Source organism: Arthrobacter sp. SDR-2R (assembly GCF_057747955.1).
Genome location: NZ_CM173231.1, coordinates 57,672 through 112,669 on the forward strand (window position 1 = coordinate 57,672; position 54,998 = coordinate 112,669).

A 54,998-nucleotide genomic window follows, 5' to 3' on the forward strand; every position below is an offset into this window, starting at 1 on the left:
CAGCGCTAGGAACCACCGCCATGACTGTCATTCCGGACCCGGACACCCCGCCTGCCCGCGGAAAGCGGCCCAAACAGGGCGAACCCGTCATCGACCGCGCGCTGAGCTTGCTCGCCGTCTTCTCCGACCGGCGGCGGGCACTGACGCTCTCGGAACTCGCCCGGTATGCGGACATGCCCGCGCCCACCGCACTGCGGCTGATCGCCCGGTTGGTGGCATGGGGTGCGCTTGAAAGACTCGACGACGGCCGGTATGTCGTGGGGGTCAGGCTGTGGGAAGTGGCGTCGCTGTCGCCCCGCGGGCACGGGGTGCGGGAAATTGCCCTTCCCTACCTGGAGGACCTGTTCGAAGTCACCCGGCACCACGTGCTGCTGGCGGTGCGGGACAACGAGCAGGCGGTGCTGATCGAGCGGCTGTCCGCGAAGGATGCCACGGAGGTGGCGTACCGCGTGGGTGGCCGGGCGCCCCTGCGGTCCACGGCGATCGGGCTGGTGCTGCTGGCGGGCGCGGACCAGCAGTTCCAGGAGACCATCCTGAAGCGGCCGCCGGAAAACGAGCCCGGAGTGCCGGAGATGCCGGAGGGCCAGCTGCGCAGGACCCTTTCGGATGTGCGGCGCACCGGGATTGCGATGATCCGCCGTACCGTCCCGTCCCGGACCGTCTCCGTGGCGTCCCCCATCTTCGACGCCCAGGGCTCCGTGGTGGCGTCACTGTCCATCGTGGTCCCGGACGGGTCCACTCCCCCGAACGTACTGGCCCCCGCTGTCCGCGCGGCCGCCCGCGCCGTCTCCAGGAACCTGGGGCACCAGGCTGCCGTCAGCGCCGGCAGCCGGACGCACTCGCAGGGGTAGCGGCCCTACGCGGCCGAGGCCGGGGTCGCGGGGCAACGTCACACAGGTGGCTCACAGAATCCGCCTACCGGATGCATAGTGCGGTGGCTTCCGATGGGTTCATGACCACTTCGCACAACCGCAATGAGCTCCCCGAAAACGCGCACCAGCCGCACCCGGATCACGACCGCGGCCTTGAATTCGACCTGTCGACGCTGATGAGCCGCCGCTCCCTCGGCATGTTCCTCGGTGCCGGCGGCGCCGCCGTCGCACTCGCTGCCTGCAGCCCCAACGGATCAACCACGGCTGCGCCGTCAGCCACGGACGCAACCGCCACGGCGGCTTCCACCGAATCCGCATCGGCTTCGGCTACGGCATCGTCCTCCGCCACGTCGACACCCACCATTACCCGGGCCATTGCCGAGTGCGGCGTGGAGATTCCCCAGGAAACCGCCGGACCGTACCCGGGCGACGGCTCCAACGGACCCAACGTCCTGGAAGCCTCCGGCGTGGTGCGGCAGGACATCACCTCCAGCTTCGGCACCGTGTCCGCTAAAGCGGTGGGCGTCCCGTTGACCTTCACCCTCACCCTGCTGGACAACGTCAACGGCTGCACACCGCTGGCGGGCGCGGCGGTCTACGCCTGGCATTGCGACCGCGACGGCAAGTACTCGATGTACGACTCGAGCCTGAAAAACGAAAACTACCTGCGCGGCGTCCAGGAGGCAGACGCCAACGGCCAGGTCACCTTCACGTCCATCTTCCCGGGTGCCTACGCCGGACGGTGGCCGCACATCCACTTCGAAGTGTTCGAATCCATGAACAACGCCACCGCCGCCGGCCAGGTGCTCACCGTCTCGCAGATTGCCCTGACCAAAGCGGCCTGTGACGACGTCTACGCAACTCCTGGTTACGAAAAGAGCATCACCAACATGACCCGGACCACGCTGCAGTCAGACAACGTGTTCGGCGACGACGGCGGCATCTACCAGCTGGCCATCATGACCGGATCCGCGGCGACGGGCTATGCGGCAGCGTCTAACGTGACCATCTAGGCGTACTCGCCCTTGATCACGAAGTAGGAGCCACGGATGGTGCCCGCAAGCTTGGACTTCTGGCGGGCGAACTTGAAGCTGGACGCAAGTTCCTCCGGAACGTCCATGCCGTCCGAGAGCTTGAATCCGACCGCCCGCTTGCCCCCTTCCTCAATGCCGTACATGACGTTGATGGACAGCCCTGACTCGTAGAACACGTAGGCCATTCGCAGCCCGTCCACTTCGAAGGAGGACACCTCAAGGGGTTTGGAGGCAATCACCAGGTTGCGCTCGGCGGACAGGATGTTGTTCACATAGTCCAGCACTTCCGGCGCTTCCCCGGCAGGGACCACCGTGAAGTCGTGGTCGTATTTATTCTTGTAGTAGCGGGCCTCGTTGGCGCGGAGCCCGGCCAACGCCTCCGCTACCGGTGACGATTCCAGACCGGCGGTGGACACGTTCTTGAAATCCACGGTGTACGGCATGAGTCCTCCCTGGGAATGATCTTTTGCCACATCGTTGCAGATCAGCGCCTCCGCTGCACCTCATCGAAGGACGCGGATGCTGTTCCCGCCGATTTCCACGCCAGTGATCCTGACCCTTTCGTTGGGTGTGTCGTTCGGCCCGTGAAAGACCAGATAGTCACGCCCGCCGGATGTGCGGAGGACCATTCCATGCCCGCCATTGCTGGACCACACAGGGTCCGCCTGCTGGATCCAGGGCCCCTTGATGGTTCCGCTTTTCGACTCGGCGATGCCCATTGCATACCCGGCCTCGCCGTGGCTTGACCACAGCATCAGCAAAGACCCTTCCGGCGAACGGACAACAAACGGTCCATCGGTGAACAGGGGATCTGCGGCAAGGTTCAGGTCCTTTGGGGGTTCCACCCCCTCCGGGAACCGCAGCGGCCGGGTCCAGGCCGCCGCGGATGCCTTGAACAGGAGAGCAGGCTCACCGGCTGCCGTGCGCAGGTCCGGCGCCAGGCGGACGGCACGCATCTCGCCGTCAGTGATCCCTGGTGCATCAGCGGTTCCCTCCGTCCCACGGCTGTAGACGAGCCAGCGGGTGGAATCCTCGTCGATATACAGCGTCCCGTCGAGGCACGGTTCGGCCGCCGGCGTCACGGCTCCGTCACTCCAGGGCTGGTACGGGCCCGTGGCCAGATCCGAGGCAAGAACCGCGACGCCCCGGGGGCGGTTGCCCGTTGACGTCGCAAAGGTGCCGAACATGAAGAACCGTCCGTCAAGGGCGTACACCTCCGGAGCCCAGAACTGCGCGTCCGCCCAAAAATCCGCTGGCGGCCGGAAGGCCGCAAAGGGGCCTTCCCAGTGTTCAAGGTCATTGCTGGTATAGCAGTCAAAGCCGGTGGCGGGGCCACTCCACACGTTCCTGTCGCTGGTCCCGAACAGGACAAACTCCCCCGGAACCGGTTCCAGGATGAAAGGGTCCCGCATCCGGATTTCATCGAGGCGCAGGTACTGAACCGTCTCTTGCTTGCCCATCAGCGGCTTGCCTCCAAATCGAGCATGGGGGCAACGCGCCCTTCGAAAGAGTGCGTGCCGCCCTCAACGGTGCGCCGCACACCGTCCGGAAGGACGACGTCGGCCGCCACCCCGTCGGGGACGGCCGCCTCGAGGCGGAACGCACCGCCGTCGAGCGTCCATTCAACCCGGACCTCACCGTGCGGAGTCTTCAGGTAGGTCCTGGCCCAGTCGATTCCTTGGCCCGGCTGCGGGGCGATGAGGACCCGCGCGTAGCCGGGTTCCAGCGGGCGGATGCCGCCGATGGCCTTGTGCATCCAGTCCGCAACCGCGCCCAAGGCGTAGTGGTTGAAGCTGGTCATCTGTCCGGGGTTGATGGTGCCGTCCGGCAACATGGAATCCCAGCGCTCCCAGACCGTGGTGGCTCCCATCGTTACCGGGTACAGCCAGGAGGGGCAGCCCTCCTCCAGCAGCAGCCGGTAGGCCTCGTCCATGTGGCCGGTGTCCGTCAGCGCGTGCGTGATGAACGGGGTGCCCGCGAATCCGGTGGACACGCGGTAGCCGTTGTCCCTGACCAGTTCCGCCAGGCGGGTCCCGGCGAACTCCCGCAGCTCCGGGGTGGCCAGGATGTCGAAGGCGATAGCCAGCGCGTAGACCGTGGTGCAGTCGCTGCGGATGGTGCCGTCGGCAGCGACGTAGTTCTCGGCGAAGGCGGTGCGCACCCGGGCGGCGAGCGCCTCGAAGTGGGCCTCGTCGTCGTGCCTGCCCAGCAGCCCGGCAGCCTGGGCGGTTAGGCGCGCGGTGCGGTACATGCAGGCGGTGGCCACCACGCCGGTGTCTGCCTTGGCCGCCCATGGCTGGTCCGGCGCGGCGTCGGGGTCCAGCCAGTCGCCGAACTGGAAGCCGGAGTCCCACAGGCCCGTGGGCGAGAGCAGCCCCTCCACCCGGCGGGTGTGCGAGGCCATCGACTCGTACTGGTTCCGCAGCACGCTGAGGTCCCCGTAGGCCTCCCAGAGTGCCCATGGCACCCACACGGCGGCTTCACTCCACAGGGCGGACGATTCCGGAGCCGGGAATTCGGGCGGCTGCGGGCAGTATTTCAGGGCATCGGGCACGGTGATGGGCACCAGGCCGTTTGCCGCTTTTTGCTCGGCGGAGAGGTCCAGCAGCCAGTCCTGCAGGAAGCCCTTGACGTCGTACAGGTAGGCGGCGGTGGGGGCGAAGACCGCGATGTCGCCGGTCCAGCCCAGGCGCTCATCGCGCTGCGGGCAGTCGGTGGGCAGGTCCAGGAAGTTCCCGCGGAGGCCCCAGACGATGTTGCGGTGCAGCTGGTTGACGAGTTCGTTGGAACATTCGAAGGTGCCGGTGCGCTCGAGGTCGGAGTGGACCACCACGGCTTCCAAGTCACCATCGGTGAGGTCGCCCGGCCAGCCGGTGATCTCGGCGTAGCGGAAGCCGTGGAAGGTCTTGGTGGGTTCAAAGTCGTCTTTCCCGCCGGAGAGGATGAACGTGTCCGTGGCCTTGGCCGACCGCAGGGGCCGGACGCCGAGTTCGCCGTCTTCCAGGACCTCGGCGTGCCGCACGGTAATGGCCTGCCCGGCCTCGCCCCGCACCGTGAAGCGGAGCCAGCCCACCAGGTTCTGGCCGAAGTCCACCAGCGTCCGGCCGGTGGGTGAGGTGCGGATTTCCACGGGATGCACGACGCCGGCACGCACCACGGGCGGGCCCACCGGCTCAGCCAGCCGGCCGCCGTCGAACGCCAGCCCACGCACACCCGTCCAGTCAGCACCGGGTACAAAGCCGGGCTCCGCCCAGCCCTTTTGCAGGCGGCGGGCGTCGATGGTCTGGCCGTCGTAGAGGTCGTTGAAGGTGGTGGCGGAGGGGCCTGCCTGCCAGGAGGTGTCAGAGGCGACCGACTGGACGTGTCCGTCGTCGAACTCGATGTCCAGCTGGCCGAGGAACCCCAGCTCACTGCCGTACAGGTTGGACATCCCGTGCCAGGCCAGCCGTCCGCGGTACCAGCCGTTGCCCAGTTCCACCCCCAGCACGCTGGTTGGCGCCAGCAGGGAGGTGACGTCGTAGCTGCGGTAGCGCAGCCGCCATTCGTAGGAACTCCAGCCGGGGCCCAGGACGTCTGGCCCCACCGGAGTGCCGTTGATGGATGCCTCGTAGACGCCGAGGGCGGTGGCCCGGAGCATCGCCTGCACCACGCCGCCGTGGCCCTCGTCGAGCGTAAATTCCTTGCGGAGCAGGGGGGCGCCGTCAAGGTCCTGTTGGGGCGTGATCATGGCGGCGTGCCAGGGCGTGGAGGTCATGGAAGGAGGGTTCCGTTCTGGTGGAAGCTGGTCAAAAGCAGGTGGAAGAAGTGCCGGTCAGGCGTAGTGGCAGGCCACATCCGCCGCACCCACACGCCGCAGGGCCGGCCGTTCGGTGGCGCACAGGTCAGTGGCCAGGGGGCAGCGGAGCCGGAAGGGGCATCCGCCGGGCCCGGGGACCGCGGCCGCCCCGGTGCGGACGCCCAGCGATTCGCGGGCCTCCCGGCGCGCCGCCTGCTCCGCCGGACGCGGCACCGGGGAGGCGGCCACGAGGGCCTGGGTGAAGGGGTGCTTGGGGTTCCCGGTGACGGCAGCGGCAGGTCCGCTTTCCATGACCTGCCCGCGGTAGAGCACCACCACGCGCTGGGCCAGGAACTGGACCACGGCGATGTCATGGGCGATGAACAGGTAGCTCAGGCCGCGCTCGTCGCGGAGGTCGGCCAGGAGGTTGAGCACCTGCGCCTGGGTGGAGAGGTCAAGGGCGCTGACGGCTTCGTCGCAGACCACCAGTTGGGGATCGTAGATGAGGGCACGCGCCACTGAAATGCGCTGGCGCTGGCCGCCGGAGAACTGGCTGGGGTAGCGGTCCACGGCGTCCCGCGGCAGGCCCACGCGTTCGAGCATGTCCCCGGCCTTGGCGCGTGCCTCTGCCGCTGAAACCCCTCGCAGGCGCAGCGGTTCGGCCAGGGACGTGCCGATGGTGTTCCGCGGGTTCAGCGATGAGTTGGGGTCCTGGAAGACGGCACGCAGTTCCCCGCCCAGGGCCCGGCGCTCCGCGGCGCTGGCGGAGGTGATGTCCTTGCCCTGATAGGTGATGGTGCCGCCGGAGACCTTTTGCAAGCCCAGGATTGCCTTGCCAATGGTGGACTTTCCGGATCCGGACTCCCCCACCAGTCCCACAGTCTCCCCGGGTGCGATGCTGAAGCTGACATGGTCGACGGCGGCCGGTGCGGCGGCTGCCTTCCGGCCCCGTCCATAGCGGACCACCAGGGCCTTGATCTCAAGCATGGGGGTGGCGGCGGAGGAAGCCGCGGAATCTTGGCGCTCGGTCACTGCGGTGCTCATGCCGGGTCCTTTTCAACGATCGGGTTTTGCTTGGGGGTGACCTCCAAAACGCGGGAGGCGGGCACGTCCGTGGCCAGCCAGTCCATGCCTTCGACGGCCAGCTGGTCCGCTTTGACACACCGCACCAGCCCTTCGCCGGCGCCGGAGCGCAGCAGCTGAACGGGTTCCATGCAGGCTGAGCCGGCGAACTGGCAGCGGGCCGCGAACCGGCAGCCGGTGGGCCAGTCCTTGGGCTGCGGCACCTGTCCGCTGATGGTGGCAAGGCGCTCCGGCATGTCGTCTGCGTGGTTGGCGTGCGGGTCGGCGGCCAGGAGCGCCAGGGTGTAAGGGTGGCGGGGGTGGTCCAGGACGGCCTGGGTTGTGCCGTTCTCCACCACCTGGCCGGCGTACATGACGGCCACCTGGTCGCAGATGTCCGCCACCACACCAAGGTCGTGGGTCACCATCACCACGGACATGCCTGTGTCCTTCACCAGGGTCCGGAGCAGGGACAGGATTTCGGCCTGCACCGTGACGTCCAGGGCCGTGGTGGGCTCGTCCGCCACCAGCAGCTTCGGCTGCCCGGCCAGTGCCAGGGCAATCGCCACGCGCTGGGCCATGCCGCCGCTGATCTGGTGCGGATAGGTCTTCAGGATCCGCGCCGCGTCCACGATGCCCACCTTTTCCAGCAGGGTCTGCGCCTCCTGGCGGGCCTCGGTCCTGCCCATGCCGCGGAGCCGGCGGATGGTCGCGGTGAGCTGGTACCCCACGGTGAACATCGGGTCCAGGGCGCGCATGGGTTCCTGGCTGATCAGCGCGATCTCCCGGCCGCGCACTGCTTCCATGTCCCTCTCCGCCACCGCTGCCAGGTTTCTTCCGTTCCAGAGGATCTGGCCGCCGGTGACACTTACGCCCGAGGGAAGCAGGCCCAACAAGGACAGCGCGGTCATGGTCTTGCCACAGCCGGACTCCCCCACCAAACCCAGGACGGTGCCGGGCTGGACGTCGAACGAGACATCGGTGACCAGGCGGACGCCGGTGCCTGTACCTGCACTGTCGACGCCGACGGACAGGTTACGGACGCTGAGCGTCCCCTTATCGGCAGAGGCGCCGTCCAATGCGGCCAAGTCCTCCGATCCGGGCGCCCCCGCCGCGATGGCGGCGACGGCCTTGGCGCGCTGCCGGCGTGCCGCGGCGGAGGGCAGGTGCGGTGCGGCCGCGTTGGGGGCCTTGCCCAGGGCATTGCCGATGGCATTGGCGGAGAGGACGGTGAGCGCCAGCACGGCACCGGTGGGCACCATCATCCAGGGGGCGTCATAGACGTGCTGTGAGGCGCCCTGGATCATGCCGCCCCAGCTGGGCTGCGGGATGGGCGGGCCGAAGCCGATGAACGCGAGGCCGGCCTGGATGAGCATGCCCACAGCGAAGATGAGCGCGGACTGGACCACGATGGTGTTCGCCAGGCCGGGCAGGACGTGCCGGAGGCTGATCCGCAGTGGGCTGACGCCGTCCACCTTGGCCGCATCCACGTAGAGCTGGGACTGCAGGGACTTGGCCTGGCCCAGGATCACGCGGTAGATGCCGGCGGACATCAGGATGCCCAGGATGGCCATAACCACTGGGATGTTGGTTCCCACCGCGCCGATGACGGCCAGGATGATCACGGTTCCCGGCAGGGACATCATGATCTCGGTAACCCTGCTGATCACGGCCTCCACGCGTTCGCCGGTGCCGGCAGCAAGCATGGCCAGGATGGTGCCGAGCCCGACGCCGACAATCACCGTGAGCATGGACGTCCCCAGGGTGCCGGCTGCGGCGGCGAAGATCCGGCTGAGGATGTCGCGGCCCAGTTCGTCCGTTCCCAGCCAGTGGGCGGCGGTGGGGCCGGAGAGGACTGAGGCGAAATCCTGGTCCTCTGTCTTGAAGGGCAGCCACAGCGGCGCTGTCAGCGACGCGGTGACAAGCGCCGCAAGCCAGGCCAGGCCGGCCACGGCGCCCGGCGAAGTGAACAGCCGGTGCCGGGATACCTTGGTGATGGCCGCCCTGCCGGCGTTGCGCGCGGGGGCTGCTGCCGGCGTCGTACTTCCTGCCTGGTCCGCGTCCGCAGGGGCCGGGGTAACTGTTGGGATCATGAGGCACGCAACTTCGGGTCGAGGAACTTGGTGGCCAGCTCCAGCACCAGGTTGACAGCGACCACCACCACGGTGGCGATCACCACCACGCCCTGGACGGCGGGGGCATCATGGGTGCTGACGGAGGTCTGGACAGCCTGGCCCAGGCCCGGCATGGCGAACAGCTGCTCGGCGATGACGGAGCCGCCGAACAGGCCGATGAACTGCAGGGCGATGCCGGCCACGATGGGCAGGCTGGCGTAGCGCAGGGCATGGACGTAGAGGATCTTCCAGGTGGGGGTGGCCGTGGCGCGCAGCGTGCGGATGTGTTCCTGCTGCAGCGCCTCGAGCATGGACGCCCGGGTCTGGCGGGCTATGAAGGCAGCGCCGCCCACGGCGAGGGTGATCACCGGCAGCGCCAGGGACAGGGCCCAGTCCTGCGGTGAGGCCTCGAACGGCACGTAGCCGGTGGCCGGGAAGATGGAGGACTGGACGGCGAACAGGTACACGAAGAGGACGCCCACCCAGAACGCCGGCAGGGCGACCAGGAGTCCAACGAAGCCGCCGATCACCTGGTCCAGGAGGCCGCCGCGGACCGCTGCGGTGACGCCCAGGGCGATGCCCAGGACCGCGCTGAGGACGGTGGCGCCGGCGGCAAGCGAGGCTGTGACGGGGAGGCGGCCGGCGAGGTCGGCGCTGACGGAGCGGCCATCGATGAGCGAGACGCCCAGGTCGCCCTGGACGGCGGAACCAAGCCACGTGAAGAACTGTGTGAACAGCGGATCGTTCCAGCCCATCCTCTGGTTGACCTCGTCGATGGCTTCCTGGGAGGCGCCTGCGCCGAGGGAGACGGCTCCCGGGCTGCCGGGCATTGCGTGCACCAGCAGGAATGCCAGCACCGCAACCACCAGCACGGTGGCCAGCGCCATCAGCAGGCGCTTAGTGATGAATAGTGCCATGGTGACCTCCATCGGTCAGGCCCTGCCCGGCCGGGCCCTCCTGTTTGGGGAGGGCCCGGCGGGAAGGTGCGGGTATTAGCTGGCCGGCGTGTAGGACGAGAGGAGCGGGTAGGCGTTGGTGCCGGCGAACTTCACCTGGGCCACCTTCTTGGTGTTGTAGCCCTGGTTGGTCAGCGCCTCATACAGCGGGATCATCCAGCCTGACTCCACCAGGCGGGTGTTCAGCTTGGTGGCGGCTGCCTTGACGGCGGCGTCGTCTTTGGCCGCGGCCAGCTCGCCGGTAGCGGCGCTGAGCTTGTCATCGGTGGCCTTTTGCACGTTGGTGAAGCCGTTCAGGATGGCTCCGTACATCACGCCGACGGGGTTGTCCCAGTTCAGGGGAGCGTAGCCAAGGGGTGTGGTGGCGACGGCGGCGAACGCTTCGTCGGTGGAGGCTGCCATCTTGACTTTCATGGTGATGCCGACGGCGGCGAGGTCCTTCTGGACGGCCTGCAGGTCCGTCTGGGTCTGCGCGCTTGCGATGATGGTGAACTCGAAGCCGTTGGGGTATCCGGCCTCGGCCAGCAGGCTCTTGGCCTTGTCCGGGTTGTACGCGAATGTGGTTTCCAGGTCCTTGGTGAAGCCGGCCGAATCCTTGGGCAGGGCGTTCCATGCAGGGATGTCGCCCTTGTGCAGGGCATCCACCAGGGCCTGGCGGTTGATGGCGTACTGAATGGCCTGGCGGACCTTCTCCTGGGCGAACGCCGGTGCGGTCTTGCCGATCTTGTCGAAGGAGATCATGGTGTTCACAGTGCCGCCGATCTGGGAAACGCCAACGCCCTTGGACTTGGCGAAGTCCACCGTGGAGGACGTCAGCATGGCAACGTCGGCCTGGCCGGAGACCAGGGCGTTGGCGCGGGCCTGCGGGTCCTGGACCACGCTGAAGACCACCTTCTTGTAGGCGTACTTGGAGGCGTCTGCGCTCTTGTCGTTCTTCACCAGGACGTACTTGTTGCCCTTCACGGTGGAGGGGTCAAGGGTGTACGGTCCGGAGCCGTCAGGGGTTGCAGCGAGGCTGGACGTGTCCGTGACGCCGTTCCTGCCCACGATCATGCCGGTGGTGGAGGCCAGGTTCTTCTCGAATCCGGGCTGCGGCTTGGCGAAGGTCAGGGCCACCTGGGTGGGGCTGACCACGTCCACGGAGGTGATTTCCTGGGCGCCGCCCTTCGCGACGGCGGAGTAGGCGCTCAGCGCGGGATCGGAGCGGCGGTCCAGGTTGGCCTTGACCAGGGCGGCATCCAGTTTGGAGCCGTCGGTGAACGTGACGTCGTCCTTGAGGTTCAGCGTCAGGACGGTGTTGTCCGCGTTGTAGCTGAAGTCCTTGGCCAGGCCCGGACCTGCGGAACCATCCGGCTGAAGGGTCATCAGGCTGTCGTAGAGGCCTTCGAAGAACTGGCGCTGGGCTGCGGAGACGCGCAGCGGGTCGAACCCGAAGGAGGCTGAGTCGCTGTCGATGGCCAGGGTGAGGCTACTGGTATCAGCCTTTGCGGCGGCTTGGCTGGACCCGCCGCCGCAGGCGGCCAGGGAACCCATCAGCAGGGCACCGGCCAGAACGGCGGAGCTCGCACGGGCGGTGGAGTTCGGAAGTTTCATGTAGTGCGCCTTTGCATTCTGATGTGATGACGGAGGAACGGTTGTGGGGGCTGGCTGCTCGCCGGCTCCCTTCAAGAATCAGCCGGGGCCACAGGCGCCAAACATGACAATGTCATTGATTGAAAAGGTATTGTGGCGGCGGTCACGCCGGGCGGAAGGATGGATGGAAGGCAACGAAGCCTCGGACGCCTGCACGCGTCCATCACGAAAGGAACCCCATGACCAACCCGTTCCCCCGCGACTTCCTTTGGGGCGTGGCCACCGCCGGCCACCAGGTGGAAGGCAACAACGTCAACAGCGATACCTGGTTCCTGGAGCACCTTCCCGGAACGATCTTCGCGGAGCCGTCCGGGGACGCCGTGGACCACTACCACCGCTACCGCGAGGACATCGCACTGATCGCCGGCCTCGGTTTTAACAGCTACCGGTTCTCCGTTGAATGGGCCCGGATCGAACCGGAGGAAGGCCAGTTCTCGGTGGCTGCGCTGGACCACTACAAGCGGGTGCTGGAAGCCTGCCACGAACATGGACTCACCCCGGTGGTCACGTTCCACCACTTCACGTCGCCGCTGTGGCTCCTCCGGATCGGCGGCTGGGAGGGCAGCCGGACGCCCGAACTCTTCGCACGCTACTGCGACCGGGTCATGGCCCACCTGGGTGACCTGATCGGCGTCGCCTGCACCCTGAACGAGCCGAACCTCCCTTGGCTGCTGGAGTCATTCGGCATCGGCGGGGAAGCCCCGGAGAACCGCGGTTCGGTGCCCATCTGGGCGGCCGCCGCCCAGCGCCTGGGCGTGGATGCCAGCACTGTTGCCCCGTTCCAGTTCTGCTCCACGGAGGCGGGGTTCCAGGTCAAGGTGGCGGCGCACCGGGCCGCCACCAAGGCCATCAAAGCCCATCGCCCGGACCTCCAGGTGGGGTGGACCCTCGCAAACTCCGATATCCAGGCGCTGCCCGGTGGCGAAGGGATTGCAGACCGGGTGCGCCGGGACGTCAACGAACGCTTCCTCAAAGCCTCCCGGGGTGACGACTTCGTGGGCATCCAGACTTACGGGCGCACCGTGTACGGCCCCGATGGCCATGCGCCCGCACCGGAGGGCGTGCCCACCAACCAGATGGGCGAGGAAATCTATCCCCAGGCACTGGAGGCCACCATCCGCGAGGCCCAGCGGATCGCCGGGATCCCCGTGATCGTCACGGAGAACGGCCTGGCCACCGAGGATGACACGCAGCGGGTGGCGTACCTGCGGACGGCCGTCGACGGGGTTGCTTCCTGCCTTGCGGACGGCATCGATGTCCGCGGGTACATCGCCTGGACCGCGTTCGACAACTTCGAGTGGATCTTCGGCTACGGGCCCAAGTTTGGCCTGATCGCCGTGGACCGCTCCACGCAGGAGCGGACGCCGAAGGACAGCGCACGCTGGCTGGGGAACCTGGCCAGGGAGCACGCCGGGGCCGGGGCACCGCAACCCGCTTAAGCGTGGTTCATAATGGCCCGGACTTCCCATGGAAGTCCGGGCCATTCCTCTGCCGCAGGCCTTTTGCCCTTGTCTACGGCCGCCGGGCGTGCAGGTGCAGCTTCGCAAAGAAGTCCGCAAGAACCAACCGGCTGTCCACACCCGTATAAATCCGGCGGGACGGCCTCGCGGACGTTTCGGTGAACACCGAGGTGACGTCATCCAGCCCGGTGACCACCAGGGGTGCACTGTCTCCAAGGCACCACACCGGCCCGAATTTCACGAAGTCCGGCACCTCAAGACTGTTGAAGTGCTCCCACAGCCACTCGCCGGCCGGGCCGGCAACCCTGAAGGCATGATCGAGTTCCGCGACGGACGCCACCATCTGCCGGTACGTTTCGGCGGGGAACTGCCAGACTGCGAGCTCCTGGTTCGCCAGCACGAAGTCCGCAGCGGCGGGGTCCGTGAAGTAGTTGTACTCGTCGTCGTTCCGGGCGGCTCCGCCGACCCAGGCAAGCGTCAGCAACCGGGCGATGCCCGGCTCCAGCAGGAGCGCGTCCGCAACATTGGTGAGCGGACCGGCGCACACCAGAATCAAGGGCAGGTCATCCGCGGTCATTGCGGTTTCAATGATCGCGCCCGCCGCAGCGGAGCTCCGTGGTTGGCCGGTAAAAGGGCTGTCCGGTCCGGGATGCACCGCCGCCGGTTCGGGGCGCTCGAGCACCCGGAGCAGTTCCCCGGCCAGGCAGGCGCCCCGCTGGGATCTGCCCTCCGGCAGCCCGAACATCGGATTCGTCAGGGAACTTGTGACGGCTGCGATCCTGTTTGCCGGGGACAGGGCATGGTGGGCCAGTCCAAGCAGGCCGTCGGGGTCGCCGGCCCAGTCGTTGTCGACAATCACGCGGCACCGGGGTTCAATCCGAATCATGTCCATCCTGCAAGCCTTGCAGCGCAGGCAGCATCACACGACGACACTTTCCATTCACCGAAAGGTGGAAGGTCCGTCCTAATCTGCGGCAGGCTCGCGGATGACCAGTACCGGGCAGTGCGCATGGTGGATGGTCTGGTGGGATACAGAGCCGAGCAGCATGCCGGTAAATCCGCCATGGCCCCGGGAGCCGACGACAACCAGGTCGGCATCGCGGGAGGCGTCAATGAGTGCCGCTGCCGGGTTGCCTTCCACGACCCGTCCTGTGATCGTCACGCCCTGGTCCTTGATGCGTTCAAGCTCCGCCTCCAGGATCGCTTGGGCGTCCTTCTGGAAGATCTCGTAGTCCCAGGCGGTGCCCAGGGCATCGCTGACATAAGGGAAGCTCCAGGCGGTCAACGCCTGGACCTCACCTTTGCGCAGCCTGGACTCCTCGATGGCCCAGTCCATTGCCGACCGGGACTGGTCGGAACCGTCCACGCCCACCACGATCCTGAAGCTTCCGTTACCGGCCACGGCTTCCCTTTTCCTGTTGCGGTGGTGCCGGCGGGACTAGGCCTGGCCCGCTGATGCACCGTGTGCCGGAACGGCCACCGTGGAGTGCTCAGGTTTGGCGGCCTGGTGGGGATTCCCTGCTTCCTTGGCACAGTGCAGGCAGCAGTAGATGCCTGCTTGGCTTTCCACGGGGTGGCCCAGGATCCGGCAACCGCAGTGCTCACATGCGGGAGCCATCATGTGGATGGCGCATTCGAAGCTGTCGAACGTGCCTGTCTGGTTCCCCATATTGACGGTGAACATGCGGCCCTCGCTGCTGCCGCAGACATCACATGCGCCCATGGTCTCTGCCTCCTGTTGTGCTCGCCGGGTGTACTCGCCGGCTCCGGACACTCCAGTTGACTGCTTCCGGGAGTTGCCTGCCTAGGGGCAAAGGTCCCACGGCCTGCCTGGGTCAATTCCCCTTGTGGATTTTCCTGGATCATTTCCCATCCACGGTGCCGCCGGTTCCGAATCCCAACCGTAGGAGTGCAACCAAAGGCAAGGACGTGACGATGGATGCCGTGGACCAGCAGGCCCTGACCGGCGCTCTGATAAAGGAGTACCGGCTGGATCTGGCACAGCTGTGGCTGGAGTTCGTTGGGCTGGGCGGGGACGCCTCTGAACAGCTCATCCGGGACTACTGCGCAGGCGAAGCCGCCCTTTCAACGAAGGAACGCGACGCACTGGCGCAGGCTGTCAACGAACACTGCGCTTCCGAAGGCCTGCCGCTACGGGCTCCGCTCAGCGGTTCCGCCCTTTCCACCCTGCAGCCGGAACACCGTGACCCGGAACGGAAGGATCCCTACTCGTCGAAGTAGGTGAAGGTGTCCGCGGCGCCGGCGACTGACGCGACGACGGCGGCCGCAACATCCCGGAGTTTCATGTTCCGCGTGCTGGACGCGTCCCGCAGCAGCTTGAAGGCCGCAGCCTGGCTGCACCGGTTCTGCGCCATGATGGCCCCGGTTGCCAGGTCGATCACGGTACGCGTCTGCATGGCGGCGCTCATGCCGTCCCTGGTCTCTTCCAGCTTCAGCATCCGCAGGGCAAGTGTCAGCCCATTGGAGGCCTGCCGGACAAACGCTTCCGCGGCACCGATGCCATGGCTGCCAAAGACGAGGGGCTGTGAACAGTGGAACGTAATCACGCCCTGGGAATCGCCTTCCAGCAGCGCGGGGATACTCAATACCGAGCGGAAGCCCTGCTCCTGGACAGCGTGGACGTACTCCGGCCAGCGGTCTTCGCGCCGGAGGTCGGAAACCAGCACTGTCTTTCCTGCCCGCATGGCCGTGGCGCCGGGACCATCGCCAAGCGTGGCCTCCAGCTGGCAGAGGAGTTGTGCACTGCGGTGGCTGCTGGCACATGCCGCGGGTTTTTTGGGCCGCAGCACCACGATTTCGCAGGAGCACACGTGCCCCTCCCCGCCAAGCCGGGCCACCGCGTAGGCTGCAAGATCCTGGAGAAATGCCTCAACTTCAGGGTTCTGCAGGAAGGACTCCTGGAGATGCAGGGCAACGTCTGCAAAATCCTCGTCTTCAGGCACGCCGGCATGGAGCACGCGTCTTACCTCCCGGACATTGGTTAAAAGCCACACCTCTGTGGCCGCCCACTGCCGAACGGTGATGCCAGCCTACCTTCGCCCGTGTCGTAACCTGTCAACCATGACGCCCCTCTCCACTCCGGACGGATCCGTCCTGGGCAATTCATTTGAGACTGACGGGACCACCGTCCACCGGTTCCTTGGCATCCCCTACGCGGAGCCGCCGTCGGGAAGCAACCGATTCCGCCCGCCGGTACCGGTATCGCCATGGAGCGGGGTGCTTGATTGCACCGCACCTGGCCCCGCCGCGCCCCAGAATCCCGAGTCCCATGCCCCTCCCGGCACTACGCCGCGCACCTGGAGCGAAGAGGCTTGCCTCAACCTGAACATCTGGACGCCGGCAACGGAAGGCCCGGCCAGGCCCGTAATGGTATGGATCCATGGCGGCGCCTACCTCATGGGCGCCAACAGTGACGCAATGTACGACGGCGCCCGGCTGGCGGCTGCGGCGGGCGTGGTGCTGGTATCCATCAACTACCGCCTGGGCGCGCTGGGTTTCCTGCACCTGGCGGACCTGCTGGGGCCCGGTTACGCCGATTCGTCCAACCTCGCCCTGCTGGACCAGCTGGAGGCCCTGCGCTGGATCCGCCGCAACATCGGCGCCTTCGGCGGCGACCCGCACAACGTGACCATCTTCGGGGAGTCCGCAGGCGCCGCAGCCATCGGCACCCTGCTGGGCATGCCGGCGTCGGAAGGGCTCTTCCGCCGGGCCATCATGCAAAGCGGCACGGCCGAGCGCTGCCGCCGGCCGGAGGACTCGGCGCGGATCAGCGCCACATTCCTTGAGTTGTGTGGTCTGGATGCCTCCTCCGCCAACCAACTGCTGACCCTCCCTGTGGAGCGGCTGCTGGAAGCGCAGGCCGCCCTGGAAAAGCGTGCTGCGGCGGAGTCCTTCGCGGTTCCATTGCCATTCCAGCCCACGGTGGGCACGCCGTCGCTTCCGTTGCCACCGCTGGAAAGTATCGGCAACGGGGTCAACTTCGGGGTGGACCTGCTGATCGGCACCAACCTGAACGAGGGCTCATTCGCCGTCGAGATGCGCCCGGACACGGGGTCGGACCCGGGCTACCCGGACCGTGCAGCCGCCGTGCTGTGCGGAGCGGGGGTGCCGCCGGCGCTTGCCCCCGGCTATACGGAGGCGCTCACCAGGGTGCTGGGCAGGGAACCGTCAGGCAAGGAACTCCTGGAAGCCGCCATCGCGGATTCCCTTTACCGCCAGCCCAGCAACCGGCTGCTGGACGCGAGGCAGGCGGCTGCCGCAGGCCGGTTGGCCCACGGAGCGACCGGTGAAGGAGCCGCCGGGAAGGACTTCGCCTACCTGTTCACATGGCGCAGCCCGGCCATGGGCGGGAAACTGGGTGCCTGCCACGCCCTGGACATCCCATTCGTCTTCCGGCACCTGGACGCGCCGGAGGCCGCCTTCCTCACACGGGGCAAGGCACCGGCGCCCCTCAGCGACGCCATGAGCCGGGCCTGGGCGGCCTTCGCCGGAACCGGGTCACCTGGCACGGAACGCCTTCCGTGGCCGGGAGTTGGAGGGCAGCGGCGCACCATGGTGCTCGACGGCGAGTCCCGGCTTGAAGCCGACCCCCGCCATGAGATCAGGGAGTTTTTCGAAGCCGTCAGGCTGCTGCCAGCGCGTTGAGGGTGTCCCGGATGCCGTTCAGCGCCGGATCCCGCAGCGACATGAAGGCGGGCTTCAGGAGGGGCTGGATGATCTTGGCCGGTCCCTTGATGCTGAACTCGGCCGTGTACTTCACCACCGAACCGGTCCCGTTGGGGGTGACGTCGATGGAATCGAAGGAAGTCACAGTTTTGTTCTCGCCGCGCAGCTTGATGTGGTTGTCGGTCAGCTCGATGACCTCGTAGACCAGGGTCTGGCGCTTCCCCCGGAACTCGGACTCGGCATGGTACTTGTGCCCCACGGCCACCGGCCCCGGGGTGGTTTTGTCCATGACGGGCGTGTTGGGGTCCCACTTGGGGGTGTTCTCGAACTCACTCATGAAGGCAAAGGCCTTCTCCGCGGACAGGTTGGTTTCCACACTTCCGGTGACTGTGATCATCACCCCAGTCTAGGAAGGGGGATCACGTAAGCCCAGCCCCCGCGCGGCGGGGGCTGGGGCAAAACCCCTGGAGCAAAATCCGCCGCCGCTAGCCGGCGACGCCCACGGAACAGTGCTGCAGCAGGCCGTTCACCACAGTGGCCAGCACGTGACCCTGCGCCAGCTCATCAGGGGCCGTTGACAGTGGATCAACGTCGAAAACGGTGAAATCAGCGCGCTTGCCCACCGTTACCGAGCCCGATACCGTCCGCTCCCCTGCAGCTTCGGCCGCGTGCGAGGTGTAGCCTTCCAGCGCCTGGCGTGCTGTGAGCGCCTGGCCCGGCACAATCGGCTGTTCATCCGGGTGGCCCGACCGCCGCCGAAGTTGCGCGTCTGCGAGGATCGGAAGGGGCGGAAAGGGGGCGACAGGCCAATCGGAGCCAAGCGCGAGCGTTACGCCTGCGGACCGGAGGTCAGCGGACCGCCATCCACGGTCCGCCCGTTCTTTTCCCAACCGCCTTGACCAGTTGTCCGTCTGGTCCGCGCGCGAATAGTGGGTGCAGTGGCTGGGCTGCATGCTGGCGATCAGGCCGGAACCGGCGAACCTTTGGATGAGTCCGTCCGGGACCGTTTCAAGGTGCTCGATCCGGTGCGGAGCCCGGGGCAGGTCCGCCGGAAGATCCTCGAACGCTGCCAGCACTGCCGCCACGCCGGCGTCACCGATGGCATGGGTTGCGGTGGGAATGCCCTGGCTTGCGAAGAACCTGATGGCCCGGTTGTACTCCTCCGGGCTTGGCCAAAAGGGTGCGACGGACTGGCCGTGGCTGTCGGGCTCAAAAAGCCAGGCCGTGCCGTTGTCCACCGTGCCGTCCACGAACAGCTTGATTCCGGCCACTTCCCACCGGGAGCCCCGAGCAGTCCTGACCTGCTCCACCAGCCGCCGCCAGTCGGCCTCCCCGCTTCCCGGCATGCACCATGGCGAAACCCGCACGCGCACCGGCAGGCCCCTGCCGCATCCGGCCAAATCGTTCTCAAGGGCGGCAAGGAGCTCCAGGGTTCCCTCCCCGCAGTCCATGACATGGATGCCTGTCAGGCCTGCCCGGGAGAACGAATCAAAGAGCTCACCCAGCCGGCGCTTCCGTTCCTGGAAAGTCTCCTGGGGCATATGTTTCAGGACCAGGTCCAAAGCCGCGGCTTCGAGCAGGAGACCGGTGGGGTTCCCCCTGCCGTCGCAGACCACTTCGGCTGCCTGGTCGAAGTGCCGTGGCCCGGTGATGCCGGCGGTCTCCAGCGCCGCCGTGCTCGCCAGGGCGGAATGGGCATCGAACAGCCGGATCACGGCCGGGCGGCCGGCCACGACGTCGTCGATCAGCTCCCGGTGCGGCGGCGCTGACCCGAAGGCATTTGGGTCGAGTCCCCAGCCGCGGACCCATTCGCCCGCCGGCGTTGCCGCCGCCTCTGCCCGCAGCAAGGCGCGCACGGCGGCAAGGTCCGTGATGCCGGAGAGGTCGCGGCCGCGTGTCATGTCCAGGCCCATGACGGGGTGGACGTGGCAGTCGACCAACCCCGGGGTAAGGACGGCGTCACCGAAATCGATGACCTCGGCCGGACCCCAGGACTGCGCGTCGTGCCGCGTTCCAACCGCCTGGATGTGCCCGTCCCGGACCGCTACAGCCTGAGGCGCAGGTCCGTTGGGTGTCCCGTCCATGGTGTGGACTGTGCCGGCAAGGATAATGAGGTCAGGATTCATGTCATTCATGTCATTCATGTGCTTCGAAGCTTCCAATGCGGTCAAAGGTGGCAGGACGACGGCGGCGCAGCCACCGGGCGGCCAGCAGGCCCCCGGCGAACACCACAGGCGTAACCAGGATCAGGATGGTGTTGGTCAGGGCGTCGGCCGCGGTAAGGAGTTCGATGTTCAGTGCGATGAGGATGACGACGCCGAAGAGCAGGACCGCTGATACGAGGCTGAGCGGGGCGAGGAGTTTGTTGCGGGCAGCAGCAGGGTTCCGGCGGAGGTACAGGAATGCTGCCACGGACACCAGCCCCTGGAGGCCCACGATGCCGAAGATGCCCGGGGTGTTCACCCAGATCAGGAGCTGCTGGTACGGGTCCGCGTTCAGGATGGCGCAGACAGTGATGACCACCGCTGCTAACAGGGTCTGCAGCTGCCCGGCACGGTGCGGTGACCTGAACCGGTGGTGCGTGCGGCCGAGGAACGCCGGCAGGACCCCGTCCCTGGCCAGCATGTAGACATAGCGGTTGATGGCGTTGTGGAACGCCAGTTGTGATGCGTAGACGCTGGTGACGATCAGGACGTACATGGCAGTTTCAGCCCAGGGTCCCACATACTGCCCTATGGTCTGGAAGAACATCCCGCCGGACAGTTCGCCAGCGGCTTCCACCACCTGGTCGTCGCCAAAGGCCTGGATGACGGCCCAGACGATGAAGGCATAGAACACGGACATGAAGCCCACCGCGATGTACATGGCGCGGGGAACTGACTGATCCGGGTTGCGGGCTTCGGAGCGGTACAACACCGTGGATTCAAAGCCCATGAAGGCGGCGAAGCAGATGCCCAGGATTGCCAGGACGCCAGGTCCAAAGGCCTGCCCGGGGCTGAAGGAGCCCAGGCTGATACCGTGTGCGCCACCGCTGCTGAGGATGCCCACGCCCATCACGCCGAGAATGCCTGTTTCCGCGACCAGGAGGACGCCGAGGACTTTGGCGCCCACGTCGATCCCCCGGTATCCCAGGAACCAGACGGCCGCGACGGCGATGAGGGCAATGGCGGGCCACGGAACCTCTAGCCCAAAGAGGACCTGCAGCATGTCATGCGTCTGGACGGCGAAGAGCCCGTAGACGCCGATCTGGAGGCAGTTGTAGGAGATGATCGCAAGGATGGCGGACGCCAGCCCCACGGTCTTTCCCAAAGAAATCGAGATGTAAGTGTAGAAGCCGCCGGAGGCTTTGACGTGGCGCGTCATCGCCATGAAACCGATGGCGAAGAGGGTCAGGACGATGCCCGCCAGGAGGTAACCGGCAGGGGCGCCGATGCCCGCTACTCCGATCGCCACCGGGGCCACGCCCGCCATCACTGTCAGGGGTGCCGCAGCCGAGATCACCAGGAAGGCTATGCCTCCGGTGCCCAGGGCATTGCGCTTGAGTGCGCCATCCACGGACGGCGCAATTGGTTTTGTTTTGGTCTCGGGCACAGCTCTGTCCTTTCCTTGAAGCCCACTTAAACGAAAGGCTTTCGTTTAGTATGGGACCAAGTGGTCCAGAGCACAATAGTTTTGCCGGCACGGGCGGATATGTGTCAGCCCGCTAGGCTGGAGCCGATGTCCAAGAGCTGCAGTGAGGAGAACCGATGGGCCGCCCGCCCCTCCCATTGATTTCCGTGGAGGCCCTCACGACGGCCGCACTTGAACTGGTGGACCAGAGCGGGGATTTCAGCTTTCCCAAACTCGCCAGGAAGATCGGCGTGAGTCAGTCCTCAATCTACAACCACGTCTCGGGACGGGACCAGATCCTGGAACTGCTCAGGCACCGCATCATCACCGAGGAGCCGTATCCGCCGGTGGACCATGAGGACTGGGAAGGTGCCCTGCGGATCCTGATCCGCGCCTACCGGGACGCCTTTGCCCGCCATCCGCGGCTGGCACCCCTGATGGTGCTCCAGTCCATTACCGACCCCGAGGTCATCGGGCTTTACGAGGACCTCGCGCTTGCCTTGGAGGCTGCCGGTTTCCGTGGCCGGGACGTGGTGTCGGCGATTTCCACGATTGACAGCTTTGCGTTGGGCGCGGCCCTGGATCTGGCCGCGCCGGACGTCGTCTGGGATCCGCCGGCGGAGGGCTATCCCACGCTCAAGCGTGCCGTCAGCCATGCCGGCCCTCCGGCGGAGCGCGGCAACCATGCGTTCGACTTCGGGCTCGACGTCATCATCGGAGGGCTCCGCGCGAAGCTGGACGGGTAAGCCCGCCCAGCTTCAGCGCCAGCGCTAGCAGCCCTCAAAGTCGGTGAGGACCTTGACCTTCCCGGCGGAGGCCGACGTCGGATCGAACGTGTAGCCGATCCATTCCTTCGCAAGCCGCCGTGCGAGCTCGATGCCCACCACGCGCTGGCCCATGGTGAGCACCTGGCAGTCGTTGGACAGGATGGAGCGTTCCACGGAGAAGGAGTCGTGGGCAGCGGTGGCGCGGATGCCGTCCACTTTGTTCGCAGCGATCGCCACGCCGATTCCGGTGCCGCAGAAGAGGATGGCCCGGTCAGCGGCACCGTCCCGGATCATCTCGCCGGCTGTGATGCCCACGTAGGGGTAGGGCCTGGTGAAGTCGTCCGGGGCGTCGCTTCGGTTGACGCCGATGTCGAGGACCTCGCTGACCCGGGGGTCGGTGCGCAGGTCCGCCAGGATCTTGTCCTTGTAATCGACGCCGGCCTCGTCCGCGCCGACAATGAGCCGCAGCCCCATGGTGTTTCCTTTCGTTGCCATTACTTTGCTGACGCCTGCACAGTGGCAGCGGTTGCGCGGGTGAAGTGCGGCCCCATCACGGCGAAGACCATCGCCAGGGAGGTTGCACCGGGGTCCGGCGTGCCCAGGCTCTTCTCGGCCAGCGGGCGGGCACGGCCCTTGAGCGGAAGGAGGTCCGCGGTGGCTTCCGCCGCAGCAGCGGACTCCTGCGCGGCTTCCTGCCATGCACGGCCCGTTTCCACGCCCTCGGCCACTGCGCGGCTAAAGGCGGAGGCGAAGGGCAGCAGGGCATCCACCATGGTCTTGTCGCCTGTTTCGGCCTTGCCCAACTGGATGATCCGGTCAGCGAATGCAGACACGGCTGCCGCAAGGGCACCGGGTTCGGGCGCGGAAGAGTTGCCCAGCGTCTCGCCAAATGCACGCAGCGCCGCTCCCCACAGGACGCCGGAGGTGCCTCCGGCCTTGTCCGCCCAGGCATCACCGGCAGCGGCAAGCACATCACCGGCGCCGGCCCCGCCGGCCAGGGCGTCCGACGCCGCGGCGGCTGCCGCGTCTACGCCGCGCACCATGCCCCGGCCGTGGTCGCCGTCCCCGGCGATGGCATCCATCCGTCCCAGCCGTTCCTCAGCGTCGTGAAGGGACGCGCGGGCGGCTTCAATGGCCGCAACGCAGGCGGCGGCGTACTCGCGGGAGGCGTCCGTGGCGACGAACGAAGCAGCGGCCGCGCCGCCGTCGGACGTTTCCTCGACGCCACGGGCCCCAGCCTCCAGGGCCGCGTTGCCACGGCGGTAGGCGGGCGTCTCTGCCGGGGCAACCCACAGCCGCTCAAGTTCCTCATCCAGCCAGGTGACCGTGAGCGAGACGCCGGCCATGTCCAGGCTGGTCACCAACTCGCCCACCTCGGGCATCACCAGCGTGTAGCCGGCCGCGCGGAGCAGCGGCGCCACGGCTCCCCAGAGGACAAAGAGCTCCTCATGCTTCGTGGAGCCGAGGCCGTTGAGGATGACGGCGATGCGCTTGCCGGCGTGAGGTGGCGTTTCAGAGAGCACCCGGGACACCAGTTCCTGCCCGAGGTCCTTCGCCGAAGGCAGGTCCGTGTCGTGCAGGCCGGGCTCGCCGTGGATGCCCAGGCCCAGGCCCATCTGCCCTTCGGGCAGCGTGAACAGCGGTGAGTCGGCGCCCGGGAAGGTGCAGCCGGCAAACGCGCTGCCGATGGTCCGCGTCAGGTCGTTGGCCTTGCGGCCCAGCCGCACCACCTCCGCGAGGTCCGCGCCGTTGTCGGCCGCGGCGCCCATTATTTTGAACACGGTGAAGTCACCGGCGATGCCACGGCGCTTGGCGGATTCCGACGGCGGGGCGCTGGCGATGTCGTCCGTCACCAGGACGTTCTCCACCGCGATGCCCTCGGCGGCCAGGCGTTCGCTGGCCATGCCGAAGTTCATCACGTCGCCGGCGTAGTTGCCGTAGGTGAAGACGACGCCGGCGCCGGACTCCGCGGCCTTGGCCACCGAGTAGGCCTGCTGCGCCGATGGCGAGGTGAAGATGTTTCCCACCACCGCGCCGTCGGCGAAGCCGGCGCCGACCAGCCCGGCGAAGGCGGGGTAGTGCCCCGAGCCGCCGCCGGCCAGGACGGCGACCTTGGGCTGCGCCGGCCGGTACCGGCGGACAGCGCCACCGGGAACCTGCCGGACCAGGTCGGAGTGGACGTCGCAGAAGCCTGCCAGGGCCTCCTCGGCGAACTCTGAGGGGTCATTGAAGATTTTGGTCATGGGGGTTCTCCGGCATCCGGGGTGGTCTGGGAGCTGTTGCTGCTAGTGGATGTGGCTGCCGCCGTTGATGTCGATGGTGGTGCCGGTGAGGTAGGCGGAGTCCTCGGAGGACAGGAAGGTGATGACGGAGGCCACTTCTTCCGTGGTGGCGTTCCGGCCCAGCGGGATGCCCGCGTTGATGGCGGCTTCCTGCTCCTGGGTGCTGCCCACGCGGATGTTGGTGTCCACGGCACCCGGGGTGATGGCGTTGACGGTGACGCCGGTGGCGCCCAGTTCGCGGGCCAGGGCCTTGGTGAATCCCAGGATGGCCGCCTTGGCGGCGGAGTAGGGAACCTTGCCAAAGACGCCGCCGCCGCGCTGGGCGGAGACGGAGGACATGTTCACGATCCGGCCCCAGCCGTTCTCGATCATTTCCGGCAGGAACGCCTTGGTCACCAGGTAGGTGCCGGTGGCGTTGACGTCCATGACCTTGTGCCACAGCTCAAGGGTGGTCTCCAGGAACGGAACCGGGGAGGTGATGCCGGCGATGTTGGCCAGGGCACCGACGGGCGGGAGGTTGCCGGCGGCCACCTCTGCGGCGACGGCGGCCTGGGCTGCGCTGACGGAGGCTTCGTTGGCGACGTCGATCTCGTGGCCGAAGGCGGGAACGTTGAATTCATTGCCGATTTCGGCTGCGACCTTGGCGGACTTCTCGCCGTCAAGGTCCAGGATGACGATGCCCCAGCCCTCACGGGCGTAGCGGCGGGCGGTGGTGATGCCGATGCCCCGGTCCGAAGTTGCTCCGGTGAGGACGGCGGTGCGCTGGATGGCGGTCATGGTGGTGCTCCTTGGGTTGTTCAGTTCAGATGAGGTCGGTGATGAAGCTTGCAGCCTTGGCGGCGGCGGCCGGGCGTTCGTCATGGGTGACGTCCCGGGTCTCCAGTTCCAGGGAGAAGTGGCCCGTGTAGCCGTCCGCGGCCAGCCGCTTCAGGCCGCCGGCGAAGTCGGCCTCGCCGTTGCCGATGCTGAGGTTGATGTTCCCCGGCACGGCGTCGCGCAGGTGGACATGGCTGATGCGGCCGGGGTGCCGGTCAAGATACGCCTGGACGTCCTCGCCGGCGGCGGTGATGTGGCTGAAGTCCATGACGATTCCGACGCCGGATCCGGCCAGCCGGTCGGCCAGCAGTCCCGCACGTTCCAGGTTCCAGCAGAACCGCAGGAAGTGCAGGGATTCGGTCCAGAGTTCGACGCCGAACTCTGCAGCGCGCCGGCCAGCAGCAGCGAGCTGCGCGGCAATGAGGTCCAGGTCTCCCTCGACGCTCCGGACCGGGTTGTGGTCCAGGGCGCCGCAGGGCAGCACCAGGGCTTTGGCCCCGATGTTGGCCGTGAGGGTGAGCAGGGCGTCCAGGTGGCGCCGCCTGGCGTCCTGCCCATCGGCGTCGAGGACTGCGTTCAGGTCCCCGATGTCGCCATTCACTGAACGGACCCGCACACCGGAGGCGACGACTTCCTGCGACACCGCCGCCACGGCGGCCCCGTCAAGTTCGTACGGCACGTGGTCGCAGACCCCGGGCAGGGCGCCCAGATCGATCTCCTCGAAACCAAGACCCTTCATGGTGCCCAGGGCAGTGCCCAGGTCCTGGTGCCGGAAGCTGATGGATGAGCACCCAAGTCTGGAATGGAACATCATTGATCCTTTGAATCGTGCCGAGCGGTAGTGATGGACACCACAGTAGTGGCGTTAACTGTCAACAGTCAACTCTGAAAGTCGACTGTTGACAGTGTAGATGATGTGCGTCACACTGGGTCGTACCAGTTTGTTAACAGTCGACAGCGGCGGACTTCTTCAGCCGCTTTTCGAAAGGGAACCACCATGAGCAAAGATGCTCTGACCATGCGCGGCCCGGTGCACGGCACCAAGGACGCCCGCCGAGTTGCCATCGGATCCGGCGTTGGGGCCGTCATCGAGACGTATGACTTCATCGGCTTCGGCACCGCTGCCGCACTGTACTTCGGCACCGCGTTCTTCCCCGGCAGCGATCCCGTCACCGGCACGCTTGCCTCCTTCGCCACCTTGGGCGTCGGCTTTGCGGCCCGTCCGCTGGGCGGCATCATCGGCGGCCACCTTGGTGACAAGGTGGGCCGCAAGCCCGTCCTGGTTGCCTCGCTGATCCTGATGGGCCTGGCCACGTTCGCCATCGGCCTGCTCCCCACCTACGCAGCGGTGGGGCTGCTTGCCCCCGCACTGCTCGTCTTCGTCCGCATCGTCCAGGGCCTGGCCTTCGGTGCGGAGTGGGGCGGCGCCATCCTGATGAGCTACGAGCACGCCCCCTGGAAATCAAAGGGCAAGTACACCGGGATCGTCCAGGCCGGCTTCCCCGTGGGCCTGCTGCTGGCCAACCTGACCTTCCTCTTCAGCGTCCAGCTCGGCAACGAACTCGCCTGGCGCATCCCGTTCCTCGCCAGCATCCTGCTGGTGATCGTGGGCCTCATCATCCGTTCCAAGGTTCCCGAGTCCCCGGTCTTCGATGAAGTCAAGGACAGCGGCACCATCGTCAAGGCCCCGATCGTCGAGGTCATCAAGACTGACTGGCGCAACATCGTCAAGGGCATCGGCCTGCGCATCGCCGAGACCGCCGGCTACGCCGTCTCCATCACCTACATGATTTCCTACATCAACAGCCAGCACCTGGCGGACAAGAGCCAGACCCTGATCGCCCTCTGCATCGCGTCGGCCATCGGCATCTTCGCCACCCAGGCCTGGGCAGCACTGACGGACCGCATCGGGCGCCGCCCCCTGTACGTCTGGTCCACCGCCTTTGCCGCACTGTTCGCCATCCCGATGTTCCTGCTGGTCAACACCGGCCTGTTCATTGCCATCATCATCACCATCGTGATCTCGTACGCTGTCTGCCAGAACTCGCTCGCCGGTGCCCAGGGCTCGTGGTTCCCCGAGCTCTTCCAGGCCCGCACCCGCGCCTCCGGCGCCAGCCTGGCCTACCAGATCTCCGCCATGGTCTCCGGCTTCACCCCGTTCATCACCACCCTGCTGTTCGTCAGCTTCGGCTGGATGGGCCCGGCACTGCTCTTCGGCGCCTACGCCCTGATCGGCCTCTGGGCCGCCATCGCCACCCGGGAAACCTGGGGCAAGCGCGAACGGGAGCTCGCCGACGAAGCCACCAAAAGCACCCCCAACACCGTCAACGCCTGAATGACCCGCACGCACCAAACGATCACGGAGCCAGTAATGCCTACAGATACAGTCCAGGACAACGCACTGCAGACCGCAGTGACCCCGGAACGTGTGGACAGGATCAGCGCCGCCGCCTACCGGATCCGGCACCACGCCCTGAACATGGGCGAGGTGCAGGGCCAGGGGTACGTGGGCCAGGCACTGGGCGCCGCGGACATGCTCGCCGCCGTCTACGGGGACCAGCTGAAATTCCGCGCGGATGACCCGCACTGGGAGGGCCGGGACCGGTTCCTGCTCTCCACCGGGCACTACGCCATCGGCCACTACGCCGCCCTGGCGGAGGCCGGCATCGTCCCGGTCGAGGAGCTGGAAACCTACGGCTCGGACGACTCGCGGCTGCCCATGTCCGGGATGTCCACCTACACCCCCGGCATGGAAATTTCCGGCGGCTCCCTGGGGCACGGCCTGACCATCGCCGTCGGCATGGCTTTGGGCCTGCGCTACCAGGGCTCAAGCGCCCGGGTGTTCAACTTCCTCTCCGATGGCGAGCTGGACGAGGGCTCCACCTGGGAAGCGGCCATGGGCGCGCACCACCACCAGCTGGGCAACCTCACCGCCATGGTGGACATCAACGCCCTGCAGGCCGACGGCAAGACCGACACCGTGCTCCGGACTGAGCCGGTCACCGAAAAGTGGGAATCGTTCGGCTGGTACACGCAGCGGGTGGACGGGAACGACGTCGGCGCGCTGCTGGCAGCGTTCGACAACGCAGCCGCCCAGGCCGCCGCCGTCGGACGTCCCTCCGTGATCCTGTGCGACACCAAGGTGGGCCGCGGCGTCCCCCTGCTCGAGGACCGCGAAAAGGCGCACTTCATGCGCATCGAAGAAAACGAATGGCAGACCTGCCGCGAGCAGCTCACCGCCGGATATGAAGGAAAGGCTTCAGCATGAGCACCACCACCGAGGCTCCCGATACCGCAGCCGCGGCCAAGCCGAAGCTGAAGACCTCGGCGATGATCGCATCCTTCGCGGACCCGGGACAGAAGACGTCCTCCGCGCCGTTCGGTCACGCCCTGGTCAAGGCCGCGCAGGAGAACGACAGGATCGTGGGCCTGACCGCGGACCTGGGCAAGTACACGGACATGCACATCTTCGCCAAGGCCTTCCCGGAGCGGTTCTTCCAGATGGGCATGGCCGAGCAGCTGCTCTTCGGCGCCGCCGCGGGCCTGGCCGAAACCGGCCTCGTCCCGTTCGCGTCCACCTACTCGGTGTTCGCCGCCCGCCGCGCCTACGACTTCCTCTGCCTGGACGCGGCCGAACCGAACCTGAACGTCAACATCGTGGGCGGCCTGCCCGGCCTGACCACCGGTTACGGCCCAAGCCACCAGGCCACGGAGGACATGGCGATCTTCCGCGGCATGCCCAACCTGACCATCGTGGACCCCTGCGACTCGATCGACATCGAACAGGCAGTGCCGCAGCTCGCCGCCTCCGAAGGACCCACCTACCTGCGCCTGCTGCGCGGCAACGTGCCCACCGTCCTGGACGAGTACGACTACACGTTCGAACTCGGCAAGGCCAAGGTGCTGCGCGGCGGCAACGACGTCGTCTTCATCTCCTCCGGCCTGATGACCATGCGTGCGCTGCAGGCAGCCAAGGCGCTGGCGGCACACAACGTGGACGTCGCCGTCGTGCACACCCCCACCATCAAGCCGTTCGACGCCGAAACCGTCCTCAAGGAGATCAACACCGACCGGCTCGCCGTCACCCTGGAAAACCACTCCGTGGTGGGCGGACTGTTCGAAACCGTCGCCTCCGCCGTCGTCACCGCGGGCCTGGGCAAGCGGGTGGTGCCCGTGGCGCTCCCCGACCAGTTCCTGGACGCCGGCGCCCTGCCCACCCTGCACGAGCGCTACGGGCTGGCCACAGACCGCATCGTCGCCAAGGTCCTGGCCGAACTCGGCTAAAGGCCAGGCACCAGATGGAAAATGCACGGCACCGGTCCTAAGCCGGTGCCGTGCATTCTGCCGTACTATCGAAACTACTACCGACTGTAAACAGTCGACTTATGACATTGAGGACAGAAGCCATGGCCGGACTGACCGCCCCCTTGCTGGGACTGGAAAAGAAGAGCCTGCGCGAGCAGGCGCTCTCGGCGCTGAGGACCGCCATCACCAGCGGAGAACTGGAACCCGGCCGCCACCTGGTGGAAACCGAGCTGTCCGAGATGCTGCAGATCAGCCGCGGCACCCTTCGCGAAGCCCTCCGCCAACTGGAGCAGGAGGGCCTGCTGTCCGCCGGCCCCCGCGGCAGGCTGTCCGTCCGGCACCTGGACGAAAAGGAAATCCGGGACATTTACTCCGTCCGCGCCGCCCTGGAGTCCCTGGCTGCCCGGACCCTGTGCGAACTGCCGGACCGGCAGCAGGTCACCGAATCACTGCACAAGGCCATTGACGCCATGGAGGCCGCGGCCAGCGGCAGCCTTGAGGCGCGGATCGAATCCGATCTCGAATTCCACCGCACGCTGTGCCGGCTCACCGGCAACGAAACACTGCTCCACTCCTGGGAATCCCTGGAGGGCTCCATCCGGATGTCCATCATGTTCGCCGGCCTGGAAAAAGGCGTCAGCAACATGAGCGTGGACCGGCACAAGGACATCGTCGCCGCCATCGACACCGGGGATGCCACCCTGGCCCGCAAGACCATCCTGGAACACATGGACACCGCGGCAGCCAACCTGGTGGCGTAGCTTTCGGCCTCTTTACCTTCCCGATTGGGAATCCCACGGCACTCCCAGCCGTTAACCTACTGCGCGGTAAATAACCGCGGCGTTAACGAGGGATGGTATGACCGCAAAGTTTGTGTCAGTTGAGGACGACGCCGGCAAGGTCACCCGGTATGCCCGCCACGACAACGGCGGCGGCCTCATTGCACCTGGAGCCATCGTGGCCGACAGCGCCAGGATCGGCTCCATGAGCTATGTGGAACACGGGGCCAGGGTGGGTGCAGGCTGCCGGATTGGACACGGCAGCTGGATCGACCGGGACGCGACGATCGGTGACCGGACGGTGATCGGCGATGGCGTGCGCATTGGCCGGGGCACGGTGATCGGCAACCGGGTCCACATTGGCAGCCACTCAAGGATTGGTTCCAGCGTCCTGATCGAACACGGCGCCCACCTGGACAGCGACAGCACGGTGCCTGACGGCAGCGAGGTCCTCGCCGGGGCGCACTCACGCCTGGCACCGGCCCGGCACCGGCAGCACCGGAGAGTCAAGGGCGGGATAGCGGCCTAACCCGGGGCTGTAGGTTCGCGGGTTACTGGGTTAATGGGTCACGGGGCGGTGCTCCCGCGCACCACCAGTTCCGCCGGATAGATGACCGGTTCCGATGCCTCTTCGGGGTTTCCGATGGCGCTGACCAGAAGCTTTCCTGCCGCAGCAGCCATCTCCACCATGGGATGGGCCACCGTTGTCAGTCCCAGGCCGTTCGCCGCCTGGATGGAATGGTTATCGAAGCCGACAACCGCCACGTCGACGGGCACACGGCGGCCCGCACTTCGAAGAGTGTCCACGACGCCAAGCGCCATGAGGTCGGACGCAGCGAAGATCCCGTCCACCTCAGGCGCCGTGGACAGCAGGTGCTCCGTAGCCTCCGCACCTCCCGCCGTCGTGAAGTCCCCGTGGATGACGGGCCCGGGCTGGAGGCCGGCTTCCCGCAATCCCTGCAGCCAACCTTCCAGGCGGTCGACGGCGGCTGTCATGTCCGTAGGGCCGGCAACAGTTCCGAGCCTGGTGCGGCCGATGCCGGCCAGGTGCCGCGCTGCCAACCGGCCGCCCTCGAAGTTGTCCAGGTCCACGTAGGGAATCCCGGATGCCGTGTCCCACGGCCTGCCGATGAAGACGGTTGGCAGCCCGGTGGCTCCCAGGGTCTCCACCCAGTCGTCCGCCCGGTGATGGGACACCACGATCGCGCCGTCAACGTGACCGCCGCGCAGGTAGCGGATGGTCCGTGCAGAATCGTCCCCTGCCCGGGACATCAGCAGGACCAGCTGCAGGTCCGTATCGCGCAGTGCCTCGTTGACTCCCGTGATCACCGCAGCAAAATAAGGGTCCATCATGACCCTGGCATCAGGTTCAGGGATCACCAGGGCCACCGAACCCGCACGCCGGGTAACCAGGCTCCGCGCAGCACGGTTGGGCGTGTAGCCCAAAGCGAGGATCGCGGCGTCGACGGCCGCTTTGGCTTCGGGACTCACCTTCAATCCGCCGTTGATGGCACGGGAGGCAGTAGAGCGGGACACGCCGGCGGCCGACGCCAGGTCCTCCAGCGTTGGACTTGGCCGCCCCGCCCCTGCCGGGGCCGGGCGGCTGGAGTTTGCGTTCATTACACCGACAATACGACACCTTGGCCTGATGCCGGCACGAGGTTGCTGGCCGCCGTCATGGCGTTGCCGGATGCCACCGCCGCGTACCACAAACCGCTCGCTTTCGGGACACGATTCTGGGTTGGATAGTCCACCCGGACCAGGCCGAAGCGCTGATGGTATCCAAAGGACCATTCAAAGTTGTCCAGCAGGGACCATGCGAGATAGCCGCGGACATCCACGCCGTCTTCGATGGCCCCGTGGACGGCCTGGAGATGGGCTGCGAAGAACCCCAGCCGGTCCTGGTCGTCCACGAACCCCGCTTCATTGGGAACATCATTGTAGGCGGCCCCGTTTTCGGTGATGTAGATGGGGATCCCGGCGGGTCCGGTGTAGTCTCCATGCAGCCGGTTGAGCAGGCGCCGCAGCCCCTCCGGCTGGACCTCCCAGCCCATGCCCGTTCTTGGCAGGCCCCTTGGAACCGACCGCGCCCCGTCGGCCGCCACGAAAGGGGAGGACACCGGGCGCGCTGTCTGCCCGGGGACCGACGTCGTCTCCTGACCCGCCTGTTCCCCGGGGTCCGCCGGGTCCTTCGTGAGGGATTCACCGTGGTAGTAGTTGACGCCCAGCAGGTCCAGCGGCGTGGAAATAAGATCCAGGTCACCGTCATGCACCAGGTCAGCCATTCCCAGGTGTGCGACGTCTGCCAGGAGATCGTCCGGATACTCGCCGCGGAACAACGGGTCAAGGAAAATCCTGTTGAACTGCCCGTCGATCCGCCTGGCAGCGTCCCGGTCGCCGGCGCTGCCGGGGTCCCTGGGATCGGCGACCGTCAGGTTCAGGGTGATGCCCAGGGACGTTGAAGCGTCTCGGCGCCGGAGTTCCCGGACCGCCAGGCCGTGGCCCAGCAAAAGATGGTGTGCCGCAGCAAGGGCTGAACGGGGTTCCTGACGCCCCGGGGCATGGATGCCGGCAGCGTAGCCAAGGAAAGCCGAACACCACGGCTCGTTAAGGGTCGTCCAGATGCGGACCCGGTCCCCCAGCACGCTGTGCATCAGGGCCGCGTACTCGGCGAAACGGTATGCGGTGTCCCGGTTGGCCCAGCCGCCTTTCTCTTCAAGTGCCTGTGGCAGGTCCCAGTGGTAGAGGGTCAGCCATGGCGTGATCCCGGCGGCCAGCAGTTCATCCACCAGGCGGGAGTAGAAGGCGATCCCTTCCGGGTTGGGTGTGACGCCGTCGGGCACGCAGCGCGCCCAGGACGTGGAGAACCGGTACGCCTTCATGTGCAGCTTGCCCATGAGCGCCACGTCCTGCTTGTAGAGCCGGTAGTGGTCGCAGGCCACGTCACCGTTGTGGCCGTCCGCGACGGCACCGGGCAGCCGGGCGAACACATCCCAGATGGAGTCCTCTCGGCCGCCGGTGTGTGCTGCGCCTTCGATCTGATAGGCAGCTGTTGCCGCGCCCCAGAGGAAACCCTCCGGAAATTCAAGTCGGGTGGGACTCATCCTTTGACTGCTCCTTGCATAATTCCAGATACGAGTTGCCGGCCTGCAGCGATAAAGAGGAGCAGGAGCGGGATGGTGGCCAGGACTGCGCCGGCCAGGACCACGGAGTAGTCCACGAAGTGGGCCGCCTGGAGCAGCTGCAGGGCCACCGGAAGGGTGGGGTTCGAAGGGTCAAGGACAATGAACGGCCAGAAGAAGTTCGTCCAGGTGGCCACGAAAGTGAACAACGCGAGCATGGCGGCAGCAGGCCTTGCCGCCGGGAATCCGACGTGCCAGAAGGCCTGGATCATGGAAGCACCGTCCATCCTCACAGCTTCAATCAGTTCATCCGGGAGGGCGTCGCGCAGGTACTGGGTCATCCAGAAGACGCCGAATGCGGTAACAACGCCGGGGATGATGACGGCCCAGAGGGATCCGGTCCATCCCAGTTTGGACATCAGGATAAACAGCGGGACTACGCCGAGCTGGGTGGGAACGGCCATGGTTGCGATGACAAACACCAGCAGCGCCTTGCTGCCGCGGAAGCGGAGCTTGGCGAAGGCGAATCCGGCAAGGGTGGAGAACACGACGACGGATGCCGCCGTCACGCAGGAGACCATAAGGCTGTTGCCCATTGCCTTCCAGAACGGAATGCTGTCAAAGACTTTGGCGGCGTTGGCCAGGAAGTTCCCGCCAGGCAGCAGCGGCATGCCGCGGCTCAGTACGGTGTTGTCGTGGCTGCCCACCAGGAAGGACCAATAGAGCGGAAAGAGGGACGCCAGGAGGACAGCGCCCAGGAAGCCGTAGGTGAGGAAGCCGGGCCGGCGGTCACTTCCGTGGCCCGACCTTTGTTTCCGGGTACCTGGCCCGCGCCGCGCTGCTGCCTTGGCCGCCCCTTTCCCGGCGGACTGTTCGATCATGGGAATGGAGCTCACTTGCGGCCTCCGTTGCTTGCGATGCGTTTGGTGATGAGGAAGTTGAGCAGGGCGATCAGCACGATGATCAGGAAGAGCAGCCAGGCCACGGCAGATGCCCTGCCGAAGTTGCGCTGGCCCCAGCCGAGTTCCCAGATGTACATGGTCAGCGTCTGCCACTGCCTGTCCGCTCCGCCCAGGCCGGACTGGTCGAAAACCCGCGGTTCGTCGAAAATCTGAAGACCACCGATGGTGGATGTGATCACCACGAAGATCACCGTTGGCCGCAGCATGGGAACGGTCACGGAAAAGAACTGCCGCAGCCTGCCCGCGCCGTCGATTGTTGCCGCCTCGAACACATCCCGGGGTATGGCCTGCATTGCTGCGAGGAAGATCAGCGCGTTGTAGCCGGTCCAGCGGAAGTTCACCATGGTGGCAATAGCCAGGTGGCTCGCAACGGGCTCTGAATGCCACCGGACCGGGTCCAGCCCTGCCGCCGTCAACATCCCGTTAACCAGCCCAAACTGGTCCGCAAAGAGATTGTTGAAGATCAGGCCTACTGCCACCGGCGCCACGACGAAGGGGACCAGGACCCCCATCCGCCAGAACGTCCTCGCCCTCAGGTTCGCGTCCAGCACCGCCGCTATCACCAGGGCGATAACAACCTGGGGAACGGAGGACAGGATGAAGATGCTGAAGGTGTTGCCCACGGCGTTCCAGAAGTAGGGCTGGGCCACGATGAAGGCGTAGTTTTCCAGGCCCGTGAACTTCCCCTGGCCGCCGATGAGGTTCCAGTTGTGCAGGGAAACCCATGCCGTGTACACCAGCGGGAACAGCCCGGTGACGGCGAACAGGATAAAGAACGGCGAGATGTAGAGGTAGGGGGACAGCTTTACGTCCCACCTGGAGACCTGCTGCGAGAAGGCCAGGCGCCGGACACTCTTCGCGCCCGCCGGACGCGGGGACTGTCCCCCGGCGCTTTGGGGCTTGACCCGGTCGGTGACAGTCATGCCTAGAGGGCTTTCACCGCGGCGGCGAACTTCTCCCAGGAGGAGGCGGCGTCGTCGGATTTGTCCACATCCACCCGGGTGAGGGCCTGCTGCATGGCGTCGTTGATGGCAAAGAACTTGCTTCCCTTGAAAGGCGTCACGTCAACGGCCTTGGCGCGTTCGGCGAAGATCCGGCCGGTGGGCGCACCGTTGAAGAACCCGTTCGTCTGGTCCAACAGTTCACTGCTTTCCAGGGCCTTCTTCTGGCTGGGGAAGGTGCCCTTGGCAGTGAATGCCTTGATCTGCTGTTCGGGTGCGGTCAGCCAGCCTGCCAGCTTTTTCGCCTCGGCCTGGTGCGCGCCCTGGGTGGGGACCGTCAGGTAGGACCCGCCCCAGTTTCCGCCGCCGCCTGGGAAGACGTTGGCCACGTCCCAGCCGGCGACCCCCGCCGCGTTGCCCTCGATGACACCGAGCATCCAGCCCGGGCAAAGGGTGGTGGCGAAGGCGCCGGTCTGGAAACCGGAAGCCCAGTCATCGCTCCACTGCTTGAGATGAGCTGACAGCCCGTCCTCGGTGGAGGCTTTGAGGACCTGGTTGTAGGTGTCCCTGACCTTCTGGTTCTCCGTGGCGATGACGGTGCCGTCTTCCTCCTCGTAGACCTTGTCAAGCTGGTTGCTCATGCCCTGGTAGATAGCCCCGGCGGAGTCGAACCAGGCGGACTTCGGCCTGGCGGCCTTGAATGCCTTCCCGGCTTGGAAGTAGCTGTCCCACGTGGTGCCCAGCAGTTTGGCAACTTCCTCACGCTGGGTGGGCAGGCCGGCCTTTTTGAACTGCTCAGCGTTGTAGCAGACGGCCTCAGGGCCGGAGTCGGTCCCGTAGCCAAGAAGCTTGCCGTCGGCGGTTGTGGCGGCCTCGGCCTTCCAGTCCAGCCAGCGACCTTCAACAGCGGGGTCGCTCAGGTCCGCGAAGCGGTCCGGATACTGCAGGAGTTCCGGGAGCCAATCCACCTCTACGGCCTCGATATCGGACAAGCCTGAGCCGGCGGCCAGGCGCGTCGTGAGGTTGTCCCGTGCTTCATTCGTGGTTGCCGCCTTCTTGTGCACGATGGTCACGTTCGGATTCAGGGCTTTGTATTCCTCAAAGAGCGCCTCGTAGCCGAATTCGTTGAACGTGCCGACCGTGAGCGTTACGGGCTCGGATCCCGTTGCACCGTTGACTCCTGCCTTCTCGGGCGATGAGGAACCGCACGCGGTCAACGACAGGGCAAGGCACGCGGCGGCAGCCGAAAGCACGGAGAACTTGCTGGGGTTTTTCACAGGGGAAGACTCCTTCGTCAGAAATGCCCCATTGGTCCGATGGACGGTGGGGCTGGGGAGCGGTGGGGACGGGTCGGAGGCCGATCCGCGGTGGGAGCGCTCTCACCAAATGGTGTCCCATCTCACAGATGGTTGTCAAGATGAGGTAGGAGCGCTCCCATATGCCCTTGTCGACCCCCCGTTGCGGTGTTAGGCTTCCCCGACGAGAGCGCTCCCACGGCCGCGTCTTTTCGCCGCCCACATCCGTCTCAACGAATCCCACCGACGAACAGGACCAGCAATGCCGCTAGCCCACCTGCCCCAACCGCCGCGCGCCGAAAGGCCCAACGGCCCCCAACCGCGGCGAATGAAAAGCCCCCTTAGACACGTCACCGGCACTGCGGTCCTCCTGGCCGGCCTGATAGGCAGCGGAGGAGGAATGGCCGTCGCGTCGCCCGCCGCACCACAGGCATGGGCCCCGACCCAGGCAGCCGCGCCCCAGGCCCCCCTGCCGGCCGCGATCCCGGCTCCTCCACAGGCGACGCAACACCCCTTCGGACCCAATGTGTACGTCTTCGACCCCAGCATGCCGGTGGCCCGGATCCAGGCAACGGTGGACTCCATCGCGGCGCAGCAGGTGGACGACGAAATGGGGACCAAACGCTATTCCCTGTTGTTCAAACCCGGCACCTATGGAACCCCGGAGCAGCCGCTGATTGTCCAGGTGGGCTACTCCACGGAGGTTGCGGGGCTGGGTGCTGCACCCACCGACGTCACCATCAACGGGCACGTGGACGTCTACAACCGCTGCCTGTCCGCGGACAACTGCATCGCGCTGAACAACTTCTGGCGTTCGCTGTCCAACCTCACCATCAACGTCACCGGACTTGAAGGCTGCCGCAGCTCGGCGAACTTCTGGGCGGCTTCGCAGGCCTCACCCATGCGGCGGATCAACATCACCGGCGGCAACCTTTCCCTCATGGACTACTGCACGGCAGGGCCGCAGTACGCCAGTGGCGGCTTCATCGCGGATTCAAAGACGGGCGCCGTCATCAACGGCTCACAGCAGCAGTACCTGGTCCGCAACAGCAGCATCGGCAGCTGGTCCAACGGAGTGTGGAACCAGGTGTTCTCGGGCGTAAACGGGGCGCCTCCGCAGTCCTTCCCGAACCCGCCGTACACCACCCTGGCCGCCACGCCGATCAGCCGCGAGAAGCCGTACTTGACGTTGGATCAGGCCGGCCAGTACAACGTGTTCCTGCCCGCCGTCCGCCAGGACTCTGCCGGGACCACGTGGGAAAACGGTCCCACAGAGGGCCGCAGCATCCCCTTGGCCGACTTCTATGTCGCGAAGCCCGGCGATTCAGTGCAGGCCATCAACTCCCAGCTGGCCAGGGGAAAGCACCTCCTCCTGACCCCGGGGGTGTACGACGTTGACCAAAGCATCGAGGTCAAGCGGGCAGGAACCGTCGTTCTCGGGCTGGGCATGGCAACCCTCACCGCCGTCAACGGAGCGGTCCCCTTGACGGTGGCGGATGTCCCTGGTGTCGACGTCGCCGCCGTCACCATAGATGCCGGAGAGGTGGAGTCACCTGCCCTGATGCGCGTCGGCAAGGCCCGCCAGGGCGCAGGGAGCGGACCGGCCAACTCCGCCGCCCACAGTGATCCGGCCAACCCCACCACGCTCCACGACGTGTTCTTCCGCATCGGCGGCCCGCATGTTGGCAAGGCTTCGGTCAGCCTGGAAGTCAACAGCGACAACGTCCTCCTGGACCACATCTGGGCCTGGCGCGCCGACCATGGGAACGGCGTCGGCTGGACCACCAACACCGGCGCGAACGGCGTGATCGTCAACGGCAACAACGTCACCGCCACGGGCCTGTTCGTGGAGCACTACCAGCAGTACAACGTCATCTGGAACGGCGAAGGCGGCAAGACCGTCTTCTTCCAGAATGAGCTCCCCTACGACGCGCCCAACCAGGCAGCGTGGCAGCACGACGGCGTCCTGGGCTGGGCAGGTTACAAGGTGGCAGATTCCGTCAAAACCCACGAGCTGTGGGGCGGCGGCAGCTACGTGTACAACAACGTGGATCCAAGCATCCACGCCACCCGTGGCTTTGAGGTTCCGGTAACGCCGGGTGTGAGGCTGCACAGCCTTTTGACGGTGAACCTCGGCGCGGGAACGCTGGACCACGTGGTCAATGACACCGGCGCACCGGTGTCAACCGACGCCGTCGGAGTTCCGAGCTACGTAGCCGACTTCGGCTAAAGAACCCCCTCAGGACCACCGCAGGGCGCGGTGCGGCAGTCAAGGCCGCACCGCGCCCTGCTAGGTGTTTCGAAGTGCCTTCCCTCGCAGCCCGGCCCCGCCCCACACGGCCAGGAGCAGCGCCACCAGCAGCAGGCCGGCGTCGCCCAGGTCGACGGACGCCAGCCACGCGGTCAGCGGATCCTCAGGGGCAAAGGCCGCGTGGAAGAACCCGGCCAAGGTAATCACCGAGATGAACAGCGCCGAGACCGCGGAAATGCCCGTGACCAGCGCGTTGAAGCCGAGCTTCCGCCGGGGATCATCCAACGCGGAGCGGTACATCCGCATCATGGCCATGCCGTTCAGCGAGTCGCACAGGGTCATCGCGGCAGCGAAGGCAAGCGGCAGCGCAAGCAAGGCGAAGGGCGGCACCCCGGCCAGCGAGGCCGCCGTCGCCATCATCAGCAGCCCGATGGTGGTGGCAGTATCAAAGCCCAGGCCGAACAGGAAGCCGATCACATAGATGCTCCCCGGCCGGCGCACCCGGGACAGCGGACGGGCGAGCAGCCGCGCCACCAGCCCCTGCGGCGCCAGGTCCCGGTGGCCAATGGTGGCGCCATCACGGGCGCGCCGGTAGGCAGAAAGTGAGCGGGTGAACGCGGAGCCGTTGAACAGTCCGATGGCCAGCAGGAACAGGCCGGACACACCACTGCCAATCAGGCCCAGGACCAGGTTTCCGGCCGTACCGTCCTGCATCAGTCCGCCCACCACGGACGCGCCGGCGATCACCAGCACGCCTGCCAGGGTCACCACTGAGCTGTGGCCCAGGCTGAAGGCGAAGCCCACGCTCACCGGGTCCTGCCCCTGGGCAACGAACCTGCGGGTGGAGTTGTCGATCGCTGCGAGGTGGTCCCAGTCGTAGCTGTGCTTCACGCCTGCGAGGTAAGCGGTGAGCACCAGCCCCGAGGACAGCGGCCGGCTTCCTGCGCCGAAGGTCCCGGCTAGCAAAAGGACGACGGCGGCGGCATGGAGCGCGGCTACCGCACCGAAAGTGAACAGCACCCGGGTCCGGAGCGGCAGCAGGTCCCGGTCACGGTAGAGGATGCCGATGCTGGTCATCAGTGCTTCCTCAGGTTTAGCGGGGCCTGGCCGTACCAGAGTCCGCGGAGCAGGTCCGTGCAGGAACGGAGCAGCAGGTTCAGTTCGTCGGTGCTGTGGGAGAGGCTCCGCAGCACCAGTCCGGTTGTGCCTGCCACGGTGCGGGTCAGGGAGATGCCGGTCAGCGATTCCCGGCCGGCGGTGAGGCCGTGGAGTTGGTCGGCGAGCGCCTGGTCCACCCGTGCGTCCACCACCACCAGCGACGCCAGGTGGCTGTATCCCTCCATGAAGCCGAGTCCGGTGACGTCGTGGAGTGGCGGCCGGATCAGCAGGTTGTCCAGTGCCAGCAGCTGCGGGTCACCATCAGCGGCCTCAATATGGATGTCGTTGCGCAGCCGGACTTCCTGGTACCGGAAGGCGGCTCCGTCGGGCGACCAGCCGGGGGTTACTACCTCGGCCATGACCAGGCTCGACGACGGCCGCAGGGTCACGGAGGTCCGCTGCCGGTAACTGGCCTGGCGGTAGGCGATGAGCTGGTCGGGCATGAGTTCCAGCCGCGCCCCCTCCCCCAGCCGCACAGTCATCCGCTGCTCTGCAAAAGACCCGGGAGTCCGGTAAACCTTCGTGGCGGACTGGGTGGTCAGGAGAAGGTCGGCCCCATCCTGGACCTCAACATCAACAAGGAAGAGGTCAGCGCCAAGATACGCCCCGCCAGGATTCACGACGACATAACAAACCTGCCCGGAGTCATCGAGGTAGTGCGGCCGGAGTACCCGAAGGGCCCCCTCATGGAACTGATGTGAGGCAAGGGACCGGCGGCCCCGCAAAGTGACGCCCAGCTCAAGCCGCCCCATAGGTGACTGTCCGTGGCTGGATCCGGCGGCTTCGCCGGATTTGGGCAAGTCCACGACTGCCATGTCTATTGCGCCAGGTCGAGCATCAGGACGTCGTGCCGGATCCAGTCGATGACCTTGTCCAGGCCCTCGTCAGTTTTCAGGTTGGTGAAGCAGAACGGTTTGTTGCCTCGGAATTCCTTGGAATCCCGCTCCATGACGGCCAGGTCAGCCCCGACGTGCGGCGCGAGGTCGGTTTTGTTGATGATGAAGAGGTCGGACTTGATCATGCCCTGGCCGGCTTTGCGCGGGATCTTTTCGCCCTGGGCCACGTCGATGATGTAGATGGAGAAGTCCACGAGTTCGGGGCTGAAGGTGGCGGAAAGGTTGTCGCCGCCGGATTCGACGAAGATGACCTGAAGGTCGGGGTGGCGGGCTTTGAGTTCCTCGATGGCGGCGGTGTTCATGGAGGTGTCCTCGCGGATGGCGGTGTGGGGGCAGCCGCCGGTTTCGACGCCGATGATCCGGTCCACGGGGAGGATGCCGTTGGCGGCGAGGATCTTGGCGTCCTCGATGGTGTAGATGTCGTTGGTGATGGCGGCCATGGAGATCCCGCCGCTCATGTGCCGGGTGAGCCGCTCCACGAGCTGGGTCTTGCCGGCTCCCACGGGGCCGCCGATGCCGATCTTGATGGGTTCAGACATATGTCCTCCTTTGACTCAAAAGCACAGTATTTACAGGCACTGTCAGCTCATGAACATCCGGGCACGTTGGCGTTCGTGCCGCATTTGCGAGATTTCCAGCCCCGGACTGACGGCGCCGAAGTCGTCCAGCGTCAGGCGGGCGATGCTGTCGATGGCGGCAGCAACGTCGTCGTGCGCTTTCCGCAGCACCCGCTGCCCGGCGTTCTGCCCCAGGGGGATGGCGCGGACGGCATTCTGCGTCAGGGAGGTGGCGGTGGCAAAGAGGTAGGCGGCGAGCGCCTCCTGGAGCGGCACGCCCAGGGAGCGGGCGACGACGGCGAACGCCAGCGGCTGGTGCCCGGCGGCCCGGCCCGTGGTCACCAGGTCCCGGTACAGTTCCAGCGCAGGCGACGGAAACACCTCCGCCCCGATCTCCAGCAACCGAAGCCCCATTTTGATGCCCGCCTCCCGCACCTGCCGGGGCAACAGGGACGCAGAGAGCAAAGTATCCAGCTCCCCCACATCAACACCCCCGTAGAGAAAGCGGATGGCGAGCCCGTCAGAGTATGTCAGCTGCTGCCCGATGAACGCGCCGAGCCAGATACCGAAGGACTCTTCATCAGATACGAGCTCCCGCTCGATGTATGTCTCGAACCCAAGGGAGTGCGCAAACGCCCCGGTAGGCAAAGCGGAATCGACAAGCTGCTGAAGCGCCAGCTGATAGTTAGTGGCTGTGCTCAGCATGGCGGAAAGGTACAGGCATGACGCGTTCCTGGCGGGTGTAGGGGACGGCATTGTGGCGGAGGTAGTCCTCGACGGTGTGGTCGTAGGCGCACACCATGACGTCCGCCCCGTATTCGGAAGCGGCGTCGAAGAACTGGGCCTGGAGGTGGCGGTTGCCGAGGGAGTGCGCGGTGACGCCCATTTCGGAGATGGTGCGGGGTGCGATGACCAGGACGTCGGTGGGCAGCACGGACACCACGATCATGTTGGCCTCTTCCACGTGGAGGATGTCGCCGTCGCGGAGGTCCCCGGAGCCGGAGGGGAGGCGGATGCCGATTTCCTTTCCGTGGTCGGTGGTGGCGCGCTGGATGCGTTTGACCAGCTGGGAGCTGGGAAGCACCACCTTTTCCCGGTGCAGCCCGGCGTAGGTTTCGGGGTCCGGAAGGTCGTGCAGGTTGCCGAGGACTTTGTCGATGATCACGTGGGGGCTCCGGTGGGGTCTAGAACAGGAAATAACGCTGGGCCATGGGCAGGACGTCCGCGGGTTCGCAGGTGACGTCCTCGCCGTCGACGGTTACCTGGTACGTTTCCGGGTCCACCTGGATGTCGGGGGTGGCGTCGTTGTACTTGAGGTCGGCCTTGGTGAGGGTCCGGATGCCGGAGACGGCCCGGATGACCTTTTCCAGCCCCAGTTCCTGGGGTACCCCGGCGTCGATCGCGGCCTGGGACAGGAAGGTGATGGAGGACTGCTGCATGGCTTTGCCGAACGTGGCGAACATGGGCCGCATGGTGCGGGGCTGGGGAGTGGGGATGGAGGCGTTCGCGTCCCCCATCAGTGCGTAGGCGATCTGCCCGCCCTTGAGCACCAGCTCCGGTTTGACGCCGAAGAATGCGGGATCCCAGAGGACCAGGTCCGCGAACTTGCCCACCTCCAGGGACCCTACGGAGTCGGCGATGCCCTGGGCGATGGCGGGGTTGATGGTGTATTTCGCCACGTAGCGCTTGAGCCGGAAGTTGTCGCTGCCCGCGCTGCCATGGATTCCTGCGGCGGAATCTTCCAACACCCCGCGCTGTTTCTTCATCTTGTCCGCCACCTGCCAGGTGCGGGTGATCACCTCGCCCACCCGGCCCATTGCCTGGGAGTCGGAGGAGGTGATGGAGAAGATGCCCAGGTCCTGCAGGACGTCCTCGGCGGCGATTGTCTCGGCCCGGATCCGGGAATCGGCGAAGGCCACGTCCTCGGGGATGTCCGGGTTGAGGTGGTGGCACACCATGAGCATGTCCAGGTGCTCTTCGATGGTGTTCCGCGTATAGGGCAGCGTGGGGTTGGTGGAGGCCGGCAGGACATTGGGCATGCCGGCAATCTTGATGATGTCCGGGGCGTGGCCGCCGCCGGCACCCTCCGTGTGGAAGGTGTGGATGACGCGGCCGTCGATGGCGCGGATGGTGTCCTCCACGAATCCGCACTCATTCAAGGTGTCGGTGTGGATGGCCACCTGGACGTCGTACTCGTCCGCCACCTTCAGGGAGGTGTCGATGGAGGAGGTGGTGGATCCCCAGTCCTCGTGGACTTTCAGCCCGATGGCGCCGGCGCGGATCTGCTCGGCCAAAGGTTCGACGGCGGACGCGTGGCCTTTCCCGAACAGCCCGATGTTGATGGGCAGCCCCTCAGCCGCCTGCAGCATCCGCTGGATGTGCCACTTTCCGGGTGTGACGGTGGTGGCCTTGGTGCCTTCGGCAGGGCCGGTGCCGCCGCCGATCATGGTGGTCACCCCGCTGGCCAGGGCCGTGGGCACCTGGTCCGGGGAGATGAAGTGGATGTGGGTGTCGATTCCGCCGGCAGTGAGGATCTTCCGTTCGCCGGCGATGATTTCGGTGCCGGCCCCGATGACGATGTCCACGCCGTCGGTGATCTGCGGGTTCCCGGCTTTGCCGATGCGGAAGATATGCCCGTCCTTGAGTGCCACGTCCGCTTTGTAGATGCCGGTGTAGTCCAGGACCACCGCGTTGGTGATGACGGTGTCGGGAATGTCCTCATCGCGGGTGGCCTGGCCGTTCTGGCCCATGCCGTCGCGGATTACCTTGCCGCCACCGAACACTACTTCCTCACCGTAGACGGTGAGGTCCTGTTCGATCTCGAGGAACAGGTCGGTGTCCGCCAGGCGGAGCCTGTCACCGGCGGTGGGCCCGTACAGGTCCGCGTACTGCCGGCGCGGGATCTCGAAGCTCACTGGACGTCCCCTTCCTGGCGGGTGCCGCCGTCGAGCTTTCCGTTGACCGCGTTGCTGAGCCCGAACACCTCGCGGCGCCCGGCCAGTTCGATCAGCCGCACGCTCCGGGAGTCCCCCGGCTCAAACCGCGCAGCCGTTCCCGCAGGAATGTCCAGGCGCCGGCCGTAGGCGGCGTCCCGGTCGAAGGACAAGGCAGCGTTGGCCTCGGCGAAGTGGAAGTGGGAACCCACCTGGACGGGCCGGTCGCCGGTGTTGGTCACGGCCACCTCGATCGCGTCCCTGCCCGCGTTCGCGGTCACGGGCTCCGGCCGGAGAACGTACTCGCCTGGGATCATTGCGGCTCTCCTTAGCGGATGGGGTTGTGGACGGTGACGAGCTTGGTGCCGTCGGGGAAGGTGGCCTCGATCTGCACGTCGTGGATCATTTCCGGCACGCCCTCCATGACGTCCTCGCGGCTGAGGAGGGTGGTGCCGTAGCTCATGAGATCGGCAACGGTCCTGCCGTCCCTGGCGCCCTCGATCAGTTCATAGCTGATGATGGCCACGGCCTCCGGGTAATTAAGTTTCAGGCCGCGGGACTGCCGGCGCCGGGCCAGGTCCGCGGCCACCACGATCATGAGCTTTTCCTGCTCACGCGGCATCAGATGCATGGATTTCCCTTCGACGGCCAACGGCGTGGGCTCCAGCGTAGACCCGGCACGTTTCCGCCAGGTTTCAGCAGCATCAGGCCGGTCTATCCGGAGCCTGCTTGCTGACCGGTGGGGCCTACTTGCTGAGCCCGGAAAGGATCTCCCCGCTGGACTGGACGGGCTGGCGGTAGGTAGCGGAAAGGATGCGGAGCATGTCGGCGGCGTCCTGGTCGGCTTCGGAGGCCATGGCGTCCCTGGCATACGTCACGCGGATGTTGTGCGCGAATGCATCGGCGGCGGTCTGGGCAATGCAGTTTTGGGTTGAGACGCCCGCGAGCACCACCTGGTCGGCTCCCCAGTTCCGCAGCCGGGCCAGCAGGTTGGTGCCCACGAAGGCGCTGTCGCGGGTCTTGTTCAGCTGGGGCAGGTCTTCGGTGATGAGCCCCGGCACGGACTGGGCCTGTTCACTGCCGCGGAAGATGAACCCCTGGTCGTCGTCGAGCATGCTGAGGGTCCAGGTGGATTTGTCCCGCTCGTGTTCGGTGCCCACCAGCAGCGCCTTGTGGCCGGCGGCCTTGAACCCTTCCAGCAGCCGGTTGCACTCGCTGACCACCCGTTCCCGCTGGGCTGCCAGTTCGGGGGTTTCGAAGAAAGCGTTCTGCATGTCGATGACCAGGAGGGCAATCATGGCGGCACCTTTCCGTCTCTTGAACCGGTGGCATAGGCGTACCCGCTTGCGGAGCAGGCGAAACCTGCCCGCCCGAAACCAGGGCGCCGGGACCAGAGCACCGGAACTACGGCGCGGACTCGCGGATCTTTAGTTCGAACCCGGCCTCCACGTGCACGCCCGCCCCGGATGTCTCGCGCCCGGCGATCCGGTCCAGCAGCAGGCCGATGGACCGTTCCGCGATCTCGTCCATGCCCGGCGAGACGGTGGTCAGGGACGGGGACGCGAACCGGGCTTCGTCGATGTCGTCAAAGCCTGCCACGGCCACGTCCTGGGGCACCTTAACCCCGCGGATCAGGAGTTCGTGCAATGCGCCGAGTGCCAGCACGTCGTTCAGCCCGAAGACGGCGTCGAACTCCACGCCGGATGCCAGGAGGCCGGCCACGGCGGCGGCGCCGGTGTCGCGGCGCCACTCCGCAGGCACCACCAGGGCAGGGTCGAACGCGATGCCGGCTGCCTCCAGCGCCTTCCGGTATCCGTTCAGGCGCAGGCCCCCGCTGCCGGAGGTCTCCCCGGCGTTCGCCCCGATCACGGCAATGCGGCGGCGGCCGCCGGCCAGCAGGTGCGCCGTGAGCGCCGCCGCGGCTTCCCCGTTCTTCATCGTGACCAGGTCGAAGCGGGGATCCATGATGTGCTCGCCGAGCATCACCAGCGGCTTGCTGCCGGCACGCGCGGAAATGGCCTCCGCGTCAACCATCAGCGGCGTGAACAGCAGGCCGTCGGTGAGCTGCCGGAACGTCCCCTGCAGGGCGCCCAGTTCAGCGGCCGCTTCCGCGTCGGACTGCTCCACCAGCACCCGGTAACCCCGGCGGGAAGCGGCCTTCATCAGCCTGGACGCCAGCTCGGCGTAGTACGGGGCGGAGAGGTCGGACAGGACCAGCCCCAGCATGGAAGTCTTGCCGGACCGGAGGCTGCGCGCCGTGAGGTTGGCTTCGTAGCCCAGCTCCGCAATGGCATCCTGCACCCGCTGCTTGGTGGCCGGACGGATGAATTCGTAGTCGTTCAGGACGTTGGAAACGGTCTTGAGGGAAACGCCCGCCGCCCGTGCGACGTCGTTCATGGTGACTGCCATTAACGTTCTTTTCCTGCTTTCGCCGCTGCTTTGGCGGCCTGCTTGCTGGCGCGCACTTTTGCCAGGGATTCCGGGTCCACGATGTCTGCCACTGACAGGTAGCTGCCGTCCTCACCATAGTGTCCCGCGGCTTCACGCCATCCCGGCGCATTCAGGCCGCGCTGCTTGCCCAGGAGGGCCAGGAAGATTTTCGCCTTCTGCTCGCCGAATCCGGGCAGGGCCTTGAGGCGGCGCAGCACCTCGGCCCCGTCCGGTGACCCTTTGGTCCAGATGGCCGCGGCGTCCCCGTCCCACTCGCTCTGGACGGCCTCGGCCAACGCCTGCACCCGGGCGGCCATGGAACCGGGGAAGCGGTGTACGGCGGGCCGTTCCTTGAACATCTCCACAAACGCCTGGGGGTCCTGCGCGGCGATGGCCTCCGGCTTAAGCGACCCGATCCGGCTGCGGATCTTCTCGGGCCCGGCAAAGGCCGATTCCATCGTCACCTGCTGGTCCAGCAGCATGCCGGTCAGCAGGGCGAAGTCGTCCTCGCTCAACAACTTGTCCGCGGCGGGATCGCCCGTGATGTGCAGTTCCATGCCGTCCATCCTCCCACCTGCGGCCCGCCGTCGTCATAAGGGCGCCCCTGCCCTCCCGCCCCCGGGGGGGTCAGCTGTCCACGGACAGCCGGATCATGGACCAGGACACGGCGGGGAGTTCGGCGGTGAGCCTCCCGCCGTCCACCTTCACGGTGCCGTTTTCCGATGGCAGGACAGAGGTGGAATCGTCGGCGCTGGCCTGCCAGTACGGGTCCTTGTTGGCGTAGGTCACCGCCTCCAGCAACCGGACATCGCCCAGCCCGGCCACGGCTGCGTCAAGCGTCAGTGCCTGGCCGGCGGACCGGTTGACGGCGAACACCACGGCTTCGCCCTTGTCCGCGTCATACGTGGCGACGGCGGACAGGGCGGCGACGTCAGTTGTCGTGCCGCCGCTGACCAGTGGGGATTCGACGGCGAGTTGCAGGACGGTGCCGGAGGCGTGCCGTGAGGTCAGGGCAAAGGGGTGGAAGGTGGTCTGCTTCCAGGCGCGGCCGCCCGGCTCGGTCATGATGGGGGCGATGACGTTCACCAGCTGCGCCAGGCTGGCGGAGTGGACGCGGTCCGTGTTGCGGAGCAGCGTGACCAGCAGGTCCCCCACGACGACGGCGTCCGCCACCGTGTAGGTGTCCTCCAGCAGGACGGGGGCCACGGGCCAGTCCTTGCCGGTGGGCACCTTGGACTCGTCGCGGCTCATGTGCCAGACGTTCCACTCGTCGAAGGAGATGTTCACCTGCTTGGAAGATTTCTTGACCGACTTCACATGGTCGATGTGGCTGACGAGGTCGCGGATGAAGGCCTCCATCTTGTGTCCCGCGGCGAGGTGTTCCTGCAGGTCGCCGAAGTCCTCGAAGTACTGGTGCGCCGAGATCAGGTCCACCAGCTCGTGGGTCTCCGTCAAAACCACGCGTTCCCACTCACCGAAAGTCGGCATGGTGGGCCCTGAACTGCCGCAGGCCACCAACTCCACGTCCGGCTGCATCATGCGCATGGCACGGGCAGTGTCGGCGGCCAGGCGGCCGTATTCCAGCGCGTTCTTGTGGCCGATCTGCCAGGGGCCATCCATTTCGTTGCCCAGGCACCACATCCTGATGCCATAGCCGTCCCGGGCACCGTTCGCCTGGCGCTGGCCGGCCAGCGCCGTGCCGGCGTCGATGTTGCAATACTCCAGGAGGTCCAGCGCCTCCTGGACCCCGCGGGTGCCCAGGTTCACCGCCATCATGGGTTCAACGCCGGCCTTGGCGGACCACGTGGCGAACTCGTCCACGCCCACCGTGTTGGGATCGGTGGAGTGCCAGGCCAGGTCCAGGCGCACTGGCCGCTGGTCAACCGGGCCCACCCCGTCCTCCCAGCGGTAGCCGGACACAAAGTTGCCGCCGGGGTAGCGGACGGTGGATACCCCCAGTTCGCGGGTGAGCGCGAGGACGTCCCTCCGGAACCCGTCGTCGTCGGCATCCGGGTGGTCCGGTTCAAAAATGCCGGTGTAGACGCACCGGCCAAGGTGCTCAACAAAGGCACCGAACGTACGACGGCGGACCGGCCCCACGGTGAACGACGGGTCGACGGTGATTTTTGCTGCGGCGGGTTCTGGCTGGGTCACGAAGGCATCCTCGGCTTGGTTTCTACAACGTTATAGAAACTATTGTTGGGGGGCCCGCCTCGGGAGTCAAGTGCTCCGTTGACCGGGCGGCAGCGCGGCCTCACCCCTGGGCCGCCAAGCGACCCGCTTCCCACCTGTGGCAACACGCCTGAGGGGTTTCCGCAGGGCGCGCCCAAGTACTCCCTAATCGGAAAAACAGGTACTGGTTACGCATCCACTGGGGGCTGGACGGCCATTAGGTTTTTCACAGAGACAAGACCTGTTCTGCTTTCCGGTACTTGGCTCACTAGGGGGTGTGAGACTGGCAATGCATGCACGACAGGTAAACCCAGGCTTCCCGGTTCATAGGACCCGGGTACTAAGCGGGGCCGGCGACGAGGAGTCCTTTGAGACCAAGGGCTCTCCCCCAGCCGTCGCCGGCCCTCTTTCCGCAGCGAACGCCCGCAGGACGCGCGTGCCCCATCCGGCGCCGCGCGGCCGTGAACGCGGTGCACCCCGGAACCCCGCCCTCGTGCTGGACCTGGTCAACGGCGCCCAGACCCTCTCCGATTCCCTTAGGCTGCTGGTGGCCGCCTCGGCTGACCATGTGGCCGCCACCGCCGGGATTGACGTGGGCTGCGGCCTGGTGCTGCACCAGGCCAAGCGGACTCCTGCCATAACGGGCACCACCGGTGAAGTAGTGCGGATGCTGGACTGGGAACGGGAAATGGACGAGGGGCCGGTAACTGACGTCATGTCAGGCGGGCACCCCGTCGCGGTGCTCCAGCGGAACGGGGATTTCCGGTGGCAGCACTATTCGTCGCAGTTGCAGTTATCAGGGTTCGGCAGTGCCCTTGCCGTACGGCTCCGTCTGGAAGCGGACCCCGCGGAAGATGACCAAACGATCGGCAGCAGTGGCCCCGGCCGGACCGCCGCCGCACTTGCCTTCTTCGCGCACGACTCGAAGGCTTTCCCGCTGCAGGCCATCGCCGAGGCACGCACCTTTGCCGCCCTGGCGGCCAAGAGCCTGCAGATGGCCATCAACCTGCACTCCGCCCGCTCGCTGGCCACCGACCTCCGTTCGGCCCTGGACAGCCGCACCTCCATCAACGTTGCCTGCGGCGTGATCATGGCCCAGAACAGGTGCTCGTACCAGGAGGCCTTCTCCATCCTTGCCAAGGCTTCCAGCCACCGGAACATCAAGCTGCGCAAGGTGGCGGAGGAACTGCTGGAGCGGTTGCCGGAAGGTGCCCCGCACTCACACTTCGGCGGCTGACCGCGTCAGGATGACAGGGTGCCCCTGGCGATGCTCACGCTGGAGTGCGCAGGATTGCCGTCCATCGGTTCGTCGGAAACATCCACCACCGAGTACTGGGAGAGGTCCAGGCCGCTGGGCACCTGGAACGTTCCGGATGTGGAGTTCATGACGCCCAGGCTGACCAGCCGGGAAAGGTCCGGCGCAATCAGCCACACCTCCTGGTAACCCTTGGCTTCATCCTTGTCCAGGCTGATTTCCAGGTTGCGGGAACCGTCGGGCGCCGTCACCACCTTGGCCGATCCTGCGGCGGAGTGCTGCGCCAGCGGCGCCAGCTGGGCAGAGGCCAGCTGCTGGGGCTGGGGCGGACGGGTCAAGGTCAACACCGCACCAACCACCACCAGGACGGCTGCGGCTGCAGCTGCCACCCACGTACCGGGGCGCTGCCACCAGGCACCCTTGGTCCGCCGGCGGATAGGGATAACGTTCGACGGCGGCGCGTCCACAGGTGCGGCCGCCGGACCCACGCTGTTTCCCTTGGCGGCGTCCGCCGCCAGCGGATCCTCCCGCACGGACCCCGAAAGGCCCAGTTCCCGGTGGATTCCAGCCCATACCTGTGGCCCGGGCACGGCCAGGCGGCTGGTGTCCGGTGCGGTCTTCACCGCGTCCACCGTGCGGCGCAGGGCGGCAAAATCGGCGGCGCACTCGGGGCAGGCAGCCAGGTGCTCCCGTGCACCCGGGTCCTCCCAGCCGTCGTAAAGTGCCAGGAGGCTCAACTGTTCCGGATCAAGATGCGGCATGGTCTACCTCCAATCTGCTTCGCAGGTGCGACAGGCTCCGGCGGATGTGGCTCTTGACCGTACCAAGGGGAAGGCCCAGTTTGCGTGAAATCTGCTCGTGGGTCAGGTCCTCGTAAAAGGCGAGCTTCATGATGGACCCCTGGGGCTCGCCCAACCTCTCCAGTTCGCCGTCCAAGAGCAGCCTGTCCGCCAGCATTTCCGCCGCCTCTGTTCCCGTTCCGGCGTCTTCTCCCATACCGGCTCCGGCCGCCGCGAAGGCCTTGCGTGCTTCCCGGGCTGCCGCCGAATGGGCATCGGTGATGGCGTTCCGGGTGATTCCCACGATCCACGCCGGCAGCCTGGCCACTTGCGGGTTGAAGGTACTCCGCGAACGCCAGGCCCGGATGAAGACCTCCTGGGTCACGTCGTCCGCCGCTGCCCTGTCCGGCAGGGAACGCAAGGCAAGGGTGTGCACCAGGGGCGCGAACTCACGGTAGGCCGCTGCCAGGGCGTGCTCATCCCCGGCCAGGAAGGAGTCGGTCAGTGCGTCATCCCATCCGCGGAAAGCGTGCCCGGGAAGCGTCACAGGCAACTCCTTCCCGGCGTCGGCGCACGAGTTACATGGCTGGCCACCGGTGATGCAGAAACCAGGTTCATGCAGGAACTGCGGTGACAATGACATTGTCGCTGTAGTCCATCCGCTCGTCCAGCCATCGGCCGCCGCAGGTGACCAGCTTGAGTTCGTGCGGGCCGGACCGGCGGAACAGGGCGCCGCCGTCGAACTTGTCCTTTGCCATCAGTTCCACTCCCACCACCCGGTAGGCGAGCGGCGCGGCCCCATCCCGGCCCACGCGGATGAGGATTCCCGGCGAGAGGGACTTCAATGCCGAGAACGGTGCCCGGTCGGACGTGGTGTCGATATGGCCGGCGATGACGGCGGTTCCCTCGGCTGCTCCCGGGGCCGGACCGAATTTGTACCAGGCCGCCCGGTCGAAGGCGTCAGGGATTTCCATCGCTCCCCCGCCGGAAACTCCCCCGGGCACCACCGGCATGTCGATGGCAGTGCCCGCCACGGTCAGTGATGTTGGTGCCGGCACCACCGCCGCGGCGGTTGGAGCCGCGGGCCGGACCGGGATGGCCCCGGTGGGAGGTACAGCGGAGCCGGCAGGGGCCGGCGCCCCCGGCGAGGGCGCCGGCTCGTGAGAGCCGGTTGCCGCGGCAACCGTGGAGGGGGCCGGCTGCCCGGCAGAACCGGTGGGACCCGCAGAACCAGTGTGACCGGGGGAACCAGTGGGACCGGCAGGACCGCAGCCGGACAAAACCAACGCGGCAGCCACCATCGCTGCCGCCGCGCCGCCTGCCGGATGGCGACGGCGGTACCCGGGTGCCGGCGTCGTGCCTGCCATCATGCCTGCCGCCTCCCTTCCATGTATGCCGGCCATTGGCGGTGCCGGTGCAGGGGCCCGTCCGTTGCCGGCCGGGCCCCTGCGGTGTGGTCCTTCAGCGGGCGTCTGGCCCGGTTACAGTTCCGCCCGCCGTGCGCGGACCGCGCGGGCTGCGCCCACCGCCCCCGCGAGGAGGGCCAGCGCTGCCAGGCCAAACCCTGCGGTGGCAACGGCAGGGCCCGCTCCACCGGCATCCGCGGACCCGTCAAGGGCACCCGGCACAGAGGCCGGTGCGGAATGCAGGCCCTCGATGGTCTGGACTGCAAGCTTCAGGTTCTGGTCGGCCAGGCTGCCCCAGGCGTAGACGATGGTGTGGGTACCTTCAGCCACCGCCACGTCGGCCGGGCCGACTACCGGGGCAGTGGTGCCTGCGGCAGCCACCGCGGCCGGGACGGTGCCGGGATCCAGGGTCAGGGTCTTTTCGTTCGGGTTGGCCAGGTTGGTGACAACGGCGGTGCCGCCTGCCAGGACATCGACGGCGGGGGCTGCGGCTGCGTGCCGGACCGTCAGTTTGCCCTTCCCGGCGGGAATTTGGGACACGTCGTTGGTGAACAGGCTGGCGGTGGGTTTGCCGTCGGCGCCGAGGTGGGCTGCGGCCGTGTAGTTTCCGTTGGCGGCAAGGGTGACGCTCACCGGACCAATGGCCGGCGCGGAGGCGTCGGCGGCATCGGCTGCCGTGATGGCGATTTCGTAGGTGCCGGCCGGAAGGGCCAGTGGCCCTGCAAGGGTTCCGGGGGCAAAGTCATCCAGGGTGCGGTCACCGTTGACCCAAACGTCCACGGTCAGTCCGGGAACGCCATGCAGCACGGACAGCTGGGCATCCCCGTCTGCTGCGTGGGCGGGACCGGCCAGAGCGATTGCGGCTGCAATGGCTGCTGCACCGGCACCTGCGGTGAAGATTTTGTTGCGCATGTCCATCTCCTTGAACGGCCCGGCTGACGGGCGTTTTTTGCTGACACTCCTACTACCGGCGCAGCCCCGGATTTGGATGCAGAATCATGGAGATTTTTTTGGCACTTGGTGCCGTCCGCCTAGGCGCGCGCTGGAGCGGCGGTGCTGGCACGCAGGACCAGCTCCGGCGGGACCACAGTGGAGCTCACCGCGGCACCCGACTCGATTTCCTTCAGCATGATGTCCATGCAGCGGCGTCCCAGCTCCTCGAAGTCCTGGCGGACGGTGGTCAGCGGCGGCGTGAAGTACCCCGCCTCCGGCTGGTCGTCGAAGCCCACCACGGAGACGTCGTCGGGCACCCTGACCCCCGCCTCGGTGAACGCGCGCAGCAGGCCCAGTGCCATCTGGTCGTTTCCAACGAAGATGGCGGTGGCCCTGAGTCCGGAGGCCAGCTTGCGGCCGATCGCGTAACCGCTGCCAGCGCTCCAGTCCCCCTCAACCAGCAGGGAATCATCCAGGCCGGCATCCCGGAGGGCAGCACGCCACCCCTCCGCGCGCTCAGCGCCGTCCGTCCAGTCAGGCGGCCCGGCGATGTGCCCGATCTGCCGGTGGCCCTCACTGATGAGATGTTCGACGGCGAGCCTGGCGCCCGCACGCTGGTCCACCATCGCGCCGCTGACGGAAGCGCTGCCGGCCGAGCCCACAGCCACCACGGGCACGGGAAGATTCATCTGCTCCAGCACTGCGAGGGTGTCCGAGTGCGGCACCAGCACGGCGATTCCGTCCACGGCCTGGTCCATGAAGTGGCCCACGGCGTTGGAGATGGCATCCCGGCTGATTTCCCGCAGGGCCGCGATACTGACAAAGTAACCGGCGTTGCGGGCGGCATGTTCAACCCCCAGCAGGGTGTTGGCCGGGCCGTACTGCGAAAGCTCGCTTGCCAGCACGCCAATGGTCTGCGAGCGCCGGGTGACCAGGCTCCGGGCCGCGGTGTTGCGCCGGTACCCCAGTTCGGCAATGGCGGCCTCCACCTTTTCCCGGGTCGCCTTGCTGACGTTGGGATGGTTGTTCACCACCCGGGAGACGGTCTGGTGGGAGACCCCCGCCACCTTGGCCACGTCTTCCAGGCGCGGCATCCGGCCCTTGCTGGTATTTGCCATGAGCCTATTGTGCCTGTTGCAGCCCCCGCGGCGGCGTCCCCGGGCGCCGGCACAGCGCGCCTGAATCCTTGCGCGGCAGCGGAGCGATGGGAAGGATGAAGCTTATCGACTTGCCAACGAAGGAGCCGTGAGAATGACCAAATACCTGATCTCGTTTCCCAGCGGCGCCATGGACATCCCGGATGGTGGCCTGCAGGCCGTAGCGGACGCCGCGCATGCCGTGGTCCAGGAGGCGAAGGATGCCGGCGTCTGGGTGTTCGGCGGCGGCATCGACGAGCGCGTTCCGCCCGTGATGGTCGACGGCGACGGTACGGTGAGCGAAGGCACTTACCCCCAGACGGCGCAGATCGAAGGCGGCTACACGGTGCTGGAGCTGCCCGGCTACGAAGCCGCACTGCACTGGGCCGCGAAGATCGCCGCGGCCTGCCGCTGCGCACAGGAAGTGCGCGCCTTCCAGTACGATCCCGCCAGCTGACCCATCAAGCCCCGCCAAACCATGCCTGCGGCGACCCCTGCGGACCTGGAGTATCCGTTCACCGGCCCCTGGCTGGTGCAGAATTCTCCCGCCAACCGGATCCCCAGCCACGGGACACGGCTTTTCGCCACGAGCCACGCCATCGACTTCACCCCGCTGGACCGGA

55 protein-coding genes (1 of these 55 only partly in view) are annotated in these 54,998 nt (G+C 66.7%); 15 read left to right on the forward strand and 40 right to left on the reverse strand.

The genetic code is table 11. From position 1 onward, the window contains the following. Positions 1-20 precede the first annotated feature (20 nt). Both AC3ANU_RS00270 and AC3ANU_RS00275 read left to right on the forward strand, forming a co-directional pair. Positions 21-851: an IclR family transcriptional regulator gene (locus AC3ANU_RS00270; RefSeq protein ID WP_488315210.1), complete on the forward strand. Its 831-nt coding sequence runs from the start codon at positions 21-23 to the stop codon at positions 849-851. 101 nt (positions 852-952) lie between these two features. Beyond that, positions 953-1,885, forward strand: coding sequence for an intradiol ring-cleavage dioxygenase (locus tag AC3ANU_RS00275; protein ID WP_488315211.1), 933 nt, complete (start codon positions 953-955; stop codon positions 1,883-1,885). Here AC3ANU_RS00275 and AC3ANU_RS00280 read toward each other — a convergent pair. From AC3ANU_RS00280 to AC3ANU_RS00310, 7 genes are all read right to left on the reverse strand, one after another. Then, the gene (locus AC3ANU_RS00280; RefSeq protein WP_018770868.1) at positions 1,882-2,349 is read right to left on the reverse strand and encodes a hypothetical protein; all 468 of its coding nucleotides are present in this window, start codon (positions 2,347-2,349) and stop codon (positions 1,882-1,884) included. The two genes, AC3ANU_RS00275 and AC3ANU_RS00280, sit on opposite strands and share 4 nt — an antisense overlap. A gap of 60 nt (positions 2,350-2,409) precedes the next feature. Continuing rightward, complete coding sequence (locus AC3ANU_RS00285) at positions 2,410-3,366, reverse strand: glycoside hydrolase family 43 protein (protein ID WP_488315212.1); 957 nt, start codon at positions 3,364-3,366, stop codon at positions 2,410-2,412. Continuing rightward, entirely contained in the window at positions 3,366-5,660 is a 2,295-nt protein-coding gene (locus tag AC3ANU_RS00290) for an alpha-L-rhamnosidase (RefSeq protein WP_488315213.1), read from the reverse strand. Before AC3ANU_RS00290 ends, AC3ANU_RS00285 begins: the two co-directional genes overlap by 1 nt. 57 nt (positions 5,661-5,717) lie before the next feature. After that, positions 5,718-6,725 (reverse strand): oligopeptide/dipeptide ABC transporter ATP-binding protein, encoded by a 1,008-nt coding sequence (locus AC3ANU_RS00295; protein WP_488315214.1) that lies wholly within the window; start codon positions 6,723-6,725, stop codon positions 5,718-5,720. After that, positions 6,722-8,836: a dipeptide/oligopeptide/nickel ABC transporter permease/ATP-binding protein gene (locus tag AC3ANU_RS00300; RefSeq protein ID WP_056388288.1), complete on the reverse strand. Its 2,115-nt coding sequence runs from the start codon at positions 8,834-8,836 to the stop codon at positions 6,722-6,724. The genes AC3ANU_RS00295 and AC3ANU_RS00300 overlap by 4 nt, the downstream gene beginning before the upstream one ends. After that, positions 8,833-9,786: an ABC transporter permease gene (locus tag AC3ANU_RS00305; RefSeq protein WP_018770873.1), complete on the reverse strand. Its 954-nt coding sequence runs from the start codon at positions 9,784-9,786 to the stop codon at positions 8,833-8,835. Before AC3ANU_RS00305 ends, AC3ANU_RS00300 begins: the two co-directional genes overlap by 4 nt. 63 nt (positions 9,787-9,849) lie before the next feature. Continuing rightward, positions 9,850-11,406 carry an ABC transporter substrate-binding protein gene (locus AC3ANU_RS00310; protein ID WP_018770874.1) on the reverse strand — a complete coding sequence of 519 codons (1,557 nt, stop codon included), beginning with the start codon at positions 11,404-11,406 and terminating at the stop codon, positions 9,850-9,852. Positions 11,407-11,624: 218 nt separating this feature from the next. On the opposite strand from AC3ANU_RS00310, the gene AC3ANU_RS00315 reads away from it, so the two are divergent. Then, on the forward strand, positions 11,625-12,884 hold the full coding sequence (locus AC3ANU_RS00315; protein ID WP_488315215.1) for a glycoside hydrolase family 1 protein: 1,260 nt from the start codon (positions 11,625-11,627) through the stop codon (positions 12,882-12,884). A 73-nt stretch (positions 12,885-12,957) separates the two neighbouring features. Here the strand turns inward: AC3ANU_RS00315 and AC3ANU_RS00320 are convergent, their stop codons facing one another. The 3 genes from AC3ANU_RS00320 to AC3ANU_RS00330 form a co-directional block, all read right to left on the reverse strand. Next, complete coding sequence (locus tag AC3ANU_RS00320; RefSeq protein WP_268002461.1) at positions 12,958-13,791, reverse strand: nucleoside hydrolase; 834 nt, start codon at positions 13,789-13,791, stop codon at positions 12,958-12,960. Positions 13,792-13,869: 78 nt separating this feature from the next. Beyond that, positions 13,870-14,307 carry a universal stress protein gene (locus AC3ANU_RS00325; RefSeq protein WP_018770877.1) on the reverse strand — a complete coding sequence of 146 codons (438 nt, stop codon included), beginning with the start codon at positions 14,305-14,307 and terminating at the stop codon, positions 13,870-13,872. A 36-nt stretch (positions 14,308-14,343) separates the two neighbouring features. Then, on the reverse strand, positions 14,344-14,628 hold the full coding sequence (locus AC3ANU_RS00330) for a hypothetical protein (RefSeq protein WP_144600947.1): 285 nt from the start codon (positions 14,626-14,628) through the stop codon (positions 14,344-14,346). 212 nt (positions 14,629-14,840) lie between these two features. Between AC3ANU_RS00330 and AC3ANU_RS00335 the strand changes: the two genes are divergently transcribed. After that, complete coding sequence (locus AC3ANU_RS00335; protein ID WP_018770879.1) at positions 14,841-15,146, forward strand: hypothetical protein; 306 nt, start codon at positions 14,841-14,843, stop codon at positions 15,144-15,146. Here AC3ANU_RS00335 and AC3ANU_RS00340 read toward each other — a convergent pair. Then, on the reverse strand, positions 15,131-15,868 hold the full coding sequence (locus tag AC3ANU_RS00340) for a GAF and ANTAR domain-containing protein (protein WP_488315216.1): 738 nt from the start codon (positions 15,866-15,868) through the stop codon (positions 15,131-15,133). The two genes, AC3ANU_RS00335 and AC3ANU_RS00340, sit on opposite strands and share 16 nt — an antisense overlap. Before the next feature lie 118 nt (positions 15,869-15,986). On the opposite strand from AC3ANU_RS00340, the gene AC3ANU_RS00345 reads away from it, so the two are divergent. Next, positions 15,987-17,570, forward strand: a complete 1,584-nt coding sequence (locus tag AC3ANU_RS00345) for a carboxylesterase/lipase family protein (RefSeq protein ID WP_488315217.1) — start codon at positions 15,987-15,989, stop codon at positions 17,568-17,570. Here AC3ANU_RS00345 and AC3ANU_RS00350 read toward each other — a convergent pair. From AC3ANU_RS00350 to AC3ANU_RS00360, 3 genes are all read right to left on the reverse strand, one after another. Continuing rightward, positions 17,548-17,988 (reverse strand): SRPBCC family protein, encoded by a 441-nt coding sequence (locus tag AC3ANU_RS00350; protein WP_018770882.1) that lies wholly within the window; start codon positions 17,986-17,988, stop codon positions 17,548-17,550. The two genes, AC3ANU_RS00345 and AC3ANU_RS00350, sit on opposite strands and share 23 nt — an antisense overlap. An 88-nt stretch (positions 17,989-18,076) precedes the next feature. Further along, positions 18,077-19,726 (reverse strand): amidohydrolase, encoded by a 1,650-nt coding sequence (locus AC3ANU_RS00355; RefSeq protein ID WP_268003472.1) that lies wholly within the window; start codon positions 19,724-19,726, stop codon positions 18,077-18,079. Position 19,727: 1 nt separating this feature from the next. Beyond that, positions 19,728-21,182, reverse strand: coding sequence for an APC family permease (locus AC3ANU_RS00360; protein ID WP_144600951.1), 1,455 nt, complete (start codon positions 21,180-21,182; stop codon positions 19,728-19,730). A gap of 155 nt (positions 21,183-21,337) precedes the next feature. Here AC3ANU_RS00360 and AC3ANU_RS00365 point away from each other — a divergent pair, with 155 nt between their 5' ends. Continuing rightward, positions 21,338-21,946: a TetR/AcrR family transcriptional regulator gene (locus AC3ANU_RS00365; protein WP_018770885.1), complete on the forward strand. Its 609-nt coding sequence runs from the start codon at positions 21,338-21,340 to the stop codon at positions 21,944-21,946. A 24-nt stretch (positions 21,947-21,970) separates the two neighbouring features. On the opposite strand, the gene AC3ANU_RS00370 is transcribed toward AC3ANU_RS00365, so the two are convergent. The 4 genes from AC3ANU_RS00370 to AC3ANU_RS00385 are packed head-to-tail and all read right to left on the reverse strand — an operon-like array spanning position 21,971 to position 25,876. Then, on the reverse strand, positions 21,971-22,462 hold the full coding sequence (locus AC3ANU_RS00370) for an RpiB/LacA/LacB family sugar-phosphate isomerase (RefSeq protein ID WP_026266011.1): 492 nt from the start codon (positions 22,460-22,462) through the stop codon (positions 21,971-21,973). Continuing rightward, positions 22,462-24,210 (reverse strand): dihydroxyacetone kinase family protein, encoded by a 1,749-nt coding sequence (locus AC3ANU_RS00375; protein WP_488315218.1) that lies wholly within the window; start codon positions 24,208-24,210, stop codon positions 22,462-22,464. The genes AC3ANU_RS00370 and AC3ANU_RS00375 overlap by 1 nt, the downstream gene beginning before the upstream one ends. Positions 24,211-24,252: 42 nt before the next feature. Beyond that, positions 24,253-25,026, reverse strand: coding sequence for an SDR family oxidoreductase (locus tag AC3ANU_RS00380; RefSeq protein ID WP_134165266.1), 774 nt, complete (start codon positions 25,024-25,026; stop codon positions 24,253-24,255). Between the two features lie 25 nt (positions 25,027-25,051). Then, positions 25,052-25,876: a sugar phosphate isomerase/epimerase family protein gene (locus tag AC3ANU_RS00385; RefSeq protein WP_056388308.1), complete on the reverse strand. Its 825-nt coding sequence runs from the start codon at positions 25,874-25,876 to the stop codon at positions 25,052-25,054. 186 nt (positions 25,877-26,062) lie between these two features. Between AC3ANU_RS00385 and AC3ANU_RS00390 the strand changes: the two genes are divergently transcribed. From AC3ANU_RS00390 to AC3ANU_RS00410, 5 genes are all read left to right on the forward strand, one after another. Further along, positions 26,063-27,400: an MFS transporter gene (locus AC3ANU_RS00390; protein WP_018770890.1), complete on the forward strand. Its 1,338-nt coding sequence runs from the start codon at positions 26,063-26,065 to the stop codon at positions 27,398-27,400. Positions 27,401-27,436: 36 nt separating this feature from the next. Then, complete coding sequence (locus tag AC3ANU_RS00395) at positions 27,437-28,333, forward strand: transketolase (protein WP_134165267.1); 897 nt, start codon at positions 27,437-27,439, stop codon at positions 28,331-28,333. Next, positions 28,330-29,349, forward strand: a complete 1,020-nt coding sequence (locus AC3ANU_RS00400) for a transketolase family protein (RefSeq protein ID WP_018770892.1) — start codon at positions 28,330-28,332, stop codon at positions 29,347-29,349. Before AC3ANU_RS00395 ends, AC3ANU_RS00400 begins: the two co-directional genes overlap by 4 nt. A 122-nt stretch (positions 29,350-29,471) precedes the next feature. Further along, positions 29,472-30,131, forward strand: a complete 660-nt coding sequence (locus tag AC3ANU_RS00405; RefSeq protein ID WP_018770893.1) for a GntR family transcriptional regulator — start codon at positions 29,472-29,474, stop codon at positions 30,129-30,131. Positions 30,132-30,228: 97 nt separating this feature from the next. Then, positions 30,229-30,678, forward strand: a complete 450-nt coding sequence (locus AC3ANU_RS00410) for a DapH/DapD/GlmU-related protein (protein ID WP_018770894.1) — start codon at positions 30,229-30,231, stop codon at positions 30,676-30,678. Positions 30,679-30,716: 38 nt separating this feature from the next. On the opposite strand, the gene AC3ANU_RS00415 is transcribed toward AC3ANU_RS00410, so the two are convergent. From AC3ANU_RS00415 to AC3ANU_RS00435, 5 genes are read right to left on the reverse strand one after another with little or no spacing between them, the layout of a single operon-like run. Beyond that, positions 30,717-31,769, reverse strand: coding sequence for a LacI family DNA-binding transcriptional regulator (locus tag AC3ANU_RS00415; RefSeq protein WP_488315219.1), 1,053 nt, complete (start codon positions 31,767-31,769; stop codon positions 30,717-30,719). Next, the gene (locus tag AC3ANU_RS00420) at positions 31,769-33,253 is read right to left on the reverse strand and encodes a glycoside hydrolase family 1 protein (RefSeq protein ID WP_488315220.1); all 1,485 of its coding nucleotides are present in this window, start codon (positions 33,251-33,253) and stop codon (positions 31,769-31,771) included. Before AC3ANU_RS00420 ends, AC3ANU_RS00415 begins: the two co-directional genes overlap by 1 nt. Beyond that, on the reverse strand, positions 33,250-34,167 hold the full coding sequence (locus AC3ANU_RS00425; protein WP_268002451.1) for a carbohydrate ABC transporter permease: 918 nt from the start codon (positions 34,165-34,167) through the stop codon (positions 33,250-33,252). Before AC3ANU_RS00425 ends, AC3ANU_RS00420 begins: the two co-directional genes overlap by 4 nt. Beyond that, the gene (locus tag AC3ANU_RS00430; protein ID WP_488315221.1) at positions 34,164-35,156 is read right to left on the reverse strand and encodes a carbohydrate ABC transporter permease; all 993 of its coding nucleotides are present in this window, start codon (positions 35,154-35,156) and stop codon (positions 34,164-34,166) included. Before AC3ANU_RS00430 ends, AC3ANU_RS00425 begins: the two co-directional genes overlap by 4 nt. A 2-nt stretch (positions 35,157-35,158) precedes the next feature. After that, entirely contained in the window at positions 35,159-36,451 is a 1,293-nt protein-coding gene (locus AC3ANU_RS00435; protein ID WP_488315222.1) for an ABC transporter substrate-binding protein, read from the reverse strand. A gap of 418 nt (positions 36,452-36,869) precedes the next feature. Between AC3ANU_RS00435 and AC3ANU_RS00440 the strand changes: the two genes are divergently transcribed. Then, positions 36,870-38,699 (forward strand): adenylyl cyclase, encoded by a 1,830-nt coding sequence (locus tag AC3ANU_RS00440; RefSeq protein WP_488315223.1) that lies wholly within the window; start codon positions 36,870-36,872, stop codon positions 38,697-38,699. Between the two features lie 60 nt (positions 38,700-38,759). On the opposite strand, the gene AC3ANU_RS00445 is transcribed toward AC3ANU_RS00440, so the two are convergent. The 12 genes from AC3ANU_RS00445 to arfA form a co-directional block, all read right to left on the reverse strand. Continuing rightward, positions 38,760-39,797 (reverse strand): HoxN/HupN/NixA family nickel/cobalt transporter, encoded by a 1,038-nt coding sequence (locus tag AC3ANU_RS00445; protein WP_488315224.1) that lies wholly within the window; start codon positions 39,795-39,797, stop codon positions 38,760-38,762. After that, positions 39,797-40,630 (reverse strand): urease accessory protein UreD, encoded by an 834-nt coding sequence (locus AC3ANU_RS00450; RefSeq protein WP_235509724.1) that lies wholly within the window; start codon positions 40,628-40,630, stop codon positions 39,797-39,799. The genes AC3ANU_RS00445 and AC3ANU_RS00450 overlap by 1 nt, the downstream gene beginning before the upstream one ends. A gap of 65 nt (positions 40,631-40,695) precedes the next feature. Beyond that, entirely contained in the window at positions 40,696-41,313 is a 618-nt protein-coding gene (ureG, locus tag AC3ANU_RS00455) for an urease accessory protein UreG (protein ID WP_488315225.1), read from the reverse strand. Positions 41,314-41,355: 42 nt separating this feature from the next. Then, positions 41,356-42,036 carry an urease accessory protein UreF gene (locus AC3ANU_RS00460; protein WP_018770904.1) on the reverse strand — a complete coding sequence of 227 codons (681 nt, stop codon included), beginning with the start codon at positions 42,034-42,036 and terminating at the stop codon, positions 41,356-41,358. Further along, complete coding sequence (ureE, locus tag AC3ANU_RS00465; RefSeq protein ID WP_018770905.1) at positions 42,017-42,496, reverse strand: urease accessory protein UreE; 480 nt, start codon at positions 42,494-42,496, stop codon at positions 42,017-42,019. The genes AC3ANU_RS00460 and ureE overlap by 20 nt, the downstream gene beginning before the upstream one ends. Before the next feature lie 19 nt (positions 42,497-42,515). Further along, positions 42,516-44,246: an urease subunit alpha gene (gene ureC, locus AC3ANU_RS00470; RefSeq protein ID WP_488315226.1), complete on the reverse strand. Its 1,731-nt coding sequence runs from the start codon at positions 44,244-44,246 to the stop codon at positions 42,516-42,518. Continuing rightward, positions 44,243-44,581, reverse strand: coding sequence for an urease subunit beta (locus AC3ANU_RS00475; protein ID WP_018770907.1), 339 nt, complete (start codon positions 44,579-44,581; stop codon positions 44,243-44,245). The genes ureC and AC3ANU_RS00475 overlap by 4 nt, the downstream gene beginning before the upstream one ends. A gap of 11 nt (positions 44,582-44,592) precedes the next feature. After that, the gene (locus AC3ANU_RS00480) at positions 44,593-44,895 is read right to left on the reverse strand and encodes an urease subunit gamma (RefSeq protein WP_026266013.1); all 303 of its coding nucleotides are present in this window, start codon (positions 44,893-44,895) and stop codon (positions 44,593-44,595) included. A 115-nt stretch (positions 44,896-45,010) separates the two neighbouring features. Further along, positions 45,011-45,562: a cysteine hydrolase family protein gene (locus AC3ANU_RS00485; RefSeq protein ID WP_488315227.1), complete on the reverse strand. Its 552-nt coding sequence runs from the start codon at positions 45,560-45,562 to the stop codon at positions 45,011-45,013. A gap of 106 nt (positions 45,563-45,668) precedes the next feature. After that, positions 45,669-46,673, reverse strand: a complete 1,005-nt coding sequence (locus AC3ANU_RS00490; RefSeq protein ID WP_018770910.1) for a LacI family DNA-binding transcriptional regulator — start codon at positions 46,671-46,673, stop codon at positions 45,669-45,671. After that, a complete protein-coding gene (locus tag AC3ANU_RS00495; protein ID WP_018770911.1) occupies positions 46,673-47,260 on the reverse strand; it encodes an HhH-GPD-type base excision DNA repair protein in 588 nt (195 codons plus the stop codon). Before AC3ANU_RS00495 ends, AC3ANU_RS00490 begins: the two co-directional genes overlap by 1 nt. Positions 47,261-47,321: 61 nt before the next feature. Then, positions 47,322-48,848, reverse strand: a complete 1,527-nt coding sequence (gene arfA / locus AC3ANU_RS00500; RefSeq protein ID WP_488315228.1) for an arabinosylfuranosidase ArfA — start codon at positions 48,846-48,848, stop codon at positions 47,322-47,324. A 454-nt stretch (positions 48,849-49,302) separates the two neighbouring features. On the opposite strand from arfA, the gene AC3ANU_RS00505 reads away from it, so the two are divergent. Then, positions 49,303-50,103: an ANTAR domain-containing protein gene (locus tag AC3ANU_RS00505; protein WP_488315229.1), complete on the forward strand. Its 801-nt coding sequence runs from the start codon at positions 49,303-49,305 to the stop codon at positions 50,101-50,103. Between the two features lie 5 nt (positions 50,104-50,108). Here the strand turns inward: AC3ANU_RS00505 and AC3ANU_RS00510 are convergent, their stop codons facing one another. From AC3ANU_RS00510 to AC3ANU_RS00530, 5 genes are all read right to left on the reverse strand, one after another. After that, positions 50,109-50,882, reverse strand: coding sequence for an anti-sigma factor domain-containing protein (locus AC3ANU_RS00510; RefSeq protein ID WP_488315230.1), 774 nt, complete (start codon positions 50,880-50,882; stop codon positions 50,109-50,111). Further along, positions 50,869-51,447: an RNA polymerase sigma factor gene (locus tag AC3ANU_RS00515; protein WP_018770915.1), complete on the reverse strand. Its 579-nt coding sequence runs from the start codon at positions 51,445-51,447 to the stop codon at positions 50,869-50,871. The genes AC3ANU_RS00510 and AC3ANU_RS00515 overlap by 14 nt, the downstream gene beginning before the upstream one ends. A gap of 67 nt (positions 51,448-51,514) precedes the next feature. After that, positions 51,515-52,270, reverse strand: coding sequence for a class F sortase (locus tag AC3ANU_RS00520; RefSeq protein ID WP_488315231.1), 756 nt, complete (start codon positions 52,268-52,270; stop codon positions 51,515-51,517). 111 nt (positions 52,271-52,381) lie between these two features. Beyond that, positions 52,382-53,218, reverse strand: coding sequence for a DUF4397 domain-containing protein (locus AC3ANU_RS00525; RefSeq protein ID WP_488315232.1), 837 nt, complete (start codon positions 53,216-53,218; stop codon positions 52,382-52,384). 119 nt (positions 53,219-53,337) lie between these two features. Beyond that, positions 53,338-54,357 carry a LacI family DNA-binding transcriptional regulator gene (locus tag AC3ANU_RS00530; protein ID WP_018770918.1) on the reverse strand — a complete coding sequence of 340 codons (1,020 nt, stop codon included), beginning with the start codon at positions 54,355-54,357 and terminating at the stop codon, positions 53,338-53,340. Positions 54,358-54,490: 133 nt separating this feature from the next. Here AC3ANU_RS00530 and AC3ANU_RS00535 point away from each other — a divergent pair, with 133 nt between their 5' ends. Next, on the forward strand, positions 54,491-54,832 hold the full coding sequence (locus AC3ANU_RS00535) for a YciI family protein (RefSeq protein ID WP_488315233.1): 342 nt from the start codon (positions 54,491-54,493) through the stop codon (positions 54,830-54,832). A 21-nt stretch (positions 54,833-54,853) separates the two neighbouring features. Beyond that, positions 54,854-54,998: the 5' portion of a M23 family metallopeptidase gene (locus AC3ANU_RS00540; protein ID WP_488315234.1), read on the forward strand. It continues 473 nt past the right edge of the window; only the first 145 of its 618 coding nucleotides appear in the window; the start codon lies at positions 54,854-54,856; its stop codon lies beyond the right edge, outside the window.

What these genes read in the sequence shown, in the direction of transcription:
- AC3ANU_RS00280 (WP_018770868.1), bottom strand. Translation starts at nt 2,349, where the DNA reads ATGCCGTACACCGTGGATTTCAAGAACGTGTCCACCGCCGGTCTGGAA.
- AC3ANU_RS00270 (WP_488315210.1), top strand. Translation starts at nt 21, where the DNA reads ATGACTGTCATTCCGGACCCGGACACCCCGCCTGCCCGCGGAAAGCGG.
- AC3ANU_RS00400 (WP_018770892.1), top strand. Translation starts at nt 28,330, where the DNA reads ATGAGCACCACCACCGAGGCTCCCGATACCGCAGCCGCGGCCAAGCCG.
- AC3ANU_RS00295 (WP_488315214.1), bottom strand. Translation starts at nt 6,725, where the DNA reads ATGAGCACCGCAGTGACCGAGCGCCAAGATTCCGCGGCTTCCTCCGCC.
- AC3ANU_RS00525 (WP_488315232.1), bottom strand. Translation starts at nt 53,218, where the DNA reads ATGCGCAACAAAATCTTCACCGCAGGTGCCGGTGCAGCAGCCATTGCA.
- AC3ANU_RS00370 (WP_026266011.1), bottom strand. Translation starts at nt 22,462, where the DNA reads ATGGCAACGAAAGGAAACACCATGGGGCTGCGGCTCATTGTCGGCGCG.
- AC3ANU_RS00375 (WP_488315218.1), bottom strand. Translation starts at nt 24,210, where the DNA reads ATGACCAAAATCTTCAATGACCCCTCAGAGTTCGCCGAGGAGGCCCTG.
- AC3ANU_RS00490 (WP_018770910.1), bottom strand. Translation starts at nt 46,673, where the DNA reads ATGGCAGTCACCATGAACGACGTCGCACGGGCGGCGGGCGTTTCCCTC.
- AC3ANU_RS00520 (WP_488315231.1), bottom strand. Translation starts at nt 52,270, where the DNA reads ATGATGGCAGGCACGACGCCGGCACCCGGGTACCGCCGTCGCCATCCG.
- AC3ANU_RS00355 (WP_268003472.1), bottom strand. Translation starts at nt 19,726, where the DNA reads ATGAATGACATGAATCCTGACCTCATTATCCTTGCCGGCACAGTCCAC.
- AC3ANU_RS00305 (WP_018770873.1), bottom strand. Translation starts at nt 9,786, where the DNA reads ATGGAGGTCACCATGGCACTATTCATCACTAAGCGCCTGCTGATGGCG.
- AC3ANU_RS00415 (WP_488315219.1), bottom strand. Translation starts at nt 31,769, where the DNA reads ATGAACGCAAACTCCAGCCGCCCGGCCCCGGCAGGGGCGGGGCGGCCA.
- AC3ANU_RS00335 (WP_018770879.1), top strand. Translation starts at nt 14,841, where the DNA reads ATGGATGCCGTGGACCAGCAGGCCCTGACCGGCGCTCTGATAAAGGAG.
- AC3ANU_RS00475 (WP_018770907.1), bottom strand. Translation starts at nt 44,581, where the DNA reads ATGATCCCAGGCGAGTACGTTCTCCGGCCGGAGCCCGTGACCGCGAAC.
- AC3ANU_RS00445 (WP_488315224.1), bottom strand. Translation starts at nt 39,797, where the DNA reads ATGACCAGCATCGGCATCCTCTACCGTGACCGGGACCTGCTGCCGCTC.
- AC3ANU_RS00460 (WP_018770904.1), bottom strand. Translation starts at nt 42,036, where the DNA reads ATGCTGAGCACAGCCACTAACTATCAGCTGGCGCTTCAGCAGCTTGTC.
- AC3ANU_RS00390 (WP_018770890.1), top strand. Translation starts at nt 26,063, where the DNA reads ATGAGCAAAGATGCTCTGACCATGCGCGGCCCGGTGCACGGCACCAAG.
- AC3ANU_RS00380 (WP_134165266.1), bottom strand. Translation starts at nt 25,026, where the DNA reads ATGACCGCCATCCAGCGCACCGCCGTCCTCACCGGAGCAACTTCGGAC.
- AC3ANU_RS00385 (WP_056388308.1), bottom strand. Translation starts at nt 25,876, where the DNA reads ATGTTCCATTCCAGACTTGGGTGCTCATCCATCAGCTTCCGGCACCAG.
- AC3ANU_RS00365 (WP_018770885.1), top strand. Translation starts at nt 21,338, where the DNA reads ATGGGCCGCCCGCCCCTCCCATTGATTTCCGTGGAGGCCCTCACGACG.
- AC3ANU_RS00345 (WP_488315217.1), top strand. Translation starts at nt 15,987, where the DNA reads ATGACGCCCCTCTCCACTCCGGACGGATCCGTCCTGGGCAATTCATTT.
- AC3ANU_RS00285 (WP_488315212.1), bottom strand. Translation starts at nt 3,366, where the DNA reads ATGGGCAAGCAAGAGACGGTTCAGTACCTGCGCCTCGATGAAATCCGG.
- AC3ANU_RS00420 (WP_488315220.1), bottom strand. Translation starts at nt 33,253, where the DNA reads ATGAGTCCCACCCGACTTGAATTTCCGGAGGGTTTCCTCTGGGGCGCG.
- AC3ANU_RS00480 (WP_026266013.1), bottom strand. Translation starts at nt 44,895, where the DNA reads ATGCATCTGATGCCGCGTGAGCAGGAAAAGCTCATGATCGTGGTGGCC.
- AC3ANU_RS00320 (WP_268002461.1), bottom strand. Translation starts at nt 13,791, where the DNA reads ATGATTCGGATTGAACCCCGGTGCCGCGTGATTGTCGACAACGACTGG.
- AC3ANU_RS00315 (WP_488315215.1), top strand. Translation starts at nt 11,625, where the DNA reads ATGACCAACCCGTTCCCCCGCGACTTCCTTTGGGGCGTGGCCACCGCC.
- AC3ANU_RS00275 (WP_488315211.1), top strand. Translation starts at nt 953, where the DNA reads ATGACCACTTCGCACAACCGCAATGAGCTCCCCGAAAACGCGCACCAG.
- AC3ANU_RS00530 (WP_018770918.1), bottom strand. Translation starts at nt 54,357, where the DNA reads ATGGCAAATACCAGCAAGGGCCGGATGCCGCGCCTGGAAGACGTGGCC.
- AC3ANU_RS00535 (WP_488315233.1), top strand. Translation starts at nt 54,491, where the DNA reads ATGACCAAATACCTGATCTCGTTTCCCAGCGGCGCCATGGACATCCCG.
- AC3ANU_RS00310 (WP_018770874.1), bottom strand. Translation starts at nt 11,406, where the DNA reads ATGAAACTTCCGAACTCCACCGCCCGTGCGAGCTCCGCCGTTCTGGCC.
- AC3ANU_RS00410 (WP_018770894.1), top strand. Translation starts at nt 30,229, where the DNA reads ATGACCGCAAAGTTTGTGTCAGTTGAGGACGACGCCGGCAAGGTCACC.
- AC3ANU_RS00395 (WP_134165267.1), top strand. Translation starts at nt 27,437, where the DNA reads ATGCCTACAGATACAGTCCAGGACAACGCACTGCAGACCGCAGTGACC.
- AC3ANU_RS00485 (WP_488315227.1), bottom strand. Translation starts at nt 45,562, where the DNA reads ATGATTGCCCTCCTGGTCATCGACATGCAGAACGCTTTCTTCGAAACC.
- AC3ANU_RS00405 (WP_018770893.1), top strand. Translation starts at nt 29,472, where the DNA reads ATGGCCGGACTGACCGCCCCCTTGCTGGGACTGGAAAAGAAGAGCCTG.
- AC3ANU_RS00510 (WP_488315230.1), bottom strand. Translation starts at nt 50,882, where the DNA reads ATGCCGCATCTTGATCCGGAACAGTTGAGCCTCCTGGCACTTTACGAC.
- AC3ANU_RS00290 (WP_488315213.1), bottom strand. Translation starts at nt 5,660, where the DNA reads ATGACCTCCACGCCCTGGCACGCCGCCATGATCACGCCCCAACAGGAC.
- AC3ANU_RS00350 (WP_018770882.1), bottom strand. Translation starts at nt 17,988, where the DNA reads ATGATCACAGTCACCGGAAGTGTGGAAACCAACCTGTCCGCGGAGAAG.
- AC3ANU_RS00440 (WP_488315223.1), top strand. Translation starts at nt 36,870, where the DNA reads ATGGCCGTCGCGTCGCCCGCCGCACCACAGGCATGGGCCCCGACCCAG.
- AC3ANU_RS00300 (WP_056388288.1), bottom strand. Translation starts at nt 8,836, where the DNA reads ATGATCCCAACAGTTACCCCGGCCCCTGCGGACGCGGACCAGGCAGGA.
- AC3ANU_RS00495 (WP_018770911.1), bottom strand. Translation starts at nt 47,260, where the DNA reads ATGGACGGCATGGAACTGCACATCACGGGCGATCCCGCCGCGGACAAG.
- AC3ANU_RS00430 (WP_488315221.1), bottom strand. Translation starts at nt 35,156, where the DNA reads ATGACTGTCACCGACCGGGTCAAGCCCCAAAGCGCCGGGGGACAGTCC.
- ureG (WP_488315225.1), bottom strand. Translation starts at nt 41,313, where the DNA reads ATGTCTGAACCCATCAAGATCGGCATCGGCGGCCCCGTGGGAGCCGGC.
- AC3ANU_RS00450 (WP_235509724.1), bottom strand. Translation starts at nt 40,630, where the DNA reads ATGGGGCGGCTTGAGCTGGGCGTCACTTTGCGGGGCCGCCGGTCCCTT.
- AC3ANU_RS00330 (WP_144600947.1), bottom strand. Translation starts at nt 14,628, where the DNA reads ATGGGCGCATGTGATGTCTGCGGCAGCAGCGAGGGCCGCATGTTCACC.